The 57,671-nt window shown below is 51.2% G+C and carries 50 protein-coding genes, 1 tRNA gene and 1 pseudogene (2 of these 52 cut by a window edge); 26 read left to right on the forward strand and 26 right to left on the reverse strand.

The window, feature by feature from the left end; genetic code table 11:
* The 5 genes from NATSA_RS08040 to NATSA_RS08060 all read right to left on the reverse strand — a co-directional run.
* Positions 1–1,281, reverse strand: partial view of a S9 family peptidase gene (locus NATSA_RS08040; protein WP_210511507.1) — the 5' portion only. Its footprint begins 795 nt before the window's first position; only the first 1,281 of its 2,076 coding nucleotides appear in the window; the start codon lies at positions 1,279–1,281; its stop codon lies beyond the left edge, outside the window.
* Between the two features lie 187 nt (positions 1,282–1,468).
* Complete coding sequence (gene msrA, locus NATSA_RS08045) at positions 1,469–2,023, reverse strand: peptide-methionine (S)-S-oxide reductase MsrA (RefSeq protein ID WP_246481746.1); 555 nt, start codon at positions 2,021–2,023, stop codon at positions 1,469–1,471.
* Positions 2,024–2,210: 187 nt separating this feature from the next.
* A complete protein-coding gene (locus NATSA_RS08050; protein ID WP_210511508.1) occupies positions 2,211–2,561 on the reverse strand; it encodes a hypothetical protein in 351 nt (116 codons plus the stop codon).
* A gap of 130 nt (positions 2,562–2,691) precedes the next feature.
* A complete protein-coding gene (locus NATSA_RS08055) occupies positions 2,692–5,124 on the reverse strand; it encodes a S9 family peptidase (RefSeq protein WP_210511509.1) in 2,433 nt (810 codons plus the stop codon).
* 306 nt (positions 5,125–5,430) lie between these two features.
* Complete coding sequence (locus tag NATSA_RS08060; protein ID WP_210511510.1) at positions 5,431–6,948, reverse strand: SdiA-regulated domain-containing protein; 1,518 nt, start codon at positions 6,946–6,948, stop codon at positions 5,431–5,433.
* A gap of 612 nt (positions 6,949–7,560) precedes the next feature.
* On the opposite strand from NATSA_RS08060, the gene cobA reads away from it, so the two are divergent.
* Genes cobA through NATSA_RS08075 form a run of 3 tightly spaced genes read left to right on the forward strand, consistent with a single transcriptional unit; the run spans position 7,561 to position 9,764 of the window.
* Complete coding sequence (cobA, locus tag NATSA_RS08065; protein ID WP_210511511.1) at positions 7,561–8,346, forward strand: uroporphyrinogen-III C-methyltransferase; 786 nt, start codon at positions 7,561–7,563, stop codon at positions 8,344–8,346.
* Positions 8,343–9,032 (forward strand): phosphoadenylyl-sulfate reductase, encoded by a 690-nt coding sequence (locus NATSA_RS08070; protein WP_210511512.1) that lies wholly within the window; start codon positions 8,343–8,345, stop codon positions 9,030–9,032. Before cobA ends, NATSA_RS08070 begins: the two co-directional genes overlap by 4 nt.
* Positions 9,033–9,038: 6 nt before the next feature.
* On the forward strand, positions 9,039–9,764 hold the full coding sequence (locus NATSA_RS08075; protein ID WP_210511513.1) for a precorrin-2 dehydrogenase/sirohydrochlorin ferrochelatase family protein: 726 nt from the start codon (positions 9,039–9,041) through the stop codon (positions 9,762–9,764).
* Positions 9,765–9,930: 166 nt separating this feature from the next.
* Here NATSA_RS08075 and cysN read toward each other — a convergent pair whose 3' ends face one another.
* The 8 genes and pseudogenes from cysN to metH form a co-directional block, all read right to left on the reverse strand.
* Positions 9,931–11,778, reverse strand: coding sequence for a sulfate adenylyltransferase subunit CysN (cysN, locus tag NATSA_RS08080; RefSeq protein ID WP_210511699.1), 1,848 nt, complete (start codon positions 11,776–11,778; stop codon positions 9,931–9,933).
* Between the two features lie 147 nt (positions 11,779–11,925).
* Positions 11,926–12,801 carry a sulfate adenylyltransferase subunit CysD gene (gene cysD / locus NATSA_RS08085; protein WP_419539858.1) on the reverse strand — a complete coding sequence of 292 codons (876 nt, stop codon included), beginning with the start codon at positions 12,799–12,801 and terminating at the stop codon, positions 11,926–11,928.
* 180 nt (positions 12,802–12,981) lie between these two features.
* Positions 12,982–14,406, reverse strand: a complete 1,425-nt coding sequence (locus NATSA_RS08090; RefSeq protein ID WP_210511515.1) for an SLC13 family permease — start codon at positions 14,404–14,406, stop codon at positions 12,982–12,984.
* A 409-nt stretch (positions 14,407–14,815) separates the two neighbouring features.
* Positions 14,816–16,453 (reverse strand): gamma-glutamyltransferase family protein, encoded by a 1,638-nt coding sequence (locus NATSA_RS08095; protein WP_210511516.1) that lies wholly within the window; start codon positions 16,451–16,453, stop codon positions 14,816–14,818.
* A gap of 164 nt (positions 16,454–16,617) precedes the next feature.
* Complete coding sequence (locus tag NATSA_RS15585) at positions 16,618–16,944, reverse strand: T9SS type A sorting domain-containing protein (protein ID WP_336244700.1); 327 nt, start codon at positions 16,942–16,944, stop codon at positions 16,618–16,620.
* Positions 16,945–16,950: 6 nt separating this feature from the next.
* A pseudogene (locus NATSA_RS08100) lies at positions 16,951–17,811 on the reverse strand (glycoside hydrolase family 3 N-terminal domain-containing protein); the annotation flags it as partial.
* Between the two features lie 15 nt (positions 17,812–17,826).
* Positions 17,827–18,039 (reverse strand): hypothetical protein, encoded by a 213-nt coding sequence (locus NATSA_RS08105; RefSeq protein ID WP_210511518.1) that lies wholly within the window; start codon positions 18,037–18,039, stop codon positions 17,827–17,829.
* Between the two features lie 175 nt (positions 18,040–18,214).
* A complete protein-coding gene (metH, locus tag NATSA_RS08110) occupies positions 18,215–21,922 on the reverse strand; it encodes a methionine synthase (protein ID WP_210511519.1) in 3,708 nt (1,235 codons plus the stop codon).
* Positions 21,923–22,472: 550 nt separating this feature from the next.
* Between metH and NATSA_RS08115 the strand changes: the two genes are divergently transcribed.
* From NATSA_RS08115 to NATSA_RS08125, 3 genes are all read left to right on the forward strand, one after another.
* Complete coding sequence (locus NATSA_RS08115) at positions 22,473–23,273, forward strand: glycine/sarcosine N-methyltransferase (RefSeq protein WP_210511520.1); 801 nt, start codon at positions 22,473–22,475, stop codon at positions 23,271–23,273.
* Positions 23,274–23,335: 62 nt separating this feature from the next.
* Positions 23,336–24,175: an SAM-dependent methyltransferase gene (locus NATSA_RS08120; protein ID WP_210511521.1), complete on the forward strand. Its 840-nt coding sequence runs from the start codon at positions 23,336–23,338 to the stop codon at positions 24,173–24,175.
* Between the two features lie 161 nt (positions 24,176–24,336).
* Positions 24,337–25,278 carry a hypothetical protein gene (locus NATSA_RS08125; protein WP_210511522.1) on the forward strand — a complete coding sequence of 314 codons (942 nt, stop codon included), beginning with the start codon at positions 24,337–24,339 and terminating at the stop codon, positions 25,276–25,278.
* Between the two features lie 231 nt (positions 25,279–25,509).
* On the opposite strand, the gene metK is transcribed toward NATSA_RS08125, so the two are convergent.
* The gene (gene metK / locus NATSA_RS08130) at positions 25,510–26,685 is read right to left on the reverse strand and encodes a methionine adenosyltransferase (protein ID WP_210511523.1); all 1,176 of its coding nucleotides are present in this window, start codon (positions 26,683–26,685) and stop codon (positions 25,510–25,512) included.
* 544 nt (positions 26,686–27,229) lie between these two features.
* Between metK and NATSA_RS08135 the strand changes: the two genes are divergently transcribed.
* Together NATSA_RS08135 and ahcY are read left to right on the forward strand one after the other, a co-directional pair.
* Positions 27,230–28,147: a PfkB family carbohydrate kinase gene (locus NATSA_RS08135; RefSeq protein WP_210511524.1), complete on the forward strand. Its 918-nt coding sequence runs from the start codon at positions 27,230–27,232 to the stop codon at positions 28,145–28,147.
* A gap of 124 nt (positions 28,148–28,271) precedes the next feature.
* The gene (gene ahcY / locus NATSA_RS08140; protein WP_210511525.1) at positions 28,272–29,582 is read left to right on the forward strand and encodes an adenosylhomocysteinase; all 1,311 of its coding nucleotides are present in this window, start codon (positions 28,272–28,274) and stop codon (positions 29,580–29,582) included.
* Positions 29,583–29,641: 59 nt separating this feature from the next.
* On the opposite strand, the gene NATSA_RS08145 is transcribed toward ahcY, so the two are convergent.
* The 7 genes from NATSA_RS08145 to NATSA_RS08175 form a co-directional block, all read right to left on the reverse strand.
* Positions 29,642–29,713: transfer RNA gene (locus tag NATSA_RS08145), tRNA-Asn, on the reverse strand.
* A gap of 64 nt (positions 29,714–29,777) precedes the next feature.
* Positions 29,778–30,533, reverse strand: a complete 756-nt coding sequence (gene truA, locus NATSA_RS08150; protein WP_210511526.1) for a tRNA pseudouridine(38-40) synthase TruA — start codon at positions 30,531–30,533, stop codon at positions 29,778–29,780.
* A 50-nt stretch (positions 30,534–30,583) separates the two neighbouring features.
* A complete protein-coding gene (locus NATSA_RS08155) occupies positions 30,584–31,393 on the reverse strand; it encodes a hypothetical protein (RefSeq protein WP_210511527.1) in 810 nt (269 codons plus the stop codon).
* A gap of 8 nt (positions 31,394–31,401) precedes the next feature.
* The gene (locus tag NATSA_RS08160) at positions 31,402–34,131 is read right to left on the reverse strand and encodes a heme lyase CcmF/NrfE family subunit (protein WP_210511528.1); all 2,730 of its coding nucleotides are present in this window, start codon (positions 34,129–34,131) and stop codon (positions 31,402–31,404) included.
* Positions 34,132–34,137: 6 nt separating this feature from the next.
* Positions 34,138–34,533: a cytochrome c maturation protein CcmE domain-containing protein gene (locus NATSA_RS08165; protein WP_210511529.1), complete on the reverse strand. Its 396-nt coding sequence runs from the start codon at positions 34,531–34,533 to the stop codon at positions 34,138–34,140.
* A gap of 39 nt (positions 34,534–34,572) precedes the next feature.
* Positions 34,573–34,833 (reverse strand): CcmD family protein, encoded by a 261-nt coding sequence (locus NATSA_RS08170; RefSeq protein ID WP_210511530.1) that lies wholly within the window; start codon positions 34,831–34,833, stop codon positions 34,573–34,575.
* Between the two features lie 42 nt (positions 34,834–34,875).
* On the reverse strand, positions 34,876–35,574 hold the full coding sequence (locus NATSA_RS08175; protein WP_246481747.1) for a cytochrome c biogenesis protein: 699 nt from the start codon (positions 35,572–35,574) through the stop codon (positions 34,876–34,878).
* A 246-nt stretch (positions 35,575–35,820) separates the two neighbouring features.
* Between NATSA_RS08175 and NATSA_RS08180 the strand changes: the two genes are divergently transcribed.
* Entirely contained in the window at positions 35,821–36,345 is a 525-nt protein-coding gene (locus NATSA_RS08180) for a hypothetical protein (RefSeq protein WP_210511531.1), read from the forward strand.
* 91 nt (positions 36,346–36,436) lie between these two features.
* Here the strand turns inward: NATSA_RS08180 and ilvD are convergent, their stop codons facing one another.
* Positions 36,437–38,110: a dihydroxy-acid dehydratase gene (ilvD, locus tag NATSA_RS08185; RefSeq protein ID WP_210511532.1), complete on the reverse strand. Its 1,674-nt coding sequence runs from the start codon at positions 38,108–38,110 to the stop codon at positions 36,437–36,439.
* A gap of 437 nt (positions 38,111–38,547) precedes the next feature.
* Between ilvD and NATSA_RS08190 the strand changes: the two genes are divergently transcribed.
* The 14 genes from NATSA_RS08190 (at position 38,548) to csgH (ending at position 52,798) form a co-directional block, all read left to right on the forward strand.
* Positions 38,548–38,736, forward strand: coding sequence for a hypothetical protein (locus NATSA_RS08190; protein WP_210511533.1), 189 nt, complete (start codon positions 38,548–38,550; stop codon positions 38,734–38,736).
* Positions 38,737–38,985: 249 nt separating this feature from the next.
* Positions 38,986–40,689, forward strand: a complete 1,704-nt coding sequence (gene ilvB / locus NATSA_RS08195) for a biosynthetic-type acetolactate synthase large subunit (protein ID WP_419539859.1) — start codon at positions 38,986–38,988, stop codon at positions 40,687–40,689.
* A gap of 19 nt (positions 40,690–40,708) precedes the next feature.
* Positions 40,709–41,221, forward strand: coding sequence for an acetolactate synthase small subunit (gene ilvN / locus NATSA_RS08200; RefSeq protein ID WP_210511536.1), 513 nt, complete (start codon positions 40,709–40,711; stop codon positions 41,219–41,221).
* Between the two features lie 49 nt (positions 41,222–41,270).
* The gene (gene ilvC, locus NATSA_RS08205; RefSeq protein ID WP_210511539.1) at positions 41,271–42,260 is read left to right on the forward strand and encodes a ketol-acid reductoisomerase; all 990 of its coding nucleotides are present in this window, start codon (positions 41,271–41,273) and stop codon (positions 42,258–42,260) included.
* Positions 42,261–42,273: 13 nt separating this feature from the next.
* Positions 42,274–43,866: a citramalate synthase gene (gene cimA, locus NATSA_RS08210; RefSeq protein WP_210511541.1), complete on the forward strand. Its 1,593-nt coding sequence runs from the start codon at positions 42,274–42,276 to the stop codon at positions 43,864–43,866.
* A gap of 2 nt (positions 43,867–43,868) precedes the next feature.
* The gene (locus NATSA_RS08215; protein ID WP_210511543.1) at positions 43,869–45,077 is read left to right on the forward strand and encodes a 2-isopropylmalate synthase; all 1,209 of its coding nucleotides are present in this window, start codon (positions 43,869–43,871) and stop codon (positions 45,075–45,077) included.
* Between the two features lie 2 nt (positions 45,078–45,079).
* Positions 45,080–46,405 (forward strand): 3-isopropylmalate dehydratase large subunit, encoded by a 1,326-nt coding sequence (locus NATSA_RS08220; protein WP_210511544.1) that lies wholly within the window; start codon positions 45,080–45,082, stop codon positions 46,403–46,405.
* Positions 46,406–46,472: 67 nt separating this feature from the next.
* Positions 46,473–47,030 carry a hypothetical protein gene (locus tag NATSA_RS08225; RefSeq protein ID WP_210511546.1) on the forward strand — a complete coding sequence of 186 codons (558 nt, stop codon included), beginning with the start codon at positions 46,473–46,475 and terminating at the stop codon, positions 47,028–47,030.
* Positions 47,027–48,112, forward strand: a complete 1,086-nt coding sequence (gene leuB / locus NATSA_RS08230; RefSeq protein WP_210511548.1) for a 3-isopropylmalate dehydrogenase — start codon at positions 47,027–47,029, stop codon at positions 48,110–48,112. The genes NATSA_RS08225 and leuB overlap by 4 nt, the downstream gene beginning before the upstream one ends.
* A gap of 196 nt (positions 48,113–48,308) precedes the next feature.
* Positions 48,309–49,124 carry a pyrroline-5-carboxylate reductase gene (proC, locus tag NATSA_RS08235; RefSeq protein WP_210511550.1) on the forward strand — a complete coding sequence of 272 codons (816 nt, stop codon included), beginning with the start codon at positions 48,309–48,311 and terminating at the stop codon, positions 49,122–49,124.
* A 937-nt stretch (positions 49,125–50,061) separates the two neighbouring features.
* Positions 50,062–50,889, forward strand: coding sequence for a hypothetical protein (locus tag NATSA_RS08240; RefSeq protein ID WP_210511552.1), 828 nt, complete (start codon positions 50,062–50,064; stop codon positions 50,887–50,889).
* Positions 50,890–50,990: 101 nt separating this feature from the next.
* The gene (locus tag NATSA_RS08245; RefSeq protein WP_210511554.1) at positions 50,991–52,070 is read left to right on the forward strand and encodes a hypothetical protein; all 1,080 of its coding nucleotides are present in this window, start codon (positions 50,991–50,993) and stop codon (positions 52,068–52,070) included.
* A gap of 37 nt (positions 52,071–52,107) precedes the next feature.
* Positions 52,108–52,188, forward strand: coding sequence for a hypothetical protein (locus tag NATSA_RS15755; RefSeq protein ID WP_419539860.1), 81 nt, complete (start codon positions 52,108–52,110; stop codon positions 52,186–52,188).
* A gap of 148 nt (positions 52,189–52,336) precedes the next feature.
* Complete coding sequence (gene csgH, locus NATSA_RS08255; RefSeq protein ID WP_210511556.1) at positions 52,337–52,798, forward strand: curli-like amyloid fiber formation chaperone CsgH; 462 nt, start codon at positions 52,337–52,339, stop codon at positions 52,796–52,798.
* Positions 52,799–52,996: 198 nt separating this feature from the next.
* Here csgH and NATSA_RS08260 read toward each other — a convergent pair whose 3' ends face one another.
* From NATSA_RS08260 to NATSA_RS08275, 4 genes are all read right to left on the reverse strand, one after another.
* Positions 52,997–54,295, reverse strand: coding sequence for an MFS transporter (locus tag NATSA_RS08260; protein ID WP_210511557.1), 1,299 nt, complete (start codon positions 54,293–54,295; stop codon positions 52,997–52,999).
* Positions 54,292–54,735: a dUTP diphosphatase gene (dut, locus tag NATSA_RS08265; RefSeq protein WP_210511559.1), complete on the reverse strand. Its 444-nt coding sequence runs from the start codon at positions 54,733–54,735 to the stop codon at positions 54,292–54,294. Before dut ends, NATSA_RS08260 begins: the two co-directional genes overlap by 4 nt.
* Positions 54,736–54,839: 104 nt before the next feature.
* The gene (locus NATSA_RS08270) at positions 54,840–55,766 is read right to left on the reverse strand and encodes a DUF3108 domain-containing protein (protein ID WP_210511561.1); all 927 of its coding nucleotides are present in this window, start codon (positions 55,764–55,766) and stop codon (positions 54,840–54,842) included.
* Positions 55,766–56,116 (reverse strand): arsenate reductase family protein, encoded by a 351-nt coding sequence (locus NATSA_RS08275; protein WP_210511563.1) that lies wholly within the window; start codon positions 56,114–56,116, stop codon positions 55,766–55,768. The genes NATSA_RS08270 and NATSA_RS08275 overlap by 1 nt, the downstream gene beginning before the upstream one ends.
* Positions 56,117–56,287: 171 nt before the next feature.
* On the opposite strand from NATSA_RS08275, the gene NATSA_RS08280 reads away from it, so the two are divergent.
* The 3 genes from NATSA_RS08280 to murA all read left to right on the forward strand — a co-directional run.
* Positions 56,288–56,845 carry a hypothetical protein gene (locus tag NATSA_RS08280; RefSeq protein ID WP_210511565.1) on the forward strand — a complete coding sequence of 186 codons (558 nt, stop codon included), beginning with the start codon at positions 56,288–56,290 and terminating at the stop codon, positions 56,843–56,845.
* Positions 56,846–56,875: 30 nt separating this feature from the next.
* The gene (locus NATSA_RS08285) at positions 56,876–57,142 is read left to right on the forward strand and encodes a hypothetical protein (protein ID WP_210511567.1); all 267 of its coding nucleotides are present in this window, start codon (positions 56,876–56,878) and stop codon (positions 57,140–57,142) included.
* Positions 57,143–57,306: 164 nt separating this feature from the next.
* On the forward strand, positions 57,307–57,671 hold the 5' end (the start) of the coding sequence (gene murA, locus NATSA_RS08290; protein WP_210511569.1) for a UDP-N-acetylglucosamine 1-carboxyvinyltransferase. Its footprint extends 904 nt past the window's final position; 365 of the gene's 1,269 nt are visible here — the first part of the coding sequence; it begins with the start codon at positions 57,307–57,309; its stop codon lies off the right edge, out of view.

Consider the following 57,671-nt stretch of genomic DNA (forward strand, 5'->3'; position numbering starts at 1 on the left):
CACACCATCCAGAAAATCGTTGTTGTAGGTCAGACGCTCCCACTCACCGTCACGCAAATTGCCGAGATACACTTCGGGCGGATGGTCCCTGCGGTCAACAGGAGCAGCAAACAGTTCGTGTGATGAATCAAAGCTTGCGGAGCGGAATATTTCCAGATCACCGCCCATGAGAAGTTCAGCTTCACCTCCGGATACAGGGATTTCGCGAAGCCCGGTTTTTGTCCCCTCAAGTGCCACAAACCGCAGGGTCTGATCATCTTTCCAGACCAGCCATTCCGGAGTGCCCTCGTAATCCTCAGGAGTGATATCATCCGATACGTAGTCCCCTACCCTGGTCACATAAATGCGCTGCGGCAAGGGATCATTAATGGCTTTTGCCGCAAGGAAAGCAAACTTCGATCCGTCCGGCGACCAGGTCATTGTGGCCACCTTGCCCTGGCTCTCGGCCAGCAGCTCAAGCTCACCGTCACGGATGTCCAGCATCATGATTTCACTGAACATCATTTCGTCATCCAGTCCGGTTCCGTAGGTCGTTCTGACCGCCAGCCTCCGGCTGTCAGGCGCCCACTCGAAATCCCATACGGTCATGTCATCAGGAGTCATCGCCTCGGATACATCATCATCCTTTACCCACAACCGTACATGACGCTCATCTTCACCTGAAACATCCATATCATATCCTTGGTCACGGCGCTCCTGCACCTCTTCCGGCCAGGCATCACGCATGGTGTAGGCAAGGTGCGACCCGTCCGGTGAAAACGAAAAGTTCATCACTCCTTCGGGGGCCGAAGTATGCTTTTTGATGTCCTCTCCTTCAAAGTCGACGGAATAGACCTGCGGCGCATCATGATAATCCGGGTCGGTCATGCGGAAAGCAAGCCGGTCCTGGCCGGGCACCCACGCCGGAGCAGCCGCGCTTGAAGGTGCCTCAACAACGCCAATGTCATCCCCGGATGACAGGTCAATCAGCCGCAGCTCCTGATAGTCGCCCCCGACAGACTCATCCGCTTCCCGGGGAACCGTGATGGTGTAGGCCAGCATTTCTCCATCATCATGCAGAACGACGCTGTTTACCAGTTTAAGACCGGCTACATCTTCCGGGTTAAGCTGGGCGGATGCAACAGTTGCCGTTGAAATGAGAAGCGCTGTGACCAGGGTCAGCGATGCAAGAAATTGCGCTGATGTTGTTTTGACGCCGGACCGGTGAGTGTTCCGCCCGTATATGTGCTGCGGATTGCTTCTGAGCTCCGGTTGTCCGATAGTATTGTAGCCTTTGGTCATATTTCCAGAAATTTATATTCGAAATTCTTCCATCCACTTCCTTCTTCCCGCAGATGGAGTCAGCATTCTGACATGAACAGCGTCCGGAATGTCTCCGCCGGCTTTATTTCAGCCCCGGCAGACCGGATGCACGTGATGAATATAACAAGAAATTATGACCGGCACCTACCGGCACCGCACCCGGGTATTATTCCGGCCGGTACTCATCGCGAAGCTTGTCTTCGAAAAGCGATTTGAACTTGTCCAGTTTCGGACGGATCACCATCTGGCAGTACCCCTGATCCGGGTTGCGTTCGAAATAGTTCTGATGATAATCCTCCGCCTCATAAAACGCATCCAGAGCGGAAACTTCGGTTACAATCGGATCATCGAACACGCCGGATTCATCCAGTTTCTTTTTGTAGTGTTCGGCACGCTCGCGCTGAAAGTCATCGTGATAAAACACGACTGACCGGTACTGCGGGCCGACATCCGCGCCCTGGCGGTTCAGTGTGGTGGGATCGTGGGTCCGCCAGAAGATGTACAGCAGATCATCATATGAAATGACTTCCGGATCGTAGGTTATCTGGACAACCTCGGCATGATTGGTTTCGCCAGTACTGACGATGCGGTAGGAGGCTTCATCTTTTCGCCCGCCTGAGTAACCGGACACAACTGACTTCACGCCTTCGACGCGCTGAAAAACGGCTTCAACGCACCAGAAACATCCGGCACCGAAGGTTGCTTTTTTTTCGTTGGACATAACGCTTTCGGATAGGTTGCTGGATGCCGATGCTGCCGGTGATATCATCCACATCAGGCAGATCAGCATCGTGATTCGTATCAGGAACATGTTTCCCGGGGTAATTTGAGATGATAGAACATGGCAATGATTTCTCTGACAAAATGCACCCGGCGGGAATAACGTTCCCATTCAGTTCATTGCAGGGTTACGCCTGCGGGGGTTCCTGACCCTGATCCTGCGGCTTGGTGAACTGGAACTGATTGCTGAATGACGTTTTCAGCTCTTCCATATCATCCTCGCTGACCAGCTCATTCATATCCTTGATGCCCACCTTCTGGATCAGATTGAAAATCATCCGGTTGAAGATCATCTGGTGCGCCATGGAGGTGATCTGCATCAGCTGCTCCTGACTGATCTGCTGGTTGGACAGCTGGATTTTGTTCATGATCGGCTCGACAACGGTTTGCGCCAGTTTTGCCAGCTGCTTCTCCAGTTCCTGGGCCTGTTCGTTATTTTTGCTTGTCAGCTCTTTTCCGTCCTGATCTACTAATTTCATGAGTATATATTTTTGGATTTATTATTACTGCTTGCAATGACTAACAGCATTGTCCAACGCATCAGTCAGCTGTTTATTGGAGTATGTAAAGCAAAGGCCTGATGCCGGCTTCCGTATACCCGTGCAACACTCATTTGCCCAGCGGAAATTCCCGTGGCGGCTCGGCCTGCATCAGATGCCTCACAAAGTAATCCCACGTGCGGCGCACATGATAGGCCTCGTTGGCATATCCGTGATTCCTGTTGGGCATGACAATCAGGTCAAAGTCCTTATTCTCCCTGATAAGCTCATCCACGAGAAGCAGGGTCGTATTGGGATGGACATTGTCGTCCATCGTGCCGTAGGTCAGAAGAAGGTGGTCCTCCAGTTCTCCAGCCTTTTTCCAGATGGCCTGATCCTCGAAGGTATCCCGGTCATTTTCCCTGACCCGCGGACCCTGGTATTTCTCCCCCCAGTAGTAGGTATAGCCCCGGTTATCCATGTTGCCCGCACTGGCCACACCCGCAGTAAAGACACCGGGAAACCGGAGCAGTGCACTCATCGTGGCATATCCGCCGCCGGAGTGACCGTACATGCCCAGCCGTTCGGCATCGAACCAGGTGTGACGTTCGGCAAGCTGCTGCACAGCAGCGATCTGGTCTTCAATGCCGTTGTCGGCCATGTCTCCGTACCAGGCAGTGTGAAATGACTTCGAGCGCAGCGGAGTACCCAGCGCATCAAGCTGAATTACGATGAATCCGAGTTCAGCCAGTGCATGTGTCTGCCCGCGCCGGGCCGGTGAAAAACTGCGGGTTCCAACACTTCCGATTTGCGGACCGGGATAGATGTTGATCACAACCGGATAGCTTTCATCGGGATCGAAATCCGAGGGTTTGTACTTTAAACCGTATAAATCAGTCTCCCCGTCGCGTGCTTTGACCTGAAACGGCTCAGGCATCCGCCAGTCGGACTCCTCCAGCGGCCCGATATCAGCCTCTTCCACAGTCATGATCTCCGAGCCGGCCTTGTCACGCAGCACCGTAACCGACGGTTCGGTGAACGAGGAGTACTCATCCACATAAAACCGTCCTGACGGCGACGCTGAAATCACGTGATTGGCATCTTCGGGACTCAGCAGTTCCGGAGCCGGGACTATGGCCTGTTCGGGCTGATCCCCGGGATCAGACAGGCCGGAAAAATGGATGCTGTAGAGATGTTTCAGATAAGGGTCGCGGTCATCTTCAAGTCCGGCACCCGTAAAATGGACGGTAGCGTCGGACTCATCTACATGCAGCACATCCACCACATTCCAGTCACCGGTGGTCATCTGCCCGATCTCCCCGCCGGTTTCCAGATCGTATAAATAAAGATGTCCCCATTCATCCCGCCTTGAGTACCAGATAAACTGATCACGCTCAAAAAGAACCCGCCAGTTAGGCTTGCCCCGCGAGGTCAGATTGGATTCGAAAAATGTCCCGGCCTGCTCGCCGAATACATGGCGCACATCACCCGACTCTGTGTCGGCGATGTACAGATCCACCTCGCGGTAATCGCGCGATGTGTTCACAAACGCCATTTTCGAGGCATCCTCACTCCACATAATATCGGCCCACTGACCGTCGCGCTCCAGCCCGCAGCAATTTGAGGTGCGCTGGTGCGAAGGATCGGTATCCAGCCACACTTTGTTCTGCTCAGCCACATCGAGGACCACACGTTCGTGCATCGGAACGATGGAGTCACCCGGCAGGGCATACGGCCAGGAATCCGGAACCGGCCGGTCCTCGGCCATCTCCAGCAAATGCATTTCAGAAACCTCCCGCTCATCGAGACGATAGGTAGCTATCTTGCGGGAATCCGGCGACCAGTGCAGCACTGGTCGGTCGGACCGGAACCACCCCTGTGAGTTCGTCCCGAATCCATACCGGTACTCCCCCCCTTCAGTCAGTTCGTGCTCCTCCCCGCTGGCCATATCACGCACCCAAATATTATAATCGCGAATAAACGCCGCCCACTTCCCGTCCGGCGAAAGCACGCTGTCATCCGGACGCACCGGCAGTTCGGATTCGCGGCACTCATACTCCTCAAGTTCGCACTCCCAGCGCTTGCTGTCCGACTCAAAATCGATCACCGTTCTGTTCTCGCGGAAATCAAATGTGCGGAACGGCAGGTCTCCGGGCGAAACGCTTCGGTCCATTACCGAGGACAGCGAGTCGGCCAGACGCTCGTGATCAAACGCATCCCTGCGCTCCTCACCTTCGGCATCCACCAGATAAAAGCGGTAGCCGTCATCGGTTCGCGTCCGGTACCAAAAATAATCATCTTCAATCCATTCGGGACGGATATTGCTGCGCAGCACCTTGGACTGAAGTTCACTGTTCAGAAGCGCCGCGGCACGCCGGTAATCCTCATCGCTGAGTGACAGCACCTCGCCACCGGCTGCATCAGTATGACCTGCAGCTGATCTGTCGCCGTCGGCCACTTCCCCAGCACCTGTGCATGAAGTAAACAGCAGCATCGCAGCAATCAAAACGGCACCCGGCTGCCAAAAAACGCCGGTTGCATTCCCATTTATTACAGATTTCATGTGTTTAAAATTTTAGATTCATATGGTCAGATGCAATTCCATGACCGTGTTTAATCATGATCCTGTGTGCCCGGGCACCGGCCCGGTCATGATCATTTCATGTGTTTAAATATTTGAATTTATATCGTCACATGAACCGAAGTTCACGAAGTGAAATACCATGACAGGTTTAATCATACGCCTGTTTACCTGAGCTTATGTTCTCTCCTTGTTCATTCATTTTTTTTGGTTAAGAACTGAGGGAAGATCACAAAAGCGAACCGAACCGGCGCCACTCCACAGGTTTACCTTTGCGAATAATTCTTTTCAGGGTGATGCCGACAAGTCGCGCCTGGTATCCGGATAGGCGAATATAAACAATTCCCGGCGTTCATCGCTGACCAGATACATCCTGTTTGTTTCACGGTTGATCGCAATTCCTTCAAGATCCACACGACCGGCATGGTAAGCAGCGAGCGGCCTGCCGCCGGGATCCAGTGCGAAAACAGTTCTCGCTTCATCACTTACCACCCAGAGCACCCCGTCTTTGTCATCGAAAAATAGTCCGGACAGGTCCAGACCCTTAGCTTCTTCACCAGCACGAAAGTCAATGGGCTTGTACATTACCTGCTGCTCTCTCTCCGGCCTCGACAGGTCAAGCTCAATCAGCACCCTTGGATTCTGCTCGTTCACAACATAAATATGGTTTGTCTCCGGATTGACAGTGATCCCCTCGAGTCCGTCATTCTCTTGCTGAACTTCTACATCGACATCAAAACGGTTCAGCTCGTTGCCCAGCGTATCGTACTGCACAATCTGACGCAGCCGCTCTTCGGCGACATACAGGGTCAGGTCCTCCGGATGCTGGGTGATGGCCTCCATGTCATGCCCGCCCACATCCAGCTCATCTGCGATATTCCCCTCGAGATCAATTTTGTAGATGCTTCCGCCGGGATCATCGCTGATTGTCCAGAAATAATTGCCGGAATGATCGACATCCAGTCCGGATGGGTCGCTGATATCAAGACTGCGGGATGTAAGGATGCGCAACTGCTCAAGCCGGTTGGGCTGACCGGGAGTCGGGGCCGTCATCGGAAGTACAAAGCCGGGGTGGTCAAACTCACCGTTAAAATGCATGCGCCCGATGGATATATCGGAGCTTACATCCGGATGTTCGTAAGATATGGTATCCACAACCGGTTTCCCGGCCCACCCGGGGCCATACAATCCGACAAGTCCGCCGTTTTGCGGCAAACGGAATGAAGTGTGAATGGATTTTTCTGCAGCCGCTCCTTCACCGCTGGTCCAGATCAGCATGAGATCATCGGGCGGAATCACCGTTCCCTCGGGCAGAGCATACTGCCGGCTGGTGCCGGATTCGGGATCACGCCCGGCGATGATCCAGCCGCCCAGATCAACGGGAGCGGATTCCCGGTTGCGAAGCTCAATCCAGCCGCTGTACTGATTGAAATCCGGATCGGCAATGGTGTTTTCCTGGCGAACCATGAACTCGTTGATCAGAATATCAGCCGGTTGAAACGAATCCGGATCGGGACTGCCGCCTTCATCACCATCCTCGCCGGAATTGCCGTTTCCGTTACCCGGATGACTGCCGCCCTCATCATCATTTTGCCCGTCTTCGTTATCTCCCGAATCATCATTCCCGGACTCATCGTCACCTGACTCTCCGGCATCTCCACTGTTGCTGCCGGCATTTTCACCGGTGCCGGATCCATCAGCCTGGATATCCGGATATCCGTCCGAAACGGGATCCGAGCAGCCCGCAAGTATTATTATGAGCAGTATTGTCAGCAGAGAGTGCAAATGAGTAAAAGATCTAAACACCAGTAATATCCAGGGTCAATTGAAGTATGATATGCTGTTGAAACCGTCAGTCATAGAACCGGCGGGAATCCCGGCAAAAATGCCGCTTGAAACCCGTATGTCTTAATCGCCATTGCCAATGTTTGAAAAATATTGCCAGTGCCTGCATAATTGCCAATGCCTGCAAATGAATCATAAAGACAATTTCCAGCCAAACCTTAAAACTCTGAAACGCCCCTGTCAAAAGCAATGAAAAAAACGCTTGCATCAGGAGAAAACGATTGTTAGTTTTGTTTTTATTGGACTAACGAAAAGCAGTACAGCACTGACGATATCATAAGCGGCAACCTAAGCAACCTTGACAAAGGAAATTCAAACCATATCAAAAGCGGATAACCTCGTACACCATTCCTCCGCGAAGTGTATGTGTTGTTATATCCACCTGAATATGGCGGCGGTTGTCACGTGATATAGATTTTTTATCGATTCTGTTGAAAAGCCTGCTGCCATACCGGTTGCGGGCTTTTTTGTTTCAGGCCCGCCCTCTTGCTTTGGAACACTACCGGTAACCGAAGCTTGCAGATCAGCACAATCAGGACTGTAGAAATACATTTTACTGAATAACCTTACAACATGTCGAAACAGAACCATAACATCTCATCGGGAATGGTCTTCCTGGTCGGGGCCGGACCGGGAGATCCCGAGCTCATCACGCTGAAAGGCATGCGGATGATACAATCGGCCGATGTCATTGTAAGCGACCGCCTGGTCAACCCGCTGCTGCTGGAGCATGCCCGGGCTGATGTGCGCCACATCCGGGCCGGCAAAAATCCCGGAAAACCGTCCGTCAGTCAGCTTGATATCAACCGGACACTGATCCGTGAGGCGGAGGCGGGGAATACCGTAGTGCGCCTGAAAGGCGGTGATCCTTTTATTTTCGGTCGTGGCGGCGAAGAATGCCTCGAACTGGCGGAAGCAGGTATCCCCTTTGAAGTGGTACCGGGCATCAGCAGCGTGACCGGGGCAACCGCGTATGCAGGAATCCCGCTTACCATGCGGAATCTGGCTACCGGCTTCACTGTCATAAGCGGACACCTGCACTCTGACAGCCGTAATTACAACTGGCAGGTCCTGGCATCCACCTCCACGCTGGTAATCCTGATGGGTATGCGAAATCTTTCCGGTATTATCCGCAATCTCATCGCCGAAGGCAAGCCTGCAGGCACACCGGTGGCTCTGATCCGATGGGGTACCACCCGGCAGCAAGATACCATCACCGGCACACTTGCCGATATTCCCGAGAAGGCTTCCGGTATGGAACCACCCGTCACCATCGTCATAGGTGATGTAGTGCGGCATCACGAAACCCTGAAGTGGTTTGAACCCGAACACTCACAAGCAGCCCTCGCACTGGTATGATTTCAGGCTCTGAAATAGAAAAACTGAACAACTCATTTGAAGGGACCTCCCCTGCTCGCATCATGAAATGGGCGACCGACACCTACGGCGAGGATGCCGTGCTTTCGACCGGTTTCGGTGCTTCCGGCATTGTGCTCATGCACCAGCTTTCACTGGTCAAACCCGGAGCAACCGCATTTTATCTGGACACCGACCTACTGTTCGGGGAGACCTATGATCTGATCGACCGGATCCGTGAACGCATGGACATCCGGCTTCTTCGTGTGCGAACCAATGTCAGCCTCGAAGAACAGGCCAGAGAGCATGGTGAAAAACTGTGGGAGTCACGGCCCGATTTGTGCTGCCACATCCGGAAAGTACTGCCGCTGCAAAATTTTCTGAAGGATAAAAAGGCGTGGTTCACCGGAATTCGCCGCGATCAGTCTCCGACCCGCAAAAACACACCCGTTCTGCAATGGGATGAAAACCTTGAAGTGATCAAAGTCAGTCCGCTAGCCACATGGACGGAGGATGAGGTCTGGTCTTACATCCGGATTAATGAACTGCCTTACAATGAGCTGCACGACAAGGGGTATCCCAGCATCGGCTGCTGGCCCTGCACACGGGCGGTCAAAGAGGGCGAGGATTTGCGCGCCGGCCGCTGGTCGGATATCTCAAAAACCGAATGCGGTATTCACTCAAGGTGACCTGATATGTCTTTTTACCCCGTTTTTCTGACGCGGCTGCACGAGAATAAAGTTGTGCTATTGGGCGGAGATGAAGAGGCCGAGCGCAAAACTGCCGAACTGATTTCCTTTGGAGCCCGCGTACATGTCATCAGCTCCGAAATTACAGGCCAGATGCAGAGTTGGTACGAAGATGGTGCTTTTGAATGGACGCCGAGAGAGTACAAATTTGGTGATCTTGAAGGTGCCGGTTTTGTTGTGGCGGCCGAGTATACAAACCGTGTTGCCGCTGAAGCGGCGCAGGAAGCCGGCAAGCGAAATTTGCTGATTAATGTGATGGATAATATTCCGCTGTCGAATTCGGCTTTCGGATCGGTGGTGTGTCAGGGCAAACTGACGGTTTCATTTTCAACCAACGGGCTGGCGCCGGCGCTGGCCGTCCGGCTGAAGGAACGATTTCAGCAGGAGCTGGATGATGCCTACGGGGAGTTTCTGGCACTCTCAGAGACCATTCGCCCGGCCATCATGGAAACCATCACAGACGGTGAGATCCGCAAAAAAAAATGGTATGACTGGGTCGATTCCGAAACGATAACTCTGCTTCGTGAGGGAAACCGGGAAAAAGCCCTGGATGTGACCGAATCGATCTGGGGAAGCAGGATCATGTTGCGCTCGGGGCTCAGAAAAAACAAAGGGTTTCTGGGCTATCTCCGCGATACCTTCCGGGATTGGCTGCGGTTAGAAAAAATGTAAGCGGAGACCCCAGTCCTATAAGGTCTCCGCTTTTGGTCCGGATGCGGCTTCGGACTCTCTCTTATTCGTAATGCAATGATTTGTAAAACAACCTTCCTTCATTTTCACAATTATTATTACCACAACCTTTTTTCCACCGCAAACAGATTGCAGCCCGCAATCAACCTCAGATTATTCCGGTCTGTTTCAGGATGTGATCCACCGCCTGTTCTGCTGACAGCCTGTCGGTGTCCACCGAAATCACATGCTTGCCCTCCGGCGCCTCATGGCCGGCATCATAGCCTGTCAGTGATGCCATTTTGCCTTCCCTGGCTTTTCGGTACAGGCCTTTCGGATCCCGCTCCTGAAGCGTTTCCGGCGCACAATGCACATAAACCTCACTGAACCGGCCTTCGGGATGCAACCCCCTGACGGCATCGCGGTCGGCACGATATGGCGATACAAATGAACAGATAACCACATCGCCATGCTCAAAAAAAAGTCTTGCCACCTCACCGACCCTCCTGATGTTTTCCTTCCGGTCAGCCGGAGAAAATCCGAGATCCCGGTTCAAACCGTGGCGGACCTGGTCTCCGTCAAGCAGCATGGTACGCTTGCCCTGCTCCCACAACCGCCGCTCAAGTTCCCCGGCTATGGTCGTTTTGCCTGCCCCGGATGCCCCCGTAAGCCATATCACATGTGCAGAGTGGCCATTGCGCTGTTCCCGTTCCACCCGCGGAATATTCCACGGCTCCCAGGTCACATCGGGACTTTTCTCCTCAGGCACATCCAGTGCGGATGAGCTCGTGTTCCGTATCATTCCTGCCCCGACAGTCACATTGTCGGCGGGGTCAATCAGAATAAAACTTCCGGTGGCATTATTGAGCTTGTAAGCGTCAAAAAAGAGCGGCGTTGAAGTTTCGATGGTTACCCTGCCAATCTCATTCAGCTCCAGGCGGTCCGCATCCTCACGGTGCAGCGAATCCACATTGATGCGGTACCGGATATTTTCTATGACCGCCTGCGTACTGCGCGATGTGTGCATCAGCACATACGGCTTGCCGGACTCCAGCGCCGCTTTGTTCATCCAGCTGACCGTAGCCTCAAATTTTGTTTTAATTTCGGGGACATTGTTTTTCCGGACAATCATGTCTCCCCTGCTGATGTCGATTTCATCCGCAGTCTGCAGCACCACCGATTCACCGGTATTAGCCGCATTGCCCGGCCCGTCGGTTGTTTCAACTCCCGTTATCCGTGTTTGTTCCTTTGAAGGCAAGATGACCACCTCCTCCCCCGCCCGGATTCTTCCGGAAACCACACGACCCGCAAATCCACGGAAATCCTGATCCGGCCGGATCACATACTGTACCGGAAAGCGGAAGTCCTCTGAATTTTTCCGCGATCCCATGTTCACATGTTCAAGGTGGTGCAGAAGCGTCGGTCCCTGATACCAAGGCATCGCATCGGTACTGTTGACAATATTGTCGCCCTTCAGAGCCGACATCGGGATGAACGTGATATCATCCACATCCAGATTATCAGCAAACTCCCTGAAATCACGGACAATCTCATCGAACCGCTGCTCTCTGTATCCCACCAGGTCCATTTTGTTTACAGCCACTACCAGATGGGGAATCTGCAGCAATGACGAAAGAAACGCATGCCTGCGGCTTTGGGTAAGCACACCCTTGCGGGCATCGATCAGGATAATCGCCAAGTCAGCTGTGGATGCCCCGGTCACCATGTTGCGTGTATACTGTTCATGTCCGGGTGTATCGGCGATGATGAACTTCCGCTTCGGTGTTGCAAAATAGCGATAGGCCACATCGATGGTGATGCCCTGCTCCCGCTCGGCCCGGAGACCGTCGGTCAGCAACGCAAGATTGACGCGCTCCTCGCCGCGGCTTTGGGTCGTTGTCTCCAGCGCCTCCCACTGATCCTCGAAAATGGATTTGCTGTCATACAGCAGCCGGCCTATCAGCGTGCTTTTTCCGTCATCTACGCTTCCCGCAGTGGTAAAACGGAGCAGATCCATGTTGAGCCAGGCCTCGTCCACACCGGATTCGGGCTTTACCGAGGCTTGTGTTGTGTTGTTATTGAATAATTTCCTGGTCACGAGATTTTCTGTCTTTTTATAGATTTAATTTTGACGGTTGAGTGTGTCGGTTGAGAGCGTCGTCCTTCAGAAATATCCGAGCTTCTTGCGATCTTCCATGGCAGCCTCGGAACGTTTGTCGTCATGCCGGTTGCCCCGCTCTGTAACCCGCGCCGCAGCCACTTCGGCAATAATCTCTTCCATGCTGGATGCCTTCGAAAGTACCGCCCCGGTGCAGGTTGCATCCCCGATAGTCCGGAACCGCACCACTTTCTCCTCGGCTTTCTCATCCGGATATTTTTCTATGAAGCGGTTATCGTCAAGCCATGTCCCGCGGCGGTTGAATACGCTGCGTTTATGTGAGAAATAGATAGATGGGATCGGGATTTTTTCCGAGGCGATATACTGCCAGACGTCCATTTCCGTCCAGTTGCTCAGCGGAAATACCCGGAAATGCTCCCCCGGATTCTTCCTGCCGTTGAACAGGCTCCAGAGCTCGGGGCGCTGATTTTTGGGATCCCATTGCCCGAATGCATCCCGGTGAGAGAAAAAGCGTTCTTTTGCCCTGGCTTTTTCCTCATCCCGGCGGCCGCCGCCAAGGGCGCAGTCCACATTGTGCTCCTTTAATGTATCGAGCAGCGTAACGGTCTGAAGCGCGTTCCGGCTGGCTTCCGGTCCGGTTTCCTCCTTGACACGCCCCTTCCGGATACTCTCTTCCACACTTCCGACTATCAGACGTGCATCCGTCCGTTCGACCAGCTCATCCCGGAACAGGATGGTCTCTTCAAAATTATGACCGGTGTCAATGTGTATCAGCGGGAATGGGAAGCGGGCCGGACGAAAAGCTTTTTGCGCCAGGTGCACCATCACGATGGAGTCTTTTCCACCCGAAAACATCAATGCGGGACGCTCAAATTGCGCCGCAACCTCGCGCATGATGAACACCGCCTCTTCTTCGATCATGTTCAGGTGCGATCGCCTGTTTCTGCTGCGGTGACCGTTTGTGTTCACTTTTACCTCTTTTTCCAAAGAATCCGTATTCATTTATACTGCGATTTGATTATTTGATTTTGTTGCAAATGGTGTGTGTATTGAAAATATCTCTGCAGTTCCCGGGAGAAGCGTGATATGCATCCGCCAGAATTACATCCATAAAAGTGTCACTGTTGTCAGTGTAATCGCCATGAGGATCATGGAAACCGGCAAACCCGCTTTGAAATAGTCGGTAAACCGGTAACCGCCGGGCTTCATAACCATCAGATTGGTCTGATATCCGACCGGTGACAAAAAGCTGGCAGATGCCGCTACCGCCACAATCACACCGACGGCCTGCGGATCTATTCCGAGAGATGCGGCTGCCGAAATCCCGATCGGAACCATCAGTACCGCAGCGGCATTGTTGGTGATCAGCTCCGTAAGCAGATTGGTCATCAAATAGATGCTGAACAGTACAAACAGAAAACCGTAACCCGATGTGACATCGATTACGGATGACGCGATTCCTTCAGCAAGACCGGTGTTTTCGATAGCTGCTCCGATGCCAAGGGCCGATGCTATGACAACCAGGACCGAAAACTGTACCGAACCGGCTACTTCCCTCAGCGGCAGGATACCCGTTGTTATCATGACAGCAGCCGCTGCCAGTACGGAAATATGAGCCGGAAGGATGCCGGAAACCGGCAATGCTATCATCATCGCAAGTATCAATGCCGTCAGCCGGGCCTTTGCCGGTGAGCTTTTTACCTTCACATCATCTTCCGGCGGTGGCAGCCTGGCAGTTTCTCGCGGAGAAAACGTGTGATGTGATGCGGTGAATCCGCCCATGACATAAACCCCGCTGGGCCAGTGCGTGCTGACACCCGGCTCAAACGTTTGAGCTGCGTTCCTTCCGGCGTAGACACCGCTTGGCGCTGATGCGCCTGCCGGCCATGCTGCTGCCGGGGCCGGCCGGTCAGGCAGAAAACGGTGTCCGATAACTGCAAACCAAAGGATGATCAGTAAAGTGGCAGGAAGGGCTATCCAGACAAGCTGGAAAAAATGAAACGGTGCCGCACCACGCTCCAGCAGCATCCCGGATACGATAAGATTGGTGGACGTGCCAACCAGTGTGATCATACCACCTGTAATGGCGGCATAGGACAGCGGAATCAACAGTTTCGAAACCGAAATTCCCCTTTTTTCCGCCCAGTCCTTGAGCTGTGGCGTAAGTATGGCTACCACAGGTGTATTGTTCAGGAATGAGGAAAAGAACGATGTCGTAGTCATGATGCGAAACAGCATGCCTCCAATACCACTTTTCTCCCTCATAAGAATGTCTTCAAGCGAAGACAAAAGCCCTGATTTCCGAACACCCGCAGCAACAGCAAAAAGAGCCCCGACCGTAATGACAACCGTATGTGTGAATCCGGCCATGGCATCAGATGGTTTGATGACACCCGGAACCAGCAGTGCCAGCAATGCAGATAAAAAAAGATGCTCGGTCCGGTAACGTCCCTGCAGCAACAGCACCAATAATGCTGATATGACCAGTATGGTCCAGATGGATTTATACTCTAAACTTTCCGGCATGGAGTGCTATGTAAAAAAGTGGGTTTGGATAGATTTTGCCACGGAATTGATTACAAAAGGGTGGGGTTGCAACCCCGGCAATGTGGCATTGGTCAGACCTGCGGCAGGCTAAATGTCCGTCAGTCAGAACAAAAAAAAGCCTGCAACCGGGATGGCAGCAGGCTTTTGTGAAATTCGTTCTGTAATACGGACTCAACACATACAACAACCACTGCCATTGATCAAAGGCTTCATACAGCACATACACATACAGTTACTGGAGCTGGTTGATGTGGTTGTCATGGTTGGAAAGTGTCGTGTGATTCTACAGTTTTTTAATGTAATGTGACAAATATAAAACGTCGCCGGACATAAGTCAAATAATATTTTCAACATGCAAACAGCGGCCGGCAAATAATCTGATTTATTGCTAAAACAGCCGTGCCGATCCGCCTCTCCTCGGGTCGCCGGCCCCGTGAAACCCGGACGGGCCATACATCACGGAATGAGTCCCCCCGAAAAACAGATTCGATCCGCTCCACAGCTTGTGATCAGGCCACTCCTTTACGACGCGGGCAAGCACATCCCGGTCAAATCCGTATTCCACCGACAGAAAATCTTTCTCACAGTGTATGCGCGGTCTGGTTACCGCGTCTTCGACTGACATTCCGTGATCAATGATGTTCAGCAGGACCTGCAAAATTGCGGTTCGTATTCTGTTGGAACCTCCTGAGCCAAGCGCAATGACCGATCCGTCGGGACGATTGAGTATCGCCGGGGCCATCATGGAGGTAATGCGCGTATTTTCCGGCCATTTGTGAAATCCGTCCGGATGCAGATCCTCCTCGCCCAGCATGTTGTTCAGCATGACACCGGATCCCGGCAATATCCGGCCGCATCCCTCCCCGTTGCTCGTGGTCAGGGCTGCCGTGTTCCCGTCGCTGTCCATAATACTGATATGTGTGGTTCCGCCATATTTTCGGGCATAATTCCGGATCTGATCCTGAAAGCGGCGCAGGTAATCGGGATCCAGGAAACCGGCATCAGGCAGATTCCGGTCTGCAAGCCTGTCCAGCCGCGCCATATCGGTCAGTTGCTGCACCCTGGCAAGATGAAGCAGGTGCCCCGGCGACCCGTATGGCATTCCCGCCATATCCACCTCTTCCATAAGCTTGAGAGCAAAGGCAATTAACGTCCCGCCGGAACTCGGTGCCGGATTGATCGCCAGCCGGCTGTTCCTGTAAGCGACTTCAAGCGGTCGGCGCCGGAAAACTTCATAATTTTCGAGATCCTCAGCGGTTACCTGTCCCCCGAGATCTCTGCTCAGACGGGCGATACTCTGAGCCACCTCGCCACAGTAGAAAAAGTCATCCCCTTCAGCCGCCAACTCTTCCAGAAAATCGGCAAGCTCGGGTTGAAAGAGCACATCACCTTCTTCAACCAGTTTAGCCTTATTTTCAGAAGCTCCTTTATCTTTCAGCCCGACCGCCTCATGCGTCTCACTACCAATGCCGGGTTTTCCGTTACTTCCCTTTTCCCTGTTTTCCCCGGGCTTGCCGTAAACCCGAAGTGCTTCCTCCGAAGCCCGGAACACCGGACTGACAATATCGATGATATACGACTGGAAATGATTCATGACCACGCCCTTCCTGGCCATTTCAATCGCAGGCTCGGCAAGCCGTTTCATCGGCATCGAACACAGATCCCGGTGCACCGCAAACAGGCCTTTCACCGTTCCCGGAGTGGCAAAGGCGCCCATCCCGATATGAAACTCCTGCATGGTCTCCCCGAAATCCGCCGAAATCGGATAAAATTCGATTTCTTCCGGATTCCTGTGCCTGAGAGGCGTCTGCGTGAAAAAATCGTACAGCATCTGGCTTCCGCCGGATGTCTGTGTAAGCAGGAAACCGCCCCCGCCGGCAGATGACAACACCGGCTCGGTTACGCAAGCTGCCAGGTGCCCGGCAACAACAGCATCAAACGCATTTCCGCCGCTTTTCAATATTTCTCCGGCCGCCCGGATGGTCAGGTCGTGTCCTGCCGCAACTACACCCTTGCCGTCACTCATTTGCAAAATTCCGTTACCTGTCTGATTTAATTCTTTAAGACAGTAGATACGAAAATTTCATCTTATTGCAAGAGCATCATCCGTTGCTGAAACATCATTTGCTGCAGAATCATCATCTATTGCAAAAGCATCATCTTCAGCTGCTGCAAAAGCATCATTTTCCGCTATTGCAAAAGCATCATCTTCCGGGTGATTCGCTTGTCACCGGTTTCAAGCCGGTAAAGATAGACCCCTGATGAAAGACCGTCGGCACGAAAATCGTAGCTGTGCATCCCCGAACCGTGTGATCCGCTGGCCAGCTGATGTATTTTCCGTCCCTGGATGTCGTAGACGTTCAGTGTGACATGCTGCTGCCGGGAAAGCTCAAAGGTGATCCTGGTAGATGAGTTGAACGGATTGGGATAATTACCGAGATGGAATTCATCGGGCACATCGCCTGCATCCGCAAGTTGATCCGCGGACGTCGGAAGCTGATCTTCTTTCATTTGCATGATGCGCTGCCAGGACGTCTCGATGGTGCTCCGCTCAATAGTTCCTTCATCGACCTGCTCCTCAACATAATCGACGATCTGCCGGACAAGCGACTCATCCTCATAGTAATTTCCTGTATAAAGCAGGATATCTATACCCGCGTTGATCGCCAGCCTGACCGACTCAAAGAACCCGTAATATTCCTGAATTGCCGCCATGAACATCCCGTCGGAGATAATAACCCCGTCAAACCCCATATCATCACGCAGTTTGCCGGTGAGTGTTTTTCCGGACAGCGTGGCCGGATACTCGGAATCGAAATCCGAATGGTAGAGGTGACCGGGCATGATCATCCCGGAGTACCCCTGATCAATCAGCTCCTGATACGGAACAAGCTCTTTCTCTTTCCAGGTATCGCTGATATCGGTAAAATCTAAGTGGGAATCTTCAGTGGCGCTGCCGTGTCCCGGAAAATGCTTCAGGGCTGTAATGATATCCTTCTGGTTAAACTCGTCAATAAACCATCCCGCGTGATCGGCAACGATATATGGATCGTCCGAAAAACTGCGGTTCAACCTTCCGATGGCCGGACTGTCCGGATTCACATTGACATCCACTACCGGTGCAAGATTGATATTGACCCCGCCGTCACGTAGCCATCCGGACATTTCTTGCGCCTGATCCCTTGTAACCCACTCAGAATCCATCTCACCAAGCTCTTCGGGTGTATAGGTGGATGAAAATCCATTATCCTCATTCAGCCGGGCAATGCGTCCGCCCTCCTGGTCGATGGAGATAAACAGCGGCACATCCGCCTCACGCTGCAGATCGCCGGTAAGGCGGCGCAAGCTCTGCGGACTGTCAACATTGTAGGCCAGCAAAATTACCCCGCCAAGGTTCCGTTATGCGATATCCGTCTGCAGTGTTTCGGTGACTTCGGTCCCCGAACCGAATCCCACCATCAGCATTTGTCCGATCATGGCACGCAGACCGGGGTCTTCTTGTGTGTAGTCTGATGAGGCGTTACGTTCGTTAAAGGAGATTCCGGCGTAAGCTGAAACAGTAACGAGAAGAAAAGCTGCCGTCAGCAGCATGATTTTGCAAATAAAGCGCATGTGTAATTTTTTCTGTGGGAGATTCCGGACAGAAGACGGAGGTCGGGCGGCCAGGCAGATGACAGTTTTGTCAGAAGCGGTTGCCAGATTTTTAAATGTCCCTGTAATAAGCAGTTGGCAATATAGAATAAATAATGCTTTTCCGACAGCTTGGGTTGATGAAAAGGCACATTGGTTATGACGGTGCCGCCTCGGTGTCCCTGTCCGGGTCGTACGACAGATTGGGTGCCAGCCAGTTTTCGGCTTCTTCAAGAGTCATGTTCTTACGGCGGGCATAATCCGCAACCTGGTCTCTGCCGATTTCACCTACAGAAAAATAATCAGCCCCGGGATGCGCAAAATAAAGTCCGGATACCGAGGAAGCCGGATACATGGCATAGCTTTCTGTAAGGGTAATTCCGGTTCTGGTAGTTGCTTCCAGCAATTCAAAAAGCGTCTGTTTTTCTGTGTGATCCGGATTGGCGGGATACCCCGGGGCCGGCCGGATGCCCTGGTAGACCTCTTTGATCAGATCCTTATTGTCAAGCTGTTCGTCAGGAGCATAGGCCCAGATTTGCTTTCTTACTTTTTCGTGCAGCCATTCGGCTGCGGCTTCAGCCAGCCGGTCCGCGAGCGCCTTGAGCATGATGGCACCATATTCATCATGGTTCTCCCCGAGACGGGCAAGCGGCTCTTCTATTCCGTGACCGGCCGTCACGGCAAAACATCCGATGTAATCGGGCAGCCCGCTTTCTTTGGGTGCAATGTAATCAGCCAGAGATTTATTGGGCTGGCCGCCGCGTTTGCGTGTCTGCTGGCGCATCATCCGGAATACCGCTCGCACCTGCTCACGCGTATCATCGGTGTAGACCTCAATGTCCTCACCCGTGCTGTTCGCCGGAAAAAGCCCGCACACGGCACTGGTCTGCAGCCACTGTTCGCTGATGATCTTGTCCAGCATATGCTGGGCATCATCGAACAGTCGCCTGGCCTGTTCTCCGTATTTCGGGTCTTCAAAAATGGACGGATACTTTCCGCTGAGCTGCCAGGTGATAAAGAACGGCGTCCAGTCTATGTATTTTCTGAGAAGACCAATGTCCGGAGCTCCGGGATCCACGATTCCGGTCCGGTCCGGAACAGCCAAGTGCTGCTTATCCCAGGTAATTTTTGCCGCATTTTCCTTTGCCTCTCCGAAACTGATCAGCTTTTTGCTCCTGCTGCGGCCGGCATGACGGCTGCGCAGTTTTTCGTATTCTTCTTCTACACTTTGTGCATAATTCTCCCTCTCTGTATCAGAAAGGAGATTGCTGACCACCGGGACACTTCTGGAGGCATCGAGCACATGAATGACCGGACCGCTATAGTTGGGAGCAATTTTCACAGCCGTATGGATACGCGAAGTGGTGGCACCGCCAATGAGCAGCGGCAATGTAAATCCCTGATGCTCCATTTCCCTGGCAATGTTGACCATCTCGTCAAGCGACGGGGTGATCAGGCCGCTGAGGCCGATCACATCCACCTTCCGGCTTTTCGCCTCTTCCAGTATTTTTTGAGCCGGCACCATCACTCCCAGGTCAATCACCTCATAATTATTGCAACTGAGAACTACGCTGACAATATTTTTTCCAATGTCATGCACATCGCCTTTGACTGTTGCCAGCAGGACCTTTCCTTTGGGCCGGGAATCTTTATTCTTCCTTTTCTCCTCTTCAATGTACGGAATCAGCAAGGCTACCGCTTTTTTCATTACCCTGGCACTTTTGACTACCTGAGGCAGAAACATCTTGCCCTCGCCAAATAAATCCCCGACCACGTTCATTCCGTCCATCAGAGGGCCTTCAATGACCTCAAGGGCCTGATCACACTGCTTCCGGGCTTCCTCGGTATCTTCTTCTACGTAATCGACAATTCCCTTGAGCAGGGCATGCTCAAGTCGCTCAGCTACCGGCTTTTCGCGCCAGGCCTGCTTCTTTTCCGCGGACTCCTCCGGTTCTTCTTTGATTTTCTCTGCATAATCCACCAGTCTTTCCGTGGCATCCTCGCGTTTGTTGAACAACACATCCTCGACCTTCCCGAGCAGCTCTTCGGGGATCTGCTCGTATACTTCCAGCTGACCGGCATTCACAATCGCCATATCCAGTCCGGCACGGATGGCATGGTAGAGAAACGAACTGTGCATCGCCTCCCGGACTTTGTTATTTCCTCTGAAGGAAAAGGAGATATTGCTCAATCCGCCGCTGACTTTTGCCAGCGGGAGATTTTCCTTGATCCACCGGGTAGCTTCGATAAAATCGACAGCATAGTTGTTGTGCTCGGATATCCCGGTAGCCACAGTCAGGATATTGGGATCAAAAATGATATCCTGGGCGGGAAAATTGATCTCTTCGGTCAGAAGCCGGTAGGCTCGCTCGCATATTTCTTTCCGGCGACCGAATGAATCGGCCTGCCCTTTTTCGTCGAATGCCATTACTACAACAGCAGCGCCATAGTCACGAACCCTGGCGGCTTTTTCCAGAAAGTCGGCTTCCCCTTCTTTCAGACTCAGCGAGTTGACAATTGATTTTCCCTGCAGGCACTGCAAACCGGCTTCCAGTACCGACCATTTGGACGAGTCAATCATAACCGGCACACGCGAAATATCAGGCTCGGCAACAATAAGATGCAGAAACCGGGTCATGACCGCTTCCGAGTCGATCATCCCCTCATCCATGTTAATATCAATGATCTGCGCTCCGTTTTCAATCTGATCCCGGGCGACCGACAAGGCTTCCTCGTATTGTTCTTCCTTGATCAGCCGCTCAAATTTTTTGGATCCGGTGACATTGGTCCGCTCCCCAATGTTGACAAAATTGGTTTCCGGCCGGATGACCACCGGTTCAAGTCCGCTGAGTCTGAGCCAGGGATCCTGATCCGGAATGCTCCTCGGATTGTGACGACCGGCTACTTCGGCAAAACGGGTAATGTGCTCCGGCGTTGTTCCGCAACACCCTCCTACTATGTTCAGCCAACCTTCATTAAGGTACTCATCCAGCCGGGCTGCCATAAATTGCGGAGTTTCGTCGTATCCGCCGAACTCGTTGGGCAGTCCGGCGTTGGGATAAAGCGATACGGGAACCGAAGCCACTTCTGCCAGTTCTTTTACAAACGGACGCATCTGGCCCGAACCCAGGGCGCAGTTCAATCCGACACTGATCAGATCAGGCATATGCGAGACCGATATCCAGAAGGCTTCGGTCGTCTGGCCAGAAAGGGTGCGCCCACTCTGATCCACAATGGTTCCTGAGATCATCACGGGAACCTTCTTCCCGGTTTTTCTGCGGTACTGCTGTATGGCGTACAGAGCCGCCTTGCAATTGAGCGTGTCAAAGATGGTCTCCACCAGCAGCACATCTGCCCCGCCATCAATCAGACCGGGAATCTGTCCGGCATAACACTCCACCATATCCTGAAATGTGACGGCACGGTATCCGGGATCGTTGACATCAGGTGACAGCGACAGGGTCTGGTTGGTAGGACCTATCGCACCTGCAACGAACCGTGGCTTCTCCGGAGTTTTGTGTGTCCACTCATCGGCCGCACTTCGGGCCAGTCTGGCCGATTCATAGTTCAGCTCATAAACAAGATCTTCCAGCCCATAGTCTTTCTGGGATATAAGATTCGAGCTGAAGGTATTTGTCTCAACAATATCAGCTCCAGCATCTAAAAACTCGTCGTGAATACTGCTGATGATATCCGGTCTGGTAATGCTCAGAAGATCATTGTTTCCCTGAAGCTCACTGCTGTGGTCTGAAAACCGGTCGCCGCGAAAGTCATTCTCATTGAGCGAGTGCTTCTGAATCATGGTCCCCATGGCACCGTCAAGTACCAGAATGCGATGCTGAAGAGCTTTTCGTAATGTTGTCATTTCTACAGTCAGTTTTTTTTAAGGGCGATACCTCTAAGTATACCACCAACATTTCTCAGGATTATTGCATGATTTTCTGCAATATTCTTCACCTAACATTTTTATCGACATTAATCATAATATATTTCTCTTAATATGCAAGTATTTTTTACATAACATTTCCTCTCACAAACGCCACCTTTCAAATCTGACGAAATATCGATCATAAAAAAGAATTATGTCAGCATTTTGAACAGATACCGCAATTGATATATTTAATTCTATCAATCTTTGTTATGTATAAATACAATAACTCCCGATAAAGCTTTTTTACGTACAATTTTTACATTATTTACTTATAGTGAACAGGATTTTCCCCGATATTTTATTTGGATATTACCCAAAGAAAAATATCTTGTCAGGTAATGTTCCGAAAACGTACACTTTCGAATAAAAAAGGACTGAGGTGACAGGAACAAAATCAGCATGCCAGTGCTGCAATGAAGAGTTAATTCTGAGCCTTTCAGTACTTTAAATACTGGACTGTAAATCGCAAAACAAAAGCTTCGACATGTCACAAAAACAAAATTATGGCAGCGACCCGACAGCTGTCCGCCAAAGCGACCAATATCAACAAGAATATATCGAACAATTTGTAGAAAAATGGGATGCCCTGATTGACTGGGACAAACGCGGGGAAGGCGAAGGCAACTTCTTTATTGATGTACTCAGGCAGTGCGGGGCAAAAAAAGTACTGGACGTCGCCGCTGGCACCGGCTATCATTCGGTCAGACTGCTGGAGGCCGGTTTTGATGTTGTCAGCGCCGATGGAAGTCCGGAAATGCTGTACCGCGCTTTCGAAAATGCCAAAGCCAGAAATCAGATACTCAGAACAGTGCAGGCTGACTGGAGATGGCTTGGGAAAGACATCCACGAAAAATTCGATGCCGTCATCTGCCTGGGCAACTCATTTACACATCTGTTTTCCGAAAATGACCGCCGCAAGGCACTTGCTGAATTCTATTCCGTATTGAACCATGACGGTATTCTGATTCTGGATCAGCGAAATTATGACAGCATACTGGACTACGGATACTCCAACAAAGAGAAATACTACTATTGTGGTGATGAAGTACAGGCTGAACCGGAATATATCGATGAAGGCCTGGCCCGGTTCCGCTACCAGTTTGAAGGGGGCGCCGAATCCTACTACCTGAACATGTTTCCCTTGCGTCAGGAGTACACCTCCAAATTGATGAAAGAAGTAGGATTTCAGCGGGTGGACACCTACGGAGACTTTCAGGAAACCTATCGCAGAAAAGATCCGGACTTTTTCATTCACATGGCAGAAAAGAAATATCACAAGCAATAATACGCCCCCATTCGGAACTGCCATTCATAAACTGCAAACAGAAATTTCACAGGAGCAAAACCATGAGTAACGAAACATTAAACCCTGTAGATATCGCACGCGATTATTACAACAGCAGCGATGCCGATACCTTTTATGCTACCATATGGGGCGGTGAGGACATTCATGTCGGATTGTATGAATCGGAGAGCGACTCCATACCCGACGCAAGCCGCAGGACACAAAAGCGCATGACAGAGCAATTGCTGAACCGTCCTGATGCCTCCTCACGCATAATTGATCTTGGTTCCGGTTACGGCGGAACTGCCCGTTTTCTGGCCGGTCAATACGGATGCCGCGTGGCTGCGCTCAATCTCAGCGAAGTGGAAAATAACCGTGCCCGAAAATTGAACCGTGAGCAAAACCTTGACAATCTTGTTGATGTTATCGACGGGGATTATGCCGAAGTACCGTTCGATGACGAAAGTTTCGATCTCGTTTGGTCACAGGATGCCCTGCTGCATAGTCCGGCACGTAAAAAAGTAATTGAAGAAGTCTCGCGGATTCTCAAGCCCGGTGGCGAATTTGTGTTCACCGACCCCATGCAGGCAGACAACTGTCCGGAAGGTGTATTGCAACCCATTTTTGACCGGATTCATCTCGAAAGTATGGGTTCACCCGGGTTTTACCGGGAAACTGCCGCTGAATTCGGCCTGAAAGAGATCGACTATCTGGAAATGACGGATCAACTGCAGCGACATTATTCAGCGGTACTTAAAAACACCGAAATGCAGGAAGATAAGCTGAGAGAACATGTCAGTCAGCAGTATTTGCAGAACATGAAAAAAGGACTGCAGCACTGGATTGATGGTGCTTCGAACGGATATCTCTCCTGGGGCATCATGCATTTCCAAAAACAATAACAATGCTGTTGCAACCTGAAAAATCGGGATTTTAAAAATTCTTACTTTCACACCGGAGTGCATCGGCAGATGCACTCTTTTTGTGTAAGTCGAAATAAGAGCCTTTTATGATTAGTAAAAAAATCACAACAATTTCTGCCGGAGAAAACCGGTGTCCGTTAATGATCGAAATATTGCCTCCGGAAAAGGGGCTTGAACAGGAACGCCTGAATGATCATGCCGCCTATCTGGAAATGCTCCGGGATAAGGTTGACATAGACATACTCAATATCCCGGAGATCCAGAATGAGTCTAAAAAAAGCGATAAAGGTAAAAGGACCAGCCCTTTTCGCCAAAGGATAGCTCCCAGGGAATGGGCACATAAACTTACTGAAATGGTTGATGTTCCGGCCGTTATCAACAGAGTAATTGTCAAAGAAACTCCTGAAGATCAGGAAGAATGGCTTCTGGAAACCCATGAGCAATATGATATTCGCAATGTAGTTTTCGTAGGCGGAGAATCTCCGGAAATTGAATATCAGGGACCATCCGTTCCGGAAGGCAATGAGTTGGTAAAAAACGGACTCAACGACGGTAAACGGCATTTCAATGATAAAGACAGATGTCCGCCTACCGATTTTTCTGTTGGTAATATTTGCATTCCCACACGAAATGAAGGAGATTTTTCCGAGGCGGAACGCATGTTCTATAAATTCAGGACTGGTGCCGATTTCTTTACAACCCAGATCATTACGGAGTCAGCATCAGCAAAAAAGGTCATGAATGAATTCTCCGGGATGCTTCAAAAACACAACGTTTCCGAACCGCCTGTGATTTACTGGAGTTTTTCGCCCATATCATCTGAAAAAGATATCAATTTTCTGCGCTGGCTGGGTGTCTATATCCCGGATGATCTGGAAGAGGAAATACTGGAAAGTGAAAACCCGGCAGCCAAATCAATCGCGCACATGGAACAGGTATGGCATGAATTGCTCGAAGAAAACCTTCAGCTTCCGGTTCCGCTTTCGATGGGCAAGAATATTTCCGTAATGGGCAAAAGAAACTACCCGAATGCGGCGGCCCTGGCCCGGACACTGGACTCGGTTGCTGTAGCGCAAGATTAACTATAGCATGTTGCTGAGGTAAAGGCAGCCAGACTGTAAGGACTGTAGAAAATCAAGGCCGGACAAGATCATTTCTTGCCCGGCCTTTTATTTATCCAGCCGTATCGTCCAGCCGTATTGCTGAATGAGCTGTGATGATGATTTCTTACCAGCATACGATACACGGCTTTTCAAACCGGCTTATTTTTTCAAACCGGCTGATCATGCTGATCATCATCCACTTTTAAAACGCTATTTCGCCAGCTCATGCAGCAGACTTTCCAGCTCTGCGACCTTATCTGTGTTCTCCCAGGGCAGTCCTTCCCGCCCGAAATGACCGTATGCAGCGGTTTGCTCATATATCGGCTGCTTAAGATCCAGAGAGTCGATGATGTCCTTTGGGCGAAGCGGAAACAGATCGCGAATGGCATCCGTGAGCTGACGATTTTCGATTTTGCCCGTCCCATAGGTATCCACCCAGATGGAAACCGGTTCGGATATTCCTATAGCATAGGCCAGGCCAATCGAGCAGCGGTCAGCCAGGCCAGCAGCTACCACATTCTTGGCTACATACCGCGCGGCATAAGCAGCAGAACGGTCAACCTTTGAAGGATCCTTGCCGGAAAAGGCACCGCCGCCATGATAGGCACTTCCGCCATAGGTATCTACGATGATTTTCCGGCCTGTCAGTCCGGCATCTCCCTGCGGGCCGCCAATCACAAACCGGCCTGTCGGATTAACATGCAGGGTTATGTCCTCAAAATCGGTTAAATGCTCTGGTACAACCGGTTTGATTACATGCTCCAGAAGTGCTTCACGTATGTCATCCAGTGTTACATCTTCATCGTGCTGTGTAGACAATACCACCGTATCAATACCGGTTGGCCTGCCGGTTTGTTCATCATATTTTACCGTAACCTGTGATTTTCCGTCCGGACGCAGGAATGGCAATGTACCGTTTTTGCGCACTTCGGCCATTCTGCGGGTCAGCCTGTGTGCAAGCTGGATGGGCAACGGCATGAGCTCATCGGTCTCATTTACGGCGTAACCGAACATCATGCCCTGGTCACCTGCTCCCTGGTCTTTATCCTCACCCGTGCCTTCGTTAACCCCAAGGGCAATATCAGGTGATTGCTGGCCGATATTGTTCAGAATTGCACAGGTCTTGTAATCAAAACCCATTTCTGAACCCTCATAGCCTATTTCCCGGACTTTTCGGGTCACAATACCGGGTATGTCCAGGCTCGTTTTGGTAGTAATCTCGCCACCAACCAATACCAGACCGGTATTTACAAAAGTTTCACAAGCCACCCTTCCTTCCGGATCCTTTTTTAAAACGCTGTCCAATACAGCATCAGATATCTGATCTGCCATTTTGTCGGGATGACCCTCGGTTACTGATTCGGATGTAAAAAGATACTCAGACATGTTATACACCTCATTTTCCTTGTTATTAATTTGCGAAGTGATGCCATTATAATATAAAGCATACCCCGCCGTAGCATGACATACACCAAGGCGGGTTCACGGACCGGCTGACTGATCCGAATGTGGCTCACTTTGCCAGTTTATTTCGGCACTACGTCCTGTTATGTGTTCTGTCGCTCTTTCTTTTTCTGATAAGAAAGTTATCAGCCGATTTTATTTATTTCTTCTGGCTACAAGTCTATCATTTTATATATAAAATCTCAACCAAAATACGCGATTTATACTCTTTTTTTTAGTTTAATTTTAACAGAATATGAGCTTCATATTTAAAAGCGACATTATATCGTTTTAACCTTGGTTTTTTACATAAAAAGAAATATAGATTACATGGTTTAAAACCGTTTTTTTTTCTTTTTCTACCCGATTTTTGTCTTATTTACTGCTCATATATTTTGTGTTCAGAAGCATATTTTTGTAGTTTGTACAGAGAATAAATCAAACGGAATTTTTCATAATTTTTGTCATTAAATAATCCTTTTTTTTTATGAGTGTTCTTATTGTTGGTTCAGTTGCGTATGACGGTATTGAAGCCCCCGCAGGAAAAGTGGACCGGATTCTTGGAGGGTCCGCTACGTATGCCTCAGTCGCCTCATCTTTTTTTACCAGCCCCGTTCGTCTTGTTGGAACGGCCGGCAATGATTTTGATGAACAGGATCTGCAGTTTTTAACGGATCACAATATCGATCTGGACGGGTTCAGGATCGACCAGAGCGGCAAGACATTTTTCTGGAAGGGCCGGTATCACAGCGACTTCAATAGCCGGGATACCCTGGACACTCAGCTGAATGTTTTCGAACATTTTGACCCTGTCATTCCGGATTCCTGGAAAGACAGTTCCATTCTTTGCCTTGGAAATATTGAACCCTCACTGCAGCGAAACGTTCTCGATCAGGTCAGAAAACCACGCCTGACTCTTCTGGATACTATGAACTTCTGGATTTCCGGTGCCCGTGAAGCACTGGAAGATGCGATATCACGTGTTGATATCGCAATTATCAACGATCAGGAAGCAAAAGAACTAACCGGAAAATCACAGCTTGCCGATTGTGCCAGGGAAATCCGGAAAATGGGTCCTTCCTATCTCATTATAAAGAAGGGGGAACACGGTGCGCAGCTTTATTCCGATGAGCTGCTTTTTACAGCACCGGCATTTCCCGTACCGGGTATTGTGGATCCAACCGGTGCCGGCGATACATTCATGGGAGCTTTTGCCGGATGGCTTGACCAGGCTGATACTCTGGATGAAAATACTCTGAGGGAAGCCGTAGCGTACGGCTCGGCCCTGGCCGCATTTTGCGTGGAAAAGTTTGGCCCCGGACGTTTTGCCGGACTTGATCGCAGCGAGATTGACAGCCGCTACGATGCACTCCGGGGTCTGAGCCGGATTCCGGGCAGATCATGAATGGCACATTGATCCGGTATTGTCATGAACGGTAGAAAAACCGGCCTGTCGCCATGCGGGTCGCAAAAAAAACGTTCACTTGAATTTTCAACTGTCTAACAGCAACCCAAAAATCTGACTATCTATGACTGTAGTTAAAGAAAAAAAACTCCCCTATAAAGTAGCTGATATATCACTTCATGAATACGGACGTGAGGAAATTCGTCTGGCCGAAGCAGAAATGCCCGGTCTGATGGCCCTTCGCGAGGAGTTCGGACCGGAAAAACCACTAAAGGGAGCGCGCATTGCCGGATGTTTGCATATGACCATCCAGACCGCCGTGCTCATTGAAACACTAATTGAACTGGGTGCCAAAGTTCAGTGGTCTTCCTGCAATATTTACTCGACCCAGGATCATGCTGCCGCGGCAATCGCAAAGGCCGGTGTACCGGTCTATGCCTGGAAAGGACTGACCGAAGAGGAGTATGACTGGTGTATTGAACAGACGCTGTTTTTCGATGACGGAAAGCCACTGGACCTGATTCTGGATGATGGCGGCGACCTGACCAATATGGTTCTGGATCACTATCCTGAGCTGGCAAAAAACCTGCGTGGAATCTCCGAAGAGACAACGACCGGTGTTTTGCGCCTGCACGACCGTGTGAAAGCCGGCACACTCCCGGTACCGGCAATCAACGTCAACGATTCGGTGACAAAATCAAAATTTGACAATAAATATGGCTGCAAGGAATCGTGTGTTGATGCCATTCGCCGTGCCACCGATGTCATGATGGCCGGGAAAGTAGCTGTCGTTGCCGGTTACGGCGATGTGGGCAAAGGATCGGCAGCCTCACTGCGCGGAGCCGGTGCCAGAGTAATCGTCACTGAAATAGATCCGATCTGTGCGCTGCAGGCAGCCATGGACGGCTATGAAGTCAAAAAGATGTCCGATGCGGTAGAAGAGGCCGATGTCGTTATTACCGCAACCGGAAACAAAGATGTGGTAACCGGTGAACACTTCTCCCGTATGAAAGACAAAACCATTGTGGGTAATATCGGTCACTTCGATAACGAAATTGACGTAGCCTGGCTCAAAAATAATTCCGCGGAAACCAATATCAAGCCACAGGTGGACTTGTTCCGCATGAACGATGATCGCGAGATTATTCTGCTGTCCCAGGGTCGCCTGATGAATCTGGGTAATGCCACGGGACACCCCAGCTTTGTCATGAGTAACAGCTTCACAAACCAGACACTGGCACAAATGGCATTATGGCAGCGTCCCGATGATTTCACCGTGGGCGTGCACGTACTGCCAAAAGATCTCGACGAAAAGGTAGCCCGCCTGCATCTGAAGAAGATCGGTGTGGAGCTTGACGAGCTTAATGACGAGCAATGTGAGTATATCGGCGTAGCGCCCGAAGGACCCTACAAATCCGATGCGTACCGGTACTGATAGCGGTACTCCGAAAATAAAAAAGGCGAACCCAAATGAATGGATTCGCCTTTTTTTTGCTCCCCCGACTGGATTCGAACCAGTAACCCTTCGGTTAACAGCCGAATGCTCTGCCATTGAGCTACGGAGGAGTGGCAGTTATGTCAAATCGTTAACTTCGTTTGACAGATAACAAATATAAGAACGATGGTAACATCAAGTCAAGTCCAAAACGCTGTCCGGATAAAAAACTTTCTGAAGAAAAAGTCCTCTTGCCGGAGCAAGGGCAATGTTATCAATTTCCCGGCCCTCTTTCAAGTGAATTCTGAACCAATCGATATTTTTTTTCCCGATACCGACGGTGACCAGTCCTCCGACAAGTGATCTTACCATTGAGCGTAAAAAGCGGTTGGCCTGAAGCCGGATGACAACCACGGAATCGGATCCTGAAGTCATTTCCGCCTTGAAAACGGTACACCTGGTGTGGGGCAGGTCCGGTGTCTTCCTGGAAAAGCCGGCAAAGTCCATTTCACCCTGAAGCATGTGCAGACACTCACCCATCGCTTCCCACGCCATTCCGTCACCGGGATACCAGGCATACAGCCTCTTGAACGGATCAGGCCGAAGCAGCAGCTGATACCTGTACTCCCTCCATCCGGCATCAAAACGGGCGTGGAAATGCTCCGGCACCTCGCGAATGGCATGAATATAAAGATCATCATCCAGTATCCGGCCCAGACGATTGACCAGCCAGTCTTCTTCTACCGGTATGAACGTATCAAAATGTGCGCACTGATGCAGGGCGTGTACACCCGCATCCGTCCGGCCGGACCCGTACAGGCGAATGTCTTCCTGAATAACTGTCTGCAGTGCCTGCTCTACTTCACCCTGTACCGTTCGGGTATCCGGCTGCTTCTGCCATCCCCTGTACTGTGTGCCGTCATAAGCAAGCTCAATGAGATATCTTGGCATATATCCGTATCATCGCCGGAACAATCTCCGGCCGTGCAAATTTCCGGGCTTCAGAACGGAATGGCCAGCGTGGCCCGAAATCCCCGTCGTTCCGGACCAGGCGCGACGTATACCGAGGCATCCGTATTCACATAGTCCCTTGCCCTGTTGAATGCACTGATACCGCTCAAAACCCTGTTGACCACCATGATCGCACCCAGTGTGGGAAGCTGCTGGTCAAGATCATCCCGCCGCGATCGCAGATCCCGGTATTCCTGTCGCTTCTCATCCGATTCCCACTCCCACCGGTAATCGGGATCATCCGGAAAAAGGCGGTCAAGGTTACGGGTGCGCTCCTGAAAATCATTATGGGCTGACAGCGACAAATGGCTGCCCACGGCAAGCTCGAATGCCCGCCCGTGCTTCTGGATATCTACGCCGGAATAGGCCCTGGCATGGGTGTACATGTTGTTTTCGATAACATTGGCATGCCGGCTGATGCCGAAATAAGCCGCAATCAATGCCACTTCCGCACCCAAATGATATTGTCCCCTCCGCCAGTTATCGGAATCCACATAATAGTGCCCCCATCCCGGCATAATGAACGAACGCAGCAAGGCACCCCATTGCGACGGTGGCTCTCCGCCCGTATTGTCATTGTTCCAGCCTGAATCGCCGGGTCTTGTATCCGCTTCTCCTGCCGCGGCGGTAACATGATCACCGGACAGGGTGGCGGTCTTCAGCCCGGACGGGGTGGTTTCCTGACCGGAAAGCGAACTGGTTTCACCAGCGGTTTCGGCGGCATAAGCAACAGCCCCTGAAAGCACCATCAGCCAGATACATACTCCTGCAGAAGCAATTGCGCTAAACCGAAATGTCATCACTGTCCTTATTTATTTTTTGAGGATCTATCATCAATAATATTGTCTTCTTCCGGCTGACCATTTCCGGATGAGCTGTTCGCCTTGTCATTCTGCTCACCATCCGGATCACTAAGAGACGGCTCAACCGGCTTACCGGACCGATCTTCAGATTCAGCTTCAGCTTCAGCTTCAGCTTCAAATTCGGATTCGGCTTTATCATCATCCCCGGATGCCTGTTCCCTGTCGCGTTTATCCTGCTGTTCCCGTTTCTTCTGATCAGCCCAGCGATATATAATAGAGATACTGAAACCGATCATCAACAAAAATGTTCCAAGCCAGACTACCGATATCATCAGCTTGTGCTCTGCCGCAAGCAGGATCCATTCCCGTTCCGGAGCACCCTCAACGCCTGTCAGTTCGATTTCAATTTCATCGCTTTCGGGAAGAACTTCGAGAAAGCGGATGGATCCGTCAGCTATTCCAAGCTCCTCAGGCGGGTTTACGGCATACTGTGACTCACCGTCCGATGTGAGGACATACTCAGGCTGAAGTTCATGAGTCTCGCCGGTTTCACGGTGCACGAAGACAATGTCGGCCTTGACACCGATGATGCTTCCTTCTGGCAGCTCATCCTCATCAATATAAATGTAATCCCTGAAGTTCAGGGTGTACTCTCCGATCTCTACCGTGCCGCCGCGCGGGATACGTACCGTGGATTCGTCGGGATCATGCTCTGCCATTTCCGGACCCAGCTGATCGATGGACTGATGCTGATCAGGGTTTTCCTGCGCCATGCGTTCTATTTCCTGATCTACCAGATACGACCCGGCTACATACATGAAAATATCAGATAACCAGCCGCCGCGCACATCCACATCTACCGTCCACTCTACAGCTCCCGGCGATGAATTCGACAGCATCGGATAGACGGATGGCTTCATCACAAAGGATTCACCCGAATCCACATCTTCAAAAAGCACCTCATACTCCTGCTCGCCGGGCCGGTTGTGCTCTGTGATCTCGGCACCCTTGAACGTAACCATGTAACGTCCGTCAATAAGCTTCGGCTTGCCTTTCTCCAACTCAACGAACTCGATCTCCTGATTCACACGAAATCCGTCATCATCAGTCACCTGTCCGGCAGCGACGGCCCGGTTATATTCACGGGTCTGGGCATCGACCATGGGCCGGTCAAATGCCGATCCCAGGAAGCCGATCATCATTACCGCAAAGCCGATATGAGTGAACGTTCCGCCGACCCGCCGGGGATTTTTCCAAATGAGCTGCAGCATAACTTTCCCGTTTCCGGCAATGGCAAAGATACCGGCAAACAGGTAGATCATGTAGGCCAGGTTGGACATATCCGACAAAATGACAGCCGTAATGGTCACAACCGAGGCAATGAGTGTCGGGACAATCAGCGCTGAGGCCAGCGATTCGGCATCATGGCGTTTCCACCAGAGCATCTGGGTAATAACGGTCATCAGACCGATGAGTATGCCGAATGGCAGCGTCCAGTTATTGTAAAACGTCTGGTCCGGCGGTGTGGGATTGTCTACAAAAAGGCGTCCAAGAACAGGTGAGCTGGTTCCCAGTATGATGACCAGCCCTGCGAGGAACAACACCATCGCACCGGCAAACATCATGAATTCGCGGCTGAGGAACGGTGATTCTTTCCCGGGTTTCGGCAGATCGCGGTAGCGGTATGCCAGCATGCCGACACCAATCGCCGCAACAACGAGCATGAAGAGCAACAGGTGGTTATACAGGCCGAGATCAACAAAACTGTGCACGGATGAATCGCCAAGAATGCCCGATCGTGTCAGAAAGGTCTGATATACTACTGTCACGTAAGCCAGTATGGCAAAAATGATGGACGCCTTGTGTGAACTGGCGTGTTTTTTCTGGATCAGCATGGCGTGGATTCCGGCGAGTCCGAATATCCACGGGACCAGTGAGGCGTTTTCGACCGGGTCCCATGCCCAGTAGCCTCCGAATGAAAGTGTGACGTATGCCCAGTATCCGCCCAGGAAAATGGCCGTTAGCAGGCAGAGGCTGGCACCCAGGGTCCAGGGCAGCGCTGCGTGAATCCACTCATGGTACTTGCGTTTCCAGAGACTGGACAGTGCAAAAGCATAGGGTACGGTCATCATCGCAAATCCGAGAAAAATCACCGGCGGGTGGATGATGATCCAGGGACTGCGAAGCAAATCATTGAGGCCGCTCCCTTCGGATGGCACAAAATCGGGATTGTTGCGGAATACCTGGGCGTCGGGCATTTCGGATGCCAGGGTTCGGAAAGGTGATGCCCCGAGGTCTCCCCATCCGGGAATCGGAAATCCCGAAACCATAGACAACAGAAATACCTGCGTCAGAGTCATGAAAAACATAACCGGGGCACGGTAGGTCGGTGTGGCCCAGCGGATGATGGCAAGTCCGACCAGAAAGGATGACAGAATCCACAACAACAGGCTGCCTTCCTGTCCGCTGTAAAATGCTGCCCAGAGATAGACATTCTGCAGGTCGGTACTGGTATAATTGTAGACGTAATAGTACTGGAACTGATGGGTGAAAATGAGATAGACCAGCAGTCCGGAAGCAAAAAACGTAAACGCCCCTTTCAGAAAGAAAATGGCATTGGCAATCGATTCGCTGTTTTCCCTGCCGTTACGCGCGGCGACGTAGTAAAACCAGGTGGCAAGGATGGAGCTGACAAATGCGAGGGAAAGAGTGGCTTGGCCGAGAATTCCAATCATGGGATCCTACTGAAGTTCAGAAAGTTCGGGACTGACAGCGTCATTGTATTTGGAAGGGCACTTGACGAGCATGTCATTGGATACAAAAGTATCGCCGCGCATTTCGCCAATAACTACGATCTGATCAGCCTGTTCAAAATTGTTGGGTTTGGGCCGCGGATAGGTAACGCGCCGTGAGTTCCCCGACTCATCTTTCATGTAAAAGTTGAACGTCATGGTTTCGGTAGAGAACGACGCCGGTTTGGAGTCATCCCAGATACCGACCACGTGAATCCGGTCACCGTTCATCTGAGACGCCTGCTCAAAATCAACATAAGAAGAGATGCTTTGACTGAAGTTGAACATCACCAGCGATGTAAACCCGATGATGCCGATAATTCCGAAAACAAGACGAGGACGCATATTTTTATTGACTGTGGGTCTGCAATATATATTAAGATATCACGAATTCTGCCTGGACTGCTTTTCCTCAAGCCGCTCAAGTTTCTTCTCGAGCCGTATCAGGTAGGCCACAAGAACAAACCAGATTATAAGGCTGACTCCAAGTACTACAAATATAAGATTGTTTGATGCCATTGCCTGCATGAAAACATTCCCGTATTCGGGATCCTGAACTCCTTCCCACGTATCGCCGTAGGCGGCAGAGAGTGTGTCGGATACCGTGAATGCGAGGACGAATAACAGATGTATCAGAACGGTCATGAGAAAGAATTAATTTACGCTTAAACGTTTAAAAATGCACGGTTATTCCGCAGATTTTTCCGGATTCGGAGGATTTTCAAAACTGCCGTCATGTGATTCCAGCATCAGATAGCGGTAGCGCAGCTGGATGATCCAGATTGCCAGGCCGATGAAGCCCAGTACGGCCGGATAGAAAACAAGGCGAAGTTCAGGCGCCGTCAGATCGCTGAATGCCGGATTTCCGTCAGCACCGGGATGAAGACTGGGAAGCTGACGGGGAATGACATAAAGCAAAAAAGGCACCGTAGTAGCAGCAAAAATGTTGTAGACGGCGGCCGTTTTGGCCCGCTTTTCCGGATCATCAAATGCAGATCTCAATATAAAATAGGCCACATATATCATCAGGGCCATGGCTGACAAATTCATTTTCGGTTCTGCGAATGTCCACCAGGTGCCCCAGGTGAATCGCGCCCACAATGAGCCGGTCAGCAGTCCGCAAATTCCGAAAAGAATTCCGATCATCGTTGCAGATTCGGCAAGGGCGTCCATCCGCATATTATTGCTTGCCAGATACCGGATACTGAAAATGAGTCCCCCGGCAAACACCACAGTCATCGCAAACCACATGGGCACATGGAAAAACAGGTTTCGGGAGGTCTCATGGAGGATGGGGATGTCAGGAACGGGCATCAGAAATCCCGCCGTGAGCACGGCTGTCATCCAGACAATAAGTATATACTTCCAGACAGAAATTTTTGGCATCTGCTAAACAAGAACTGCAATTAGTGATCAGTGAACGCGATGTGCAATGACCGGCCGGCAAAATCCGGATAAGTCCAAATGTAATAAAAACTCCGGATATTACCACGTATTTGCGAATGACATGGCGTTTGTATGTGTTTAATTTGACATCACAGTAACAACCGGCATGTACCGGAAATTCCGGAATGCTGAAAAATTCCACGGAAGCACAACTGCCGATTAGAGCGTAAATACATAAGGCCGAATATGCCGAAAGAAAAGCAAACTTACGACCTGCACCCCGACTGGCGGCTTTATCTGGGCCGGTTTGCCCTGGGCGTACTGCTTGTTCCGCTGCTCGGGCTGGGAATATGGCTTATCTGGCACTACCGGAAAAAACTGAATGCAACGGTCTATCGCATAAGCAATTCCGGCATCACCATTGAACGTAAAGATGACCGTGAAACGATAACTCTTGCTGATGTAACCGGATGCAAGGTACATTGGTCTCCGCTGCTGAAACGATTCGGAATCGGCAGTATCGTTGTCTCCCACTCCACAGGATCAGCCGATATTACGGCCATATCTGACCCCGAACCCATTGCCACGCTCATTGAGGACGCTGCGGCATCGGAACGCGAGCGGATGAAGATCCGTGAAGAAGTGGAGAGAACCAAACCGCCCCACCCTTCCGGTACACTGGACAAGAAAAATGAGCTGGTCGGACTCTGGCAGCAGGGCCTGATCTCCGAGAAAGACTATCAGCAGGAGCTCAGGAAATTTGAGTCCTGAAATCCCCTGGTGCTGCAACCACAGACTGCAGGTTGCTCTGGCATCCTGACATCATTAATCCCGCATACGAACAACGCCCGGGCCGGCCGTTTCAGGCGTCCGTCACACATCCCTGCGACGCCGAAGAAACATTACGGATATATTTGAACAAGGCTCCCCGCTTCGCTTTGTAAGCAGGCGGGTTCCAGTTCTTCCTGCGCCGGGCAATTTCCGCATCGGATATGTCCACTTCAATCCGGTTTTCAACGGCATCGATGCTGACGGTGTCACCATCCTCAACCAGTGCGATCAGTCCGCCTGTCTGGGCCTCGGGTGTGATATGACCGACCACAAATCCATGAGTACCACCTGAAAATCTGCCGTCCGTGATCAGAGCAACATCATTGCCGAGTCCGGCACCCATGATGGCTGATGTCACCGAGAGCATTTCCCTCATGCCCGGTCCGCCTTTGGGACCTTCATAACGGATAATCACCACATCGCCCGACTGCACTTTTCCATCCGATATGCCCTGCAGCGACTCCTCCTCTGAGTTGAATACGCGGGCCGTTCCCTTGAAGTGAGTCCCCTCCTTTCCGGTAATTTTTGCAACAGCACCTTCTTCGGCAAGGTTTCCGTACAGAATGGAAAGATGCCCCGTCTTTTTGATGGGTTCGGAGACCGGTGAAATGATCGTTTGCCCCTCTTTCAGGCCTGGCAGTTCTTCCAGGTTTTCTTCCATTGTTTTTCCGGTTACCGTCAGGCAGTCACCGTGCAGGAAACCTTCTTTCAAAAGCAATTTCTGGACGGCCGGCACTCCTCCGACATCGTACAGATCTTCCATCACAAATTTACCGCTTGGTTTCAGATCGGCCAGAAATGGTGTTTTGTCTGAAAAACGCTGGAAGTCATCAATATCAAGTTCCACACCTGCCGAGTGCGCCATGGCCAGCAGATGAAGCACGGCATTGGTCGACCCGCCCAGCGCGATTACCACGGTGATGGCGTTTTCGAAGGCTTTCCGGGTCAGGATCTTGTCCGGCGTGAGCTCTTTCTCCAGCAGAGTCTTCATGGCGGCACCGGCACGCACGCACTCTTCGCGCTTGTCGTCGGATGTTGCGGGTATGGAAGAGCTGTAGGGAAGACTCAGTCCGATGGTCTCGATGGCCGATGCCATGGTATTGGCCGTGTACATGCCGCCGCAGGCGCCGGCACCCGGACAGGCATGCTTCAGCACATCATCCAGTTCATCTTCGTCGATTTTCTTTGTGACATACTGTCCCCAGGCTTCAAACGCCGAAACGATATCGAGTTTGTTGCTGTGGAAATTACCCGGGCGGATGGTCCCGCCATAAACCATAATTGACGGCCGGTTGAGCCGGGCCATTGCCATTACCGATCCCGGCATGTTCTTGTCGCATCCCGGCAGGGCGATCACTCCGTCATACCACTGTGCTGCTGCGACTGTTTCGATGGAATCAGCGATGATATCACGAGACTGGAGGGAATACTTCATGCCGGTAGTACCCATGGATATGCCGTCGCTCACTCCGATCGTGTGAAATACATATCCGATCATAGAGGCATCGACAACCCCGTTTTTCACCAGTTCAGCCAGTTCGTTGAGGTGCATGTTGCACGGATTTCCATCCCATCCCATGCTGGCTATGCCAATTTGCGGCTTGTCAAAATCCTCCTCCTTCAGGCCGGTTGCGTAAAGCATGGCCCTGGAGCCGACCTGTGAGCGTACCTGGGTCAGTCGACTGCTGTATTTATTCAATTCCATAATAATAATGTTTAAACCATTTATTTTCGGGTCGTGCCTGCAGGGTGCGGATAATGCCGGCACATAATTCAAAGACGCAATATGCTACCACATTCATGCCATATTCTCAAGATCAAAATACAAAATAGAATTACGAATTTTATATGAAGCCTTGATGGCTCTATGATGTTTTCAACGACAGCCATCATGAAATTACAGCAATATTTATTCAAAAAGCGCTTTCACAATCATATTTAATTGTGTTATTGCATGTTTTTCCCTTTTTATTTAAACCTGTTTTTCTATTTTGTCTTTTATTTTAAGTGCCAATCCGGCGGTATTTCGTATTTTTTCATTTTTTGCTTCTTCCTGCTGTTGACATAGGGCTTAAAAATCTTACCTTTAGCAGGAGATTGTTCGATAAGAACATTCCCGTACAGATACTCCCGAATTTTTACATGAAACATATTCAGACACATAACAGAGCCATTGCCATTCAGGCCGATTACCATCCGGCCGGCAGCGCACGACCTGCGTCAGAATCGGTTCTGCAGTCTGCTTTGATTTCCGTGTTTGCTTCCCTGGGACTATCTGTCGTCGGTGTCTCCATTCTTCTAATTATTGACCTAATTATTGGCATACTATAACTCACTGCCAGAGGTCAATCTTTCGCCCGCCACATTTTGGACACTGAATCGGATAAAAGGAAATGACCTCTGGGAGAGAGGAACACTCAAAACCCTGTACCATATCCATCCGAAATCATGAAACAGAGTAAAACATCTCCGGAACCCACACAGGAACAACAGACCAAAACAAGCACCCCGAAACATGCCGGCTCAGATCAGCCTGTCAGCCCTGATTCCTCTGAAAAAACCGGTGCTGAAAAGAAGGTAATGAGCGGCGGTGAAATCCTGATTCAGTCCCTGCTTGACCAGGGCGTGGACACCATATTCGGATATCCCGGAGGTGTGGTCCTGGGCGTATACGATATCCTTTTCAAAACTCCGGAGCTGCGCCACATTCTTGTACGGCACGAACAGGGTGGTACTCATGCCGCTGACGGATATGCCCGGGCAACCGGCAAGCCGGGCGTGATCCTGGCAACATCCGGACCCGGAGCGACCAACACGGTCACGGGTATTACCAATGCCATGATGGACTCCATCCCCATGGTGGTACTGACCGGCCAGGTCCCCTCTACCCTCATCGGCAACGACGCTTTTCAGGAAGCTGATATCATAGGAATGACCCGTCCGGTGACCAAGCACAGTTTTCTTGTCAAAAAGACCGAAGACCTGGCCGACGCGATACGCGATGCGTTTTATATTGCCACTTCCGGCCGGCCCGGACCTGTTTTGATCGACCTCCCCAAGGATATGCTTTTCACCGAGGCTGAGTACGAGGCCCGGAAACCCCAGGTTTCCCTCCGCGGCTACAAGCCCCAAACCGAAGCCGCCTCGGAGCAGATCCGCAAGGCAGCAGAACTGATCGCTGTCGCCGAAAAGCCGCTGCTCTATGTCGGCGGAGGTGCCATCTCCAGTGATGCCCATAAAGAAGTCACTGAAATGGCCAGGAAATGCAATATCCCGGTTACCACTACCCTGATGGGACTCGGCGCTTTCCCTGAATCGGACCCCTTGTCGCTCGGAATGCTGGGCATGCACGGAACCTGGTACGCCAACATGGCCATCCAGAAATGTGATGTCCTCATCGCCGTAGGTGCACGTTTCGATGACCGCGTAACCGGACGTGTGGACGGATTCTCACCTCACTCGCGGAAAATCCACATCGACATCGACCCATCCTGTATCAACAAGAACGTCCATGCCGAAGTACCGGTGATCGGCGATGTCAAGCAGGTGCTCGGCGAGCTGATCGGACAGGTGGACCGCGTGGATACGACCGAATGGCTGCAGACCATCGACAAATGGCGCGAAGAACATCCGCTCCGATACGAGCCCCGCAACAAGGAAATCGCCCCGCAGTACATGATCCAGGAGATTTCCGGGGTAACCGAAGGTGAGGCCATCATCTCCACCGATGTGGGTCAGCATCAGATGTGGGCGGCACAATACTACAAATTCAATCATCCCAAGTCATGGTTGTCCTCAGGCGGCCTCGGTACCATGGGATTCGGATTTCCCGCTGCCCTCGGCGCTGCCGTAGCACAGCCCGGCCGCGAAGTATGGTGCGTCACCGGTGACGGCGGCTTCCAGATGACATCCATGGAGCTGGCAACAGCCGTGGCCTACAACATCCCGGTCAAAATTGCCATCATGAACAATGGTTACCTCGGCATGGTGCGGCAATGGCAGGAAATGTTCTATGGCGGACGATATTCCCACTCCTTCCTCGAGGAAAGCAACCCCGATTTCGTAAAAATGGCCGAAACGTACGGTGCCGTCGGCATGAGGGCAAAAACGACTGATGAACTTGCCGAAGTGCTCGAAAAAGCCCATGCCATCAAGGACCGCCCCGTTGTCATGGATATCTGGGTGAGCAAGGAAGAGTGCGTGTATCCCATGATCCCGCCGGGAAAGGCCGTGGATGAACTGGTAGACACCCCCTGGCCCGTCCAACCCAAAAACAAGAAATAACAATCCGCACAGGAGGATCATGGAAGCAGCAGTAACCAAACAGAAAAAGCACACCATCTCCATGAAGGTGAATCACAACTTCAATGCGCTGGCCCGCATTGCCGGATTGTTTACCGGACGGGGATTCAACATCGACAGCATCAGCATCGGCGAAGCCGAAGAAGAAAAAATGGCCAGCTGCACCATCACCACGCACGGCGACGAGCGGATCATCGATCAGATCATCCTGCAGCTCGACAAACTGGTGGATGTGGTCAGTGTGGAAGATCTGACATTCCTGCCTCATGTGGAACGCGAGCTGGCTCTGATCAAAGTGGTGTCGACGAAGGAAAAACAGTCTGAAATCATTCAGGTGGCCAATGTTTTTCGCGCCAAGGTGATCGATATCAGTCCGGAAAGTCTGACGGTCGAAATTACCGGACGCAAAGACAAGGTCGATGCAGCCATCGGCATGTTCGAGCCGTTCGGAATACGGCAGGTTGCCCGGACCGGAACGGTTGCCATGAAACGCGAATATCAGCCTAAAGAATGAACTGTCACATTATTAACCAACAACACACGAAAATAAAGTAAGTAAAAACATGAAATTATATTATGACAACGATGCCGATCTCTCCATTCTGAAGGACAAGACCGTGGCTGTACTGGGGTATGGCAGCCAGGGTCACGCCCATGCGCTGAACCTTCATGAAAGCGGGGTTTCGGTAGTTGTGGGACTTCGCAAGGGGAGCAAGTCATGGAAAAAAGCGGAATCGGACGGACTCGAAGTCCTCGAAACTGCCGACGCGGCCGCCCGTGCCGATGTCGTGATGGTGCTTTTGCCCGACGAAAAACAACAGGAAATCTATGAATCCGACATCAAGCCGAATCTCAAGTCCGGCAACGCACTGGTATTCGCTCACGGCTTCAACATCCATTTTAATCAGATTGTCCCGCCGGAAAATATCGGCGTGTTTATGGTAGCACCCAAAGGTCCGGGACATCTTGTGCGCCGGGTCTATACCGAAGGCGCCGGCGTGCCATGCCTTTTTGCCATCCATCAGGACCCCGACGGAAATATCCGCGATCTGGCGCTGGCCTATGCCAAGGGCATCGGCGGAACACGGGCCGGCGTAATCGAAACCACATTCGAAGAAGAGACCGAGACCGACCTGTTCGGCGAGCAGGCCGTATTGTGCGGCGGCATGACCGAGCTGGTCAACACAGGCTTTGATGTGCTGGTAAAAGCCGGATACAAACCGGAAATCGCCTATTTCGAATGCCTCCATGAGATGAAACTGATTGTGGATCTGATGTACGAGGGCGGTATCGCCGGAATGTATCACTCAGTAAGCGACACCGCAGAGTACGGCGGAATGACATCCGGGCCGAAAGTGATCGACTCCGGTACCCGGCAGCGGATGGAAGAAATTCTGGAGAACATCCAGAGCGGGAAATTTGCCCGTGACTGGATTCTGGAAAACAAGGCCGGAAGAGCTTCTCTGGAAGCCTTGCGGCGCAAACACGATCGACTGCCCATTGAAAAGATCGGTGGTGAACTGCGCGATATGATGAGCTGGATAAAAAAATAGGACTGACTGATTCATGGAAACCCGAACGATAGACCTGTTTGATACCACGCTGCGTGACGGCACCCAGGGTGAAGGCATTTCGCTTTCATCGGAAGATAAAATGCGTATTGCCCGGCGTCTGGACCAGGCAGGCATTGATTACATCGAAGGTGGCTGGCCCGGGTCCAATCCAAAGGACCTGGATTTTTTCACTAAAGCCAGAGATCACAGGTTTGATCATGCCCGTCTTGTCGCATTCGGAAGCACCATGCGCTACGGCAATACGCCCGAAAAAGACCCCAACCTCATGGCGTTGGTTGAGGCCGGCACGCCTGCGGTCTCCATTTTCGGCAAAACCTGGCTGTTTCACGTACATCAGGCACTTGGTATTACCGATCGGGACAACCTGGATCTGATCCGGCAATCTGTTGCGTTCATGACAGCGCATGATAAAGAGGTGGTTTATGATGCAGAGCACTTCTTTGACGGGTACAAGGACAACCCGGACTATGCGCTGCAAACTCTGCAGCAAGCCGCACAGGCCGGCGCTTCGGCGCTGGTGTTGTGCGACACCAACGGCGGCACCCTGCCGCAGGAAGTCTCCGAGATCGTGCGGACCGTCATCGGGCGGTTTCCGGACACGGTTATCGGAATTCATGCCCACAACGACGGGGAGCTGGCGGTAGCAAATACCCTGGCAGCTGTGGAAAGCGGATGCCGTCACGTTCAGGGAACCATCAACGGATACGGCGAGCGATGCGGCAACGTCAACCTCTGCTCGGTGATCCCGAATCTTCAGCTGAAGATGGGGTACGACTGCATCGATCCGGACAAAATGGCCAAAGTAACCAGCCTTTCGCACTATGTAAGCGAGGTAGCCAATGTCATGCCGTTTGATCATCAGGCCTTCGTCGGGAAAAGCGCCTTTGCTCACAAAGGCGGCATCCACGTCAGCGCCGTGATGAAAAACCCGTCCACATACGAGCATATTGAACCCGAGACCGTGGGCAACAAGCGCCGGGTACTGGTTTCCGACCTCTCGGGAAAAAGCAACATCCATTACAAGTCCGACGAACTCGGTATCGATCTGCTCTCCTACGGTGACAAGGTTCCCGAAATCGTCGGAGCACTCAAGGATCTTGAAAACCAGGGATTTCAGTATGAGGCCGCCGAAGGCTCCCTGGACCTGCTCATACGCAAAATTACCGGTGAATGGCAGGATCTGTTCGAACTGAAGGGATTCCGGGTCATCATCGAAAAGAACGAGCGGGCGGAAGTCCGGTCAGAGGCAACCATCCGGCTGCTGGTCAACGGCGAGGAGGAACACACCGCCGCCGACGGCAACGGTCCGGTTCACGCACTGGACGCCGCCCTTCGCAAGGCGATCTGCAAATTTTATCCGGAAGTGGATCAGATGCAGCTTTCGGATTACAAAGTGCGGGTCCTCAATGAAAAAGACGGCACGGGTGCCAAAGTTCGCGTGCTGATCGATTCACAAAACAACGGAACAAGCTGGGGCACTGTCGGGGTCTCTGAAAATATCATAGAGGCCAGCTGGCAGGCGCTCATGGAAAGCATGGCGTATTACCTCCAGCAGCAAAAAATCACAACTGAAAATCACTCATAACCATGAAGAAACGAATCCATATCTTCGATACAACGCTCCGCGACGGTGAACAGGCTCCCGGATTCAGCATGAATCTGGACGAAAAAGTTCGGTTGGCCCGTCAGCTAGAGCTACTCGGTGCGGATGTGATCGAGGCCGGATTCCCTATCTCTTCCGAGGGCGATTTTCAGGCGGTGCGGGAAATTTCCCGGCAGGTTAAAAACTGTACTGTTGCCGGACTCTGCCGCGCGCGAAAGGGTGATATCGACCGTGCCTGGGAGGCATTGCAGCATGCCGAAAAACCGAGGATTCACACGTTCATCGCCACCTCCGACATCCATATGGAGCACAAACTTAAGAAAAACCGAAGCGAGGTGATTGAAGATGCGGTCTGGGCTGTCGGCTACGCCAGCAGCCTGTGCGATGAGGTGGAGTTTTCGGCTGAAGATGCCACACGCAGCGACATCAACTTCCTCTGCGAGATCGTAGAGGCAGCTATTGACGCCGGAGCCAAAGTCATCAACATCCCCGATACTGTCGGCTATGCCGTCCCCTGGGAGTTCGGTGAGATGATCCGGACGCTGCGCGAGCGTGTACCCAATATCGACAAGGCCATTCTGAGCGTCCACTGCCACAATGACCTCGGCATGGGTGTGGCAAACTCGCTGATGGCCGTACGAAACGGTGCCCAGCAAATCGAGTGCACCATCAACGGCATTGGTGAACGCGCCGGCAACGCGGCCCTGGAAGAGATCGTCATGGCCATGCAGACCCGCGGGCCCGAGTTTGAAGAGGAGATAACCATCAACACCAGGGAGATCTATCCTACCAGCAAAATGCTCTGCGAAATCACGGGCATGCAGGTGCAGGTCAACAAGGCGGTTGTCGGACTCAATGCCTTCGCCCACGAAGCCGGCATCCATCAGGACGGTGTGCTGAAAAATCCGCTCACCTACGAGATCATGACCCCGCAGTCGGTGGGCATCACCTCCAACAACATCGTCCTCGGGAAGCACTCCGGGCGGCGCGCGCTTAATGCGAGGATGGAAAAGCTCGGATACGAACTTTCAAAAGAACAAATGGATGAGGTCTATGAGGCTTTCATCTCCATCGCTGACAAAAAGAAAGTGGTCGTCGACGAAGACCTCATCGGAATAGCCCCGAACGGAGTCTCCCACATGAGCACCACCTTCGTAAAAGAAACCGTACAAGAATACTTAAACAGGCAGTAATCATGGCAATGACCTTAACTGAAAAAATCCTGGCCAGGGCATCGGGCCGTTCTCACGTAGATGCCGGAGAAACCGTATGGGTTAACGTGGATGTGCTTTTGACGCACGACGTCTGCGGCCCGCCCACCATCGGCATCTTCAAGCGTGAATTCGGAGAGGATGCCCGCGTCTGGGACAAGGACAAGGTGGTCATCATCCCCGATCACTACATCTTTACCAATGACAAGTACGCCAATCGAAATATTGATATCCTGCGTGCCTTTGCCGCCGATCAGGACCTGCCCCACTACTATGATGTGGGCACCGACCGGTACAAGGGCGTATGCCACACGGCCATGCCGGAAGAAGGATTCACCCGCCCGGGCGATGTGCTTTTCGGAACCGACTCGCACACCTGTACCGCCGGGGCATTCGGACAATTTGCAACCGGAATCGGCAACACCGACGCCGGATTCATCATGGGCGCCGGCAAACTCTGGGTAAAAGTCCCGGAAACCATGAAGTTCATTTTCGAAGGCGAAATACCGCCCTACATCATGGCCAAGGACCTCATCCTGCAGATTATCGGTGATATCGGGGTGGATGGCGGCACCTATCGTGCCATGGAATTCGCCGGTGACGGCGTGATGAACATGGACATGGAAGGCCGGATGACCCTGACCAACATGGTGATCGAAGGCGGCGGCAAGAACGGGGTTGTCGAACCCGACGAAACAACGTTCGATTATGTGCGCCAGCGCACCGACTACGACTTCACCCCGATGTACAACGATCCGGATGCGAAGTATCACAGTGTTCGGACCTACAAAAGCTCCGAACTCGAACCGATGGTAGCCAAGCCGCATTCACCGGACAACAAGGCGACGGTGGGCGAAGTCAAAAACACCAAACTGACCCGCGCCTATATCGGCTCCTGCACCGGCGGGAAGCTCTCGGATTTCGAAGCCGCCGCGCGCATCATAAAAGGTCATGAAGTCGGCGTGGAAACGTATGTCGTACCGGCTACGACCAAAGTGCGCGACGATCTGAGGACAACGTATTACGAAGGGGAAACGCTCTGGGATATCTTCGTAAACGCCGGAGCCCGCATGGGCGAAGCCTCCTGCGCTGCCTGCCTGGGTGGCCCGGCCGACACATTCGGACGTATGCAGGGCGATGAGATCTGCATATCCACCACCAACCGGAACTTCCCGGGGCGGATGGGATCGAAAAAAGCACAGGTCTATCTCGCATCTCCCTACACCGTAGCCGCCTCAGCGATTACAGGCAAAATTACCGATCCGCGCGAATATTTGCCGGTGGACAGCACGGTAAAACAGCATGCCTGATGCGGTGGCCGCATAACCCCGCTACCCAACACATTCATAATCAAACGATTCGAAAAACAGCAACACAATGAGTAAAATTATCAAAGGCAAGGCGTTTGTCGTTGGAAATGACATCGATACCGATCAGATCATCCCAGCCGAGCACCTGGTCTACAGCCTCGAAGATCCTGAAGAAAAACGATTCTACGGACGCTATGCCCTGTCCGGCGTCCCGGACGACAAATCGGGCCTTCCGCAGGGCGGTATCCCTTTCACCGATCCCGACAAGTTTGAATCCGAATACAGCATCATCATCGGCGGGAAAAATTTCGGTTGCGGATCATCCCGCGAGCATGCCCCGTTCGCACTGCAGGTGGCAGGAGCGCAGGCAGTTGTCGCCACCGGCTACGCCAGGATCTTCTTCCGCAATGCCGTTGACGGCGGATTCATCATCCCCTATGAAAGCCACGATGACCTGGTCGAAAACTTCTCGACCGGCGACGAGGCTGAAATCGACGGCGAACTCAACATCATTAAAAACCATACCACAGGCAAAAGTTACCCGCTGAAAAAACTCGGGGATGTCGTTGATATCGTCGATGCCGGCGGTATTTTCAAATATGCTGCAAAACACGGGATGATATGAGCAAGAAAGTAGTATTACTGCCGGGCGACGGCATTGGTGCAGAAGTCGTAAGAGAAGCGGAAAAAATAATTGCTCATTTATCAGATCACTACGGAATCGGCATCGAAACCGAAACCCATCTTGTAGGTGGTGCGAGTCTGGATGCTCATGATATTCCGGTGAAGGATGAGGTTGTGGAAGCCTGCAAGTCAGCCGACGCCGTGCTGCTCGGTGCCGTAGGCGGCCCGAAATGGGATGACTACCCGTCAGACAAACGTCCGGAAAAAGCCCTGCTGCGGCTGCGCAAAGACCTCGGGCTGTTCAACAATCTGCGTCCGGTTACCGTTTTTTCCTCATTGAAAGACGCCTCCCCCCTTCGTCCTGAAGTTGTCGACGGCGTGGATCTGCTTGTCGTCCGGGAGCTTACCGGAGGACTCTATTTCGGAGAGCCAAAAGAGATAACAGAGGTAAACGGGGAAGAGACCGGTGTAGATACCATGCGCTACTCGGTGACGGAAATTGAACGAATAACCAGAGCCGCATTTGATGCCGCACGAAAAAGACGCGGCAAGGTGACCTCTGTGGACAAGGCCAATATTCTGGCGACCTCCCAGCTTTGGCGGAAAACGGTAACCCGCATTGCCGCGGAGTACCCGGATGTAGAACTGGAGCACATGCTGGTCGATAACTGCGCGATGCAGCTCATCCGCAATCCGTCCGGTTTCGATGTCATCCTGACCGAAAACATGTTCGGAGACATTTTGAGCGATGAGGCAGCCATGCTGACCGGGTCGATCGGCATGCTTCCGTCCGCAAGTCTGGGAGACGGCACCGGCATGTACGAACCCGTTCACGGATCTGCTCCCGATATTGCCGGGAAAGACATTGCGAATCCGCTGGCCACCCTGGCGTCGGTAGCACTGATGTTCCGTTTTTCGCTTGGTCACGAAAAAGCGGCATCCGACATCGAGGAAGCCATCAGTGCCGTGCTCAATGCGGGTTACAACTGCAAGGACATGAGCCGGCATGCCCGCCATGTGCTGTCGACATCCGAAATGGGAGACAAAATCCTGAGTGTCATCATTGAAAAGCAGGACGGCTGACCCCGTCATTGAAAAATCAGAAGAAAACCTGAAACCGGATGCATCTTCAAATATGACAGCCCCCGGTTCAGACGTTCAGGATACGGTCATGCAAGGTATTCCATGTCAGTGAGTTTCATTATCACTGATAACGTGGTATTATTGTGGACATACCGGAAGACCGGAACATAAATCAGAAATCATTTGCGGAAAGATCATGCTAAAGGATAAAAAAATCACGATCATCGGTGCGGGCAAAATGGGTGAGACACTGGCCAGCAGATTCTTGTCCACCGGCACACTCTCCAGGGACCAACTCTTTATTACGGCAAAACACGAATCGCGGGTCGCCTATTTCGATGAGAAATTCGGCATCAAGGGATCAACAGACAACGCCGCCGCGGTAAAAAACGCCGATATTATTCTGTTATGCGTGAAGCCCCAGATCGCTCCGAAAGTCATTGAGCTAATCAGGGAATCCATCAACCAGGATCAGCTGGTGATATCCATTATGGCTGGTTATACGCTCGAACAGCTGCAAAAAGCGCTGGTCCTGCCCCTTCCGGTCATCCGGGCGATGCCCAATACACCCAGTGAAATCGGAGCCGGGATGACCGTGCTGGCATCCGGCAACCAAACCAACGGTGATCACATCGCATTTGCAAAAGCGCTGTTTGATACCGTCGGAGAAACCACCGTACTTGACGAAAAATATTTTGATGCCGTAACCGGATTAAGTGCCAGCGGACCGGCGTTCATCTACATGGTCATCGAAGCCCTGGCCGAGGGTGGCGTTAAATGCGGATTGCCCCGGGACGTCTCGACCACCCTCGTTACCCAGGCCTGCCTGGGAGCCGCCCGTATGGTCGCTGAAACCGGCCAGCATCCGGCCATCCTCAAAGATCATGTCACTACTCCGGCCGGATGTACCATTGACGGCCTGCTCAAACTTGAAGAAGGCGGACTGCGCGTGACCATGATCAAAGCGGTCGATGAGGCGGCAAGACGGGCCAAAGAGCTCGGCGGCGAATAATTCAGCCGGTCAAACAGGCACAGCAGCTGGCTGTTACTTACGCTGATGTCATGCCGTTTCCCAACTTCCCTGGTAGTCTTTTATCCGTTACGAACTGGCGGTTTTAAAAACTCCATTTACGGTTTAACCGGACCCGTTGGACTCGCGCAGCTCCGATAAAAAGACACCCTGCCGTAGATTAGAAATTTCTAACTTGACTTAATCATATAAAACTTCGCAATCTATTTCGTAGTTATTCTGGTCCTCGGGCAATACTATTTTTCGCAATAACTGGCAATTAAGGGTTACTATGATTCCTGTGAACAGCAGCTCACCTTCATATTGCTTCACGTTCACATTCGTCTATGAAGTTGCATCAAGGATATCATATGATGATGGCGTCGCCTGAGCAAACCATTTTATACTCAGGCTGACGGTTGGGGAGATTTTCAATAGTATATATGTCAAATACGGTCAGCCAGCGATGATTTTTGACAGGAATGTGATACTTCAGAGCGTGTTTACCGTATTTAATGCCAACTGACTTGCAGAAAAACTGCGTTTTAACAACCAGCAACTACTAACAAAAACAGGAGGAAAAAATCACTTTTTTAACCGATGGCCGGTAGTTCATTCCGGTTAACCCGGGCATAAGAGGCATCGCCAGAGTCCCTGCTTGGTCCTGATGACAAGCGCAAGTTTGCCGACTGACGACTCTACGATAACGGGCAGCGACAACTGCCCCTGCCTCCGCCAGCTCACCTCCGGAGGTATCCGGCCTGCCAAACCGCACTGCAGGATTACGTGCACCCGAAAAACAGAATTTGCCGAAATATGAAACCGGCAAAACAGCAGCAGCAAACAGCAACCTGTGCCAAAAGCAATTTGGCCGGACAAAAAAACCGGATTGTGGCCATGCCGCCACTCCGGATAATAATGAATCAAAACGGAGATAATTATGAAACGGTATATAATGACAATATTGGCATTATTTTTCCTTGCCAATATGCTATACGCTCAAAGTAACGAAGCGACAATTAACCAAAAGAACGACGGTCACCAAGCAAGCATCGAACAAGTTGGTAATATAAATGAGGCGGTAATTGATCAACTTGGTTACAATGACATTGCTGAAATAACCCAAGACGGTATCGATAATTATGCAAATATATGGCAGGGAAATGAAGGTTATCATACCGGTACCACATGGAATGCAAGGTCATATGTGGACCAAGAGGGTAACGAGAACGTCGCTCTGGTAACACAGCGTCTTTGGACCGGTTCCCAGCGATCCAGATCCTTTATTAATCAAGATGGTGAGGAAAACCATGCCGAACAAGAACTGACCAACGGAGCGAGAGCAAATATCGACCAGTTGGGATCTTCCAATGAGGCTTATCAGTTCCTTAATACCAACTATAGAATCAATATAGGAGTAATTGACCAGGAAGGAGACAACAACTGGGCCGAGCAAATACAAGGTTCATCAGACCTGACTACAAAAATATACCAGTTTGGTGATGATAATGAAGCAAAAAGTGACCAGTCAGGTACCGGACATATGTCAAAAATTGCTCAGGGTGCCGAAGCTCATGATTGGCCTGCTATTGAAAGTTTCAGCAATTTTGCTGAAATCACGCAATCTGACTCTTACAATACTGCTACCATAGGACAATGGGGAGATGGCAATGATGCCACAATAATGCAATCAGCAGATGACAATACAGCTAATGTATTCCAGTTCGGTGATGCCAACACTGCAAATGTGACTCAGTCAGCTCAATAATGTCAATAGCGTTTTTTCAGCATCAAAATCTGCTATGTGAAGTACAACTCAGTAACCGCTTCTGTAAACAAAAACAAATCAACAAGTTAAGAGGTAAAGCCATGAAACAATCAATTTTACTCGTATTCTTAATGATGTTGGCGACAAGTCTTACACTTGCGCAAAACAACAACAGCTACATCAATCAAAGCGCTGACGGCAATAAAGCAACTGTCAGCCAGACAGGTGAGATCAATGACAGCAAAATCAATCAGACTACCGATGGACACATGGCCGATGTCACGCAAGATGGCATCGAAAACATCAATATTTTGAATCAATTTGGTAACAACAGTTCAGAATATACACTTGTACAGGATGGAAATAACAATTACTCACGTATCCGGCAAGGTCAGTTTGGTGGAAGTGAGGCTGATATCACCCAGGTAGGAGATCGCAACAGGCTCACAGGTACTGGTGGCCAGGCAACCCAGGGTACACGAAATATTCTGGACCTTAACCAGGAAGGAGATGATCATACCGCTCATGTTTATCAGGATATGGCTGATCATGAATTATACATCGTTCAAATTGATCTTGAAAACTATGCGCGGGTACATCAGGATGCCAATAATGGAGCAATTGCTACACTTACGCAAGATGGAGTGCAGAACAGACTTTTTGTCCGGCAAAACGATTGGGGATATCATACCCTCACCTTTGTCCAGGAAGGCAATGATAATAAAGGTGAAACAACCCAGCTTGGCTATAACAACACAATGGATATAGCTCAATTAGGAAATAACAACCTTGTCAGCGTGGAGCAGGGCGGTGTTGATGGTGGTAATATCTTCATGCTTGAACAAGTCGGAAATGGTAACCAATTTGGTGAACAAGGCAACCCGTTCATGCAAGATGGCGATGGTAACATGGTTGTCGGCGTTATCAACCTAGATGGACTTGAACTTGATATGGGCAATCCCGCTGTCCAGGCTAACGGCGCAATTTTTGACACCGAAAGCAAACAAATTGGTGATAACCATATCATCGGATTAAGCCAGGGCGCCGGCGACTGGGCCTTAATTCAACAGTTCGGTGGCGATGGAAATACAGCTTTATTATGTCAGGATGGCGGTGCACATGAGGCCGATATTATTCAGAATGGCAGCGGCAACACATCAGTCGTCAAACAAAAGCAATAACAAAACCATAATTATTAAATCCTAAAACATCATCGACCTGTTCCAGTTCGGTGACCGCCATTTCAGCACCATAACCCAGAGAGGTGATAATAATACAGCAACAGTCATACAGCGTTAGAGTCTGAGCACTTTGCTCTGAGTAAGCAGCCAGGTTTTCGGTTGGTCACCTTTTTCCTGGCTGCTGTTTTTTTGAGGTTGATCCAATAAAATCACATATTTTAGTGTTTATTGTAATTATATTCGTTCAAATTCCGACAATGCCTATTATGACCACCACATTTTCCGGACTATTTTCAGCCGGACGCTTGTCCGTCAAAGCTTTTTTTATTGCTGCATTAATGATGTTTGCAGCAGCAGTTTTTAACACGAACAGCAGTGATATGGCCAATCCCCGCAATGATACCGGCAGTGCTGAATCCCCTGCGGTAGAGAGCCGCATCATCCTTGAAAAGTCGGACGACCAGCTCCGGATCTCCGGGAATGTTACTTACAACGGCAGTGAACGCATGGATGCATCCTACCGGCTTGAGGTGCGGCGAAGCGGCGCATCGGGAACCACACAAACATCGCAATCCGGCAATATTACGCTTGAAAACGGAAAATCAGCGGGCATTTCCCGGACTTCAGTCAACATTCAGCAGGGAGATACCTGCCGGATCGATCTGGAAATCCACGATGAAAACGGGGAAAAGCTGAGTTCTTCAAGACTGGACTTTAAGGCGGAATAAAAAAAGCATCGCCAGAGTCCCTGCTTCATCCTGAGGACAAAGCGCAAGTTTGCCGACTTGGGTTTTGGATCTGACGATGCTGAATGCAAAAAATGGAATGCCGTGTCGTTTTATTAATACAACGATTTCACTTTAATAAAATTTGCATAAAAATACAAAAAATGTTATAACGCACTGAGCACAAATGCGTAACATCTTCTATCGCTCTTCCAGCGCCACACTTTCCCGGACGTGATGCTGCACTGTCTGATCTGAATCCGTCCGTTGCCACCTCCTCTCTTTTTGTGCAATAAACGATAGCCAGAGAATCCCCGCAGCCACCAGTCCCGCAGCATATACCAGCATGGCCTGCTGCAATGTCAGCAAATCGAACTCCATGATCAGTGAAGCACCGGTCACCGAAAGCCCCTGGGATGTAGTGAACAGCAGCCATTCCGAACCAAAAATCCGGCCCCTGTAAGCATCGGGAGACCTTTTCTGCAGCAGCACGGTGCTCATCACCCAGTTCGCTCCGGATCCGCAATGGGCAAAAAACACAAGCAGCAGCATCAGCCAGATGATCTCAATCGATCCGATTATAAGATAAAAGCTCCCTGCCGAGAGCATCGTCACGCCCATGAGTGTAACCCATTTTGTTTCGTCGCTGATAAAACGCCGAACCAGGACAGGGCCCACTGCCGTCCCGAATCCGCGGCTGGCATACAGCATCCCAAGACCGATACTGCCCATCATCAGGATATCCTCGGAGACCAGGATCAGCATATACACCAGAGCGCCCAGAAAAAACGTAATGGTTCCCTTTGCCAGTGCCGGACGCAAAATGTGCGGATTGGCAAAAATATAGGCGTATCCGTCAAGGATGCCCCGAATCGGATTCCGGAGCGATTCCAGGGTCTCTTCACTGCGCTCGTGCGGAATTGTGGCCCGGAAAATAAACCAGGTGGACATGATATATCCGAGTCCGTTGATCACAAAAACGGCATCTGTTCCAAACCAGGCGGTTGCCAATCCGCCGATGCCCATGCCGGTTGTGAATATGATACTCCAGGAAAGATTGGAAATGATATTAGCCTTGACCAGCTCTTCCGCACTGGTGATATTCGGGATGGATGCCTGCTTGGCTGGTTCAAAAACAGCGGCAAAACCCATCTGCATCGCCGTAAGCATATACACCAGCCACAGCATCGAAGGATCCCGGACAAAAAGGAAGCTCAGTACCACCGCTCCTCTTCCGAAATCGCACAACAGCATGAGCATCCTGCGGTCATATCGGTCGGCCAGAAACCCGGCAAAAGGGGACAGCGCAGCAAAGGCCAGGAATTTGACCACAATGACCATCCCCAGCAAAAACTCGGAATCCGAGTACTGAAGAATGATCGTAAAAACAGCGATGACTCCGAACCAGTCACCGAAATTGGATATAATCTGACTTAACCAGACCCTGCGGAACTGGTGATTGGTCTTCAGAAGGGTGATGTATGGCTTGAGTCTGTTCAATTACTTCCGGTACTTCCGAATCCGCCTTCGCCCCGAACGGTTTCCGGCAGCTCGCCGGCTTCAACGATTTCAGCCCTGGTAACAGGAGCAATGACCATTTGCGCAATTCGGTCGCCTCTGGATATCTCGTAGGGTTCCTGGCCAAGGTTGACCACAAGAACGCTCACCTCGCCGCGGTAATCGGCATCGATGGTTCCGGGGGTGTTCAGCATGGTAATACCGTGCCGCAAGGCAAGTCCGCTCCTCGGCCTGATCTGTGCCTCATACCCCGGCGGCAATGCCATCTGAAAACCCGTGGGCACAAGAGCGCGTTGTCCCGGCTTCAGGGTAAGCGGCTCATCAACAACCGCTCTGACATCCATTCCCGCCGAATCCCGGGTGGCGTAATCCGGCAGCTCTATTGATTCTGCATGGGGCAGCTTTTTAAAAAATACTTTCAAAACAGGGTGTGAATTTTTGGTTTTTGAGTGCTGAAAAGAAAAGTTACTGTGTCGGCATGACAGGAAATGGTGGTGCAGTCCGTCCGGCCAATCGGGGATACCGTTTATTCGATGCGTTCGTAATCTACCAGACGGACACGGACACTCCCGATCCAGACACTGGCGCGAGCCTCAAGAGGTATCCGGTACTTGTCGTCACGGTAATAACCGGTGAACTCTCCCGAAAAACCGAACGGTCCGTCAAAATCGGCAACGCCCTCGACCTGATAGGCATAAAACTCCTCACCAGGAAAGGCTTCGGACTCATACGGCTCTTTTTCAGAGGAAAATACCATCTCCATATCCGATCTGCCATGATCGATATAGACCGGATAGCTTTTTTCGGCATCGGTTCCTGCAAACAGTCTCGAGTAGTACATGGTTACCGGTCCGCCGTCAGCCGGACGATCCAGTTCCAGAGTATCAATGAGCTCTCCTTCCTCATAGCTCAGCGCCACCCCGTTTTCATAATCGAAGTCAAACACGTAGCGCTCGGGTTTTTCATCGTGAATATTATCGTGCCAGAATTTCAGGCTGTACGGGATGGTGTCATTATATGCCATCAGCGTATGAAAGTGCAGCTCGCGATATCCGATCAGCCATGCACTGTGGTTGGATACCATCTCGGTGACCATGTGTATGGCTTCAGTGCCGTCAACAAGCGTATCCTGTTTCAGGTATACATCGATATCACCGAGCCGGAACCTGCCGTAGCGGACTTCATACGAAAAGCGCTCTTTCAGATTCTTAAGATCATTGACCGAAGGCGGTCCGCTGCGGTCAGCATCTTCTTCCCCGGAAAGGCTGTCGTTTTCACTTTCTGAAGTGCTGCCATGTGCGCCTGCGGCCTCACTTCTTTCTTCAGAAAGTGCCGTGTTACCAGTGAAGCCGGCCGGCCCGGATTCCGTGCTGATCTCTCCGTGCCTGCCGCTCCACAGCAGGCCCGCCAGAATCATCAGCACCAGCAAACCGCCTGAAGAAACAAGTCGCATCAGAAGTCCTCCCCGAGAAATGAGGCAATCGCGTCCTGATCAAATCCTACCAGAACAGCCTCGCCTTTGCGCAATACCGGCCGCTTGATCATGGTCTGATGCTCCAGGAGCACATCAAACAGATCATTGTCGGACAGCTGCTTGTCAGACAATCCCAGCATTTTCCATTTCCTTCCCTGCCGGTTGACCAGGGTATCCAGCCCTGCCTTCTTCACCAGACCGGCAAGTTCATTCGGCGTCAGCGGATCTTTTTTGACATCGCGGAAGGAGTAGCTGATTTCATTATTCTGAAGCCAGTCTTTCGTCTTTTTTATGGTATTGCAGTTTGTAATGCCAATTACTTCCAGCATAATTCGTTATTTTAGGGTGTATACTCAGGCTTTATTTGTATGAACAGCAATGAACGAATGTGTCGCATTGACTCAATTATTGCTATCATTGCTCGTTTCATCAGAAACCGGACAGTCTGACAACAGAATGACAATCGGTGGCCGAAAGGTTCCATCGAAACTATCCAGAATATGATCTCTGATTCAAAGACCAATATACGAAAACCCGCAGAGCTTCTTGTGTTTGCAGTAACAATCGGTATGCTGATTTTCGCATCGGGATGCAGCCGCAGCGAGGATCAGGTGGAATTCGAGCGGGAAGCATTCCGCACTCCGGAAAATTATACCGAAACGACGCCAAGCGGCGAGGTCGTCAGCCGGGACGAAAGCGACTGGCAGATCGGTCCGATGTTTCAGGGTTTTGTAGAGGTGGAAGTTCCCGCCTTCCCCAACCCCACCCGAAGTGAAAATGTTCGCATTGAACTGCTGATCACGGGCGTGGGCACGGTCGACGGATTGCGCGCCGTTGGTTATTACGATATGTTCGATCAGAGGTCATACCGCGTATTGTATGAACATGACCGCTCCCCGCTTAACTTCGGACACATGACGTTCACCATAAACCCTGCTGATTTTGGCGTAAACCGAAGCTACAACGCCGCGCGTCAGGTCAATGACGGACTCCACCGGCTTTTCATTTATGACGGTCGTGACAATCTGATCACTTATGGTGACATTAAACTCAAATAGCTGACAGAAACGAAAAATATTCCGCCTGGCATGTCCAAAGTAACCGAAACCCAGCAGACGATCCTCCGGCACCTGATCTATACGGAGCATTACAATTACATCCGCGAAGAGACGGGGCTGGCCGTCGGAGTCATCCGCGATGACCTGATCACCCTGTCGCACCTGAACATGATTGAGATTTTTGAGGATCAGGACGGCACTGCAGGCAGAAAAATCCGCCATTTTGACAACGATCACCCTGAGTTGTTTCACTACCGCGCGACAAAATGGGGCCTTGACGCCATGAGCTCACGATAAGGTCAGCCGCCTGATCTGTTTTGCTGTTTCGGCTTCTTCCCTTTTGTCATTATTTTCTTTTGTGCCGATGATCCTGCCATGTTGCCGGTTGTACATCCCACTTCCTGCAATCACCGAACGGTCATCATCCATAACTCATTTTTTACACAAAAAACTTATTACTTTTGGACAAATTCTTGATAAAGGGAGGGCAACCTCTTAAAGGAAACATCGCCATCAGCGGTTCGAAAAATGCCGCCTTGCCGCTCATGGCCGCCGGAATTCTTGCAGATGGTCCGGTCACCATTTCCAATATTCCCGGGCTGAATGATATTTACACCTTCAACAATGTAGTCCGTGTAACCGGAACAAGGGTGACTTTTGATGAGGAAAAGCAATCCCTGAATGTCGATCCGGCCGGACTGTATCATTACGAGGCTCCCTACGATCTGGTAAGGAAAATGAGGGCATCTTTCTACATGACCGGAGCGCTTCTCGGAGCTGTCGGCTATGCGCGGGTTTCCCTTCCGGGCGGATGCGCCTGGGGACC

The sequence above is a fragment of the Natronogracilivirga saccharolytica genome (assembly GCF_017921895.1).
In the GTDB taxonomy this organism is placed as follows: Bacteria; Bacteroidota; Rhodothermia; order Balneolales; family Natronogracilivirgulaceae; genus Natronogracilivirga; species Natronogracilivirga saccharolytica.

What these genes read in the sequence shown, in the direction of transcription:
- NATSA_RS08115 (WP_210511520.1), top strand. Translation starts at nt 22,473, where the DNA reads ATGTCACAAAAACAAAATTATGGCAGCGACCCGACAGCTGTCCGCCAA.
- NATSA_RS08170 (WP_210511530.1), bottom strand. Translation starts at nt 34,833, where the DNA reads ATGACCGTTCTGATACATCTGTTATTCGTCCTCGCATTCACGGTATCC.
- NATSA_RS08280 (WP_210511565.1), top strand. Translation starts at nt 56,288, where the DNA reads ATGATCTCTGATTCAAAGACCAATATACGAAAACCCGCAGAGCTTCTT.
- NATSA_RS08220 (WP_210511544.1), top strand. Translation starts at nt 45,080, where the DNA reads ATGGCAATGACCTTAACTGAAAAAATCCTGGCCAGGGCATCGGGCCGT.
- leuB (WP_210511548.1), top strand. Translation starts at nt 47,027, where the DNA reads ATGAGCAAGAAAGTAGTATTACTGCCGGGCGACGGCATTGGTGCAGAA.
- NATSA_RS08240 (WP_210511552.1), top strand. Translation starts at nt 50,062, where the DNA reads ATGAAACGGTATATAATGACAATATTGGCATTATTTTTCCTTGCCAAT.
- msrA (WP_246481746.1), bottom strand. Translation starts at nt 2,023, where the DNA reads ATGTCCAACGAAAAAAAAGCAACCTTCGGTGCCGGATGTTTCTGGTGC.
- NATSA_RS08050 (WP_210511508.1), bottom strand. Translation starts at nt 2,561, where the DNA reads ATGAAATTAGTAGATCAGGACGGAAAAGAGCTGACAAGCAAAAATAAC.
- metH (WP_210511519.1), bottom strand. Translation starts at nt 21,922, where the DNA reads ATGACAACATTACGAAAAGCTCTTCAGCATCGCATTCTGGTACTTGAC.
- NATSA_RS08125 (WP_210511522.1), top strand. Translation starts at nt 24,337, where the DNA reads ATGATCGAAATATTGCCTCCGGAAAAGGGGCTTGAACAGGAACGCCTG.
- proC (WP_210511550.1), top strand. Translation starts at nt 48,309, where the DNA reads ATGCTAAAGGATAAAAAAATCACGATCATCGGTGCGGGCAAAATGGGT.
- csgH (WP_210511556.1), top strand. Translation starts at nt 52,337, where the DNA reads ATGACCACCACATTTTCCGGACTATTTTCAGCCGGACGCTTGTCCGTC.
- NATSA_RS08090 (WP_210511515.1), bottom strand. Translation starts at nt 14,406, where the DNA reads ATGCCGGAAAGTTTAGAGTATAAATCCATCTGGACCATACTGGTCATA.
- NATSA_RS08105 (WP_210511518.1), bottom strand. Translation starts at nt 18,039, where the DNA reads ATGCGCTTTATTTGCAAAATCATGCTGCTGACGGCAGCTTTTCTTCTC.
- NATSA_RS08215 (WP_210511543.1), top strand. Translation starts at nt 43,869, where the DNA reads ATGAAGAAACGAATCCATATCTTCGATACAACGCTCCGCGACGGTGAA.
- ilvN (WP_210511536.1), top strand. Translation starts at nt 40,709, where the DNA reads ATGGAAGCAGCAGTAACCAAACAGAAAAAGCACACCATCTCCATGAAG.
- NATSA_RS08075 (WP_210511513.1), top strand. Translation starts at nt 9,039, where the DNA reads ATGTCTTTTTACCCCGTTTTTCTGACGCGGCTGCACGAGAATAAAGTT.
- NATSA_RS08275 (WP_210511563.1), bottom strand. Translation starts at nt 56,116, where the DNA reads ATGCTGGAAGTAATTGGCATTACAAACTGCAATACCATAAAAAAGACG.
- NATSA_RS08120 (WP_210511521.1), top strand. Translation starts at nt 23,336, where the DNA reads ATGAGTAACGAAACATTAAACCCTGTAGATATCGCACGCGATTATTAC.
- NATSA_RS08190 (WP_210511533.1), top strand. Translation starts at nt 38,548, where the DNA reads ATGAAACATATTCAGACACATAACAGAGCCATTGCCATTCAGGCCGAT.
- NATSA_RS08225 (WP_210511546.1), top strand. Translation starts at nt 46,473, where the DNA reads ATGAGTAAAATTATCAAAGGCAAGGCGTTTGTCGTTGGAAATGACATC.
- metK (WP_210511523.1), bottom strand. Translation starts at nt 26,685, where the DNA reads ATGTCTGAGTATCTTTTTACATCCGAATCAGTAACCGAGGGTCATCCC.
- truA (WP_210511526.1), bottom strand. Translation starts at nt 30,533, where the DNA reads ATGCCAAGATATCTCATTGAGCTTGCTTATGACGGCACACAGTACAGG.
- ilvC (WP_210511539.1), top strand. Translation starts at nt 41,271, where the DNA reads ATGAAATTATATTATGACAACGATGCCGATCTCTCCATTCTGAAGGAC.
- NATSA_RS08180 (WP_210511531.1), top strand. Translation starts at nt 35,821, where the DNA reads ATGCCGAAAGAAAAGCAAACTTACGACCTGCACCCCGACTGGCGGCTT.
- cysD (WP_419539858.1), bottom strand. Translation starts at nt 12,801, where the DNA reads ATGATCGAAGAAGAGGCGGTGTTCATCATGCGCGAGGTTGCGGCGCAA.
- NATSA_RS08055 (WP_210511509.1), bottom strand. Translation starts at nt 5,124, where the DNA reads ATGAAATCTGTAATAAATGGGAATGCAACCGGCGTTTTTTGGCAGCCG.
- NATSA_RS08245 (WP_210511554.1), top strand. Translation starts at nt 50,991, where the DNA reads ATGAAACAATCAATTTTACTCGTATTCTTAATGATGTTGGCGACAAGT.
- ahcY (WP_210511525.1), top strand. Translation starts at nt 28,272, where the DNA reads ATGACTGTAGTTAAAGAAAAAAAACTCCCCTATAAAGTAGCTGATATA.
- NATSA_RS08285 (WP_210511567.1), top strand. Translation starts at nt 56,876, where the DNA reads ATGTCCAAAGTAACCGAAACCCAGCAGACGATCCTCCGGCACCTGATC.
- NATSA_RS08270 (WP_210511561.1), bottom strand. Translation starts at nt 55,766, where the DNA reads ATGCGACTTGTTTCTTCAGGCGGTTTGCTGGTGCTGATGATTCTGGCG.
- cimA (WP_210511541.1), top strand. Translation starts at nt 42,274, where the DNA reads ATGGAAACCCGAACGATAGACCTGTTTGATACCACGCTGCGTGACGGC.
- NATSA_RS08095 (WP_210511516.1), bottom strand. Translation starts at nt 16,453, where the DNA reads ATGAGTGACGGCAAGGGTGTAGTTGCGGCAGGACACGACCTGACCATC.
- ilvD (WP_210511532.1), bottom strand. Translation starts at nt 38,110, where the DNA reads ATGGAATTGAATAAATACAGCAGTCGACTGACCCAGGTACGCTCACAG.
- NATSA_RS08070 (WP_210511512.1), top strand. Translation starts at nt 8,343, where the DNA reads ATGATTTCAGGCTCTGAAATAGAAAAACTGAACAACTCATTTGAAGGG.
- NATSA_RS08175 (WP_246481747.1), bottom strand. Translation starts at nt 35,574, where the DNA reads ATGCCAAAAATTTCTGTCTGGAAGTATATACTTATTGTCTGGATGACA.
- NATSA_RS08135 (WP_210511524.1), top strand. Translation starts at nt 27,230, where the DNA reads ATGAGTGTTCTTATTGTTGGTTCAGTTGCGTATGACGGTATTGAAGCC.
- cobA (WP_210511511.1), top strand. Translation starts at nt 7,561, where the DNA reads ATGTCGAAACAGAACCATAACATCTCATCGGGAATGGTCTTCCTGGTC.
- NATSA_RS08165 (WP_210511529.1), bottom strand. Translation starts at nt 34,533, where the DNA reads ATGCGTCCTCGTCTTGTTTTCGGAATTATCGGCATCATCGGGTTTACA.
- NATSA_RS08155 (WP_210511527.1), bottom strand. Translation starts at nt 31,393, where the DNA reads ATGACATTTCGGTTTAGCGCAATTGCTTCTGCAGGAGTATGTATCTGG.
- NATSA_RS08160 (WP_210511528.1), bottom strand. Translation starts at nt 34,131, where the DNA reads ATGATTGGAATTCTCGGCCAAGCCACTCTTTCCCTCGCATTTGTCAGC.
- NATSA_RS15585 (WP_336244700.1), bottom strand. Translation starts at nt 16,944, where the DNA reads ATGCAAATGAAAGAAGATCAGCTTCCGACGTCCGCGGATCAACTTGCG.
- ilvB (WP_419539859.1), top strand. Translation starts at nt 38,986, where the DNA reads ATGAGCGGCGGTGAAATCCTGATTCAGTCCCTGCTTGACCAGGGCGTG.
- cysN (WP_210511699.1), bottom strand. Translation starts at nt 11,778, where the DNA reads ATGGATCTGCTCCGTTTTACCACTGCGGGAAGCGTAGATGACGGAAAA.